Source organism: Aeromonas sp. s6 (assembly GCF_040907815.1).
Taxonomy (GTDB): domain Bacteria; phylum Pseudomonadota; class Gammaproteobacteria; order Enterobacterales; family Aeromonadaceae; genus Aeromonas; species Aeromonas caviae.
Genome location: NZ_JBFOCN010000122.1, coordinates 225765 through 281831, shown reverse-complemented (window position 1 = coordinate 281831; position 56067 = coordinate 225765). Strand labels below are relative to the sequence as shown.

The following is a 56067-nucleotide window of genomic DNA, read 5'->3' as shown; positions in this document are numbered from 1 at the left end:
TGGCGATCTGCACCCCCAGCGCCTTGAGACGGGTGAAGAGCCGCAGACTGTGATCCACGCTCTGGATGATGCTCTCGGTCACCTCGATCTCCAGCCGTTCGGCAGGAAAACCGGTCTCGGCCAGAATGGCTGTCACCCGCTCCACGTAGTCGTGGGAGCGCATCTCCCTGACCGACACATTGACCGAGAGCCGGGGCACGGCGAGCCCTTCGGCTAGCCACTGCTGCCCTTGCCGGCAGGCGGTGCGCATCACCCATTCGCCCAGTGGTTCGATGAGACCGCACTCCTCTGCCACCGGAATGAAACGGTCCGGGGATATCATGCCAAGGCTGGGATGCTGCCAGCGGATCAGGGCCTCCAGGCCGCTGAGATGACCATCCGCCAGATCCGTCATGGGTTGGTAGAGCAGGCGAAACTCTTGCTGCTCAATGGCCTTGAGCAGTCCCTGCTCCAGCAGCATCCTCTCCCTGGTCTGTGCCGTCATGTCGGGGGAGTGGAACAGATAGCCGTTGCGGCCACGGCGCTTGGCTTCATGCATGGCGTTGTCCGCCGCGCTGATAAGGCTGTCCGGGGTCTGGCCATGCTCCGGATAGAGGGAGACGCCGATGCTGGCGGAGAGCCTCACCCGCTCCTGGCCGATGTCGGCGGGATCGTGCAGCCTGCGTTGCAACCCCTCGATGAGACCCAGCAGATCCTGGGTCTCCCTGATGGCGGGCAGCAACACCAGAAATTCGTCTGCCCCCAGCCGGATGGCGATGTCTCCGGGGCGCAGACAGTGGCGAATGCGGTCTGCCGACAGCTTGAGCAGCAGATCGCCGGCACTGTGCCCCAGGTTGTCGTTGATGAGCTTGAAGCCGTCGAGATCGATGAACAGCAGCGCCAGGACGTGGTGGTTCACCCTGGCCGTCTCTATCTCCAGGGTGAGGCGCTCTTGCAGCAGATGGCGATTGCCGAGATCGGTGAGGGGATCGTAATAGGAGAGGTGCTGCAAGCGGGCTTCGGCCTGATAGAGACGCAGTGCATGAAGGTGGGTCATCTCCTGCAGGCCGGGGGACGCGGGTGCGTCGAGGTGGGTGCTTGTCTGTGCGGACTCCCTCATCACGAGGACGATGCCATTGAAGGTGCCCTCCTCATCCAGCACGGAGCTGACGCTCACTTGCCAGCGTGCGGGGGAGGCCGCGCGGGAGAGACCGACCGTCTCCACCTCAAATGCGCATCGGGGGGCCCCTTGTCGCAGTTGTTGAAACAGCGGGAGCAGTTGGGGAGTCTGGGCAGGGACAATGTCGAACAGCGTCTTGCCCGGGTGCTCTGCCCGCGCGAGGCCGGTCAGTTCGGCAAAGCGTCCGTTGACGTCGTGGCACCTGAATTCGTGATCGAAGACCCCAATCCCGACGGGCGCCTGGGCGAATAGCTGTTGCAACTCGTGGGGAGAGAGCGGGCCTGACAAATGCCGTGTCGGAACCGATTCGGGTAGCACTTTTTCCATGGAGGCTCCTGAATTGATTGCTTTGTCATTTGGACGGCTGTGTCAGTATGGCAGGAAGTGTCAGGAGAGAAAGAAAGTGTGAGAAGGGTGTGAAATCAACGAGATGTCAGCCTTTCTGGCGGCCAAACGCCTGGATCCCGCGAACAAATACCAGCCAGCCCACCAGATGAAACGGCAACGCCATGGCGTAGAGCACCAGCCAGTGGCTCTCGGTGCCGCTGCTGTTGATGAAATCTGCCCAGGCGGCGAGCAGGGCCAGCATGCCCGCTATCTGGAAACGGCGACGCAGCACCACTTCCACCCCGAGATTGGCGAGGTAGAGGGTCAGCAGGATGCCGGCAAAGCCGGTGAGCTGGGCGGTGCCGTAGAGCGCGCGGTCCGGGTTGAACAGCAGCGTCACGAGGGGAGTGAGACCCTGATCCAGCGGGATCAGGGCCAGCAGCCAGCATGCGATAAGAAGCAGGGCTGTCTTCATGCCGGGCTCAGTCGGCGGACGGTGCCGGTTTGACCAGGGAGAGGTAGTTGGCGTCCATCTTGAGGAACACCCCCAGCAGGCGGGCACTGGCACCGTAGAAGCCAAACGTGTCGGCGGCCCGGCAGGCCTGCTCGAAGCGCTCGAACCAGCCCAGCAGGTGGCCGTGCAGCAGGGACTCCTGCTCGCCAAGCCACGCCTCGCGCTGGTCGGCGGTGGTCGACTCGGCGGCGCGGATGATGAGGCTGCCCATCAGATCCAGCTCGATGGCCAGATGATCGGCAGGCTCATTGTATTTGTCGCTGACGTTGATGCCGAGGCGATCGAGGCGTGCCTGCATCTCGGTCATGGGGGCCTGCATCAGCTGCTTGCCTTCGCCCCGGTAGAGGGATTCGTAGGGCAGGGCACCCTGCTCGGGAGCGCTCAGGAACAGGCCGGCGAAGTCGGCGGCCAGGGCCGTCTGGCGCTCGGGGCGCACCAGCAGGCGGGCGATGGCGTCGTTGAGCTCGGCCACGGCTTCGCGCATGGGGTCGAGAGTAGAGAGGCTCTTCAAGAAGCTGCGCACGTCATAAGTGTCGTATTCAGCGATCTGTGCATCACTGAGTTCGGCAGCAAACAGGGTGGAAAACCACCAGTAAAGCTCGGCCCGGCGTTCGCTGGTCGCCATGAATTCCTGCATTTTTCCTCCGTGGATGACAATCGGGAGCCTTGATGGCCCCCGATTCTAACGACTTTAAAAATAAAGGAAACTCATGGGGCCTTTTGGCCGGATAGCGCCAGGAGAGGGGGGCGCTATTGCGGGATCGCCGTGGGCGACGAGGAGGCCGACTTACTCCTCGACGCGATAGAGCACCTGCTTGCAACGGGGGCAGATGTGCTGGCGGCGGTAATCCATCTGGTGCACCAGGCCGACCTCCCGCTGCTGATGATGACCGCAATGGATGCAGAAAATGAGATCCCCGTCGGCGGCGCCGGGATGGGCCGCCAGGTACTGCTCCCGGGTGGGAAGTGTCTCCCAGTTGGCGGTGCAGGCACCCTTGCGGCTGGCGGTGTAGTAGACCCAGTAGAAGAGAGCGAAGACCGCGACAATCACGAACAGCATCAGATGATCCATCATGGCGTTTCCCCTTGTGTTCCGGGATGGCAGGGAGCGACACCCGCTCGTGCAGATGTCCCATGGCCTAAAGATGTTATCTGTTAGTAAATGCTATATCCATGATCTGGCTCTGGTTTTCATCGCCTTGCCCGGGAAGCGGGGGCGATGGCTGGAGCCGGATTGCGGGTGTGGGGAGGCCGGGGGGATGAGCGAAGCCAGGGGGCGGGATTCGAAATTTGCGACGTATTTTACATTTTATAAACAATTTTTTGGGTGGTTGGACTGTCTCTTTGATCCAGCTCACGTTACAATGCGCGGGCCCACTTCACCTATCGCGCAAACGATTTTCAGGAGATAAACGGATGTTGAAACGTGACATGACCATCGCCGGCTATGATCCAGAGCTGTGGCAGGCCATCACAGACGAGACCCGTCGTCAGGAAGAGCACATCGAGCTGATTGCGTCCGAGAACTACACCAGCCCCCGCGTCATGGAAGCCCAGGGCTCCCAGTTGACCAACAAGTACGCCGAAGGCTACCCGGCCAAGCGTTACTACGGCGGTTGCGAGTATGTGGATGTGGTTGAAACCCTGGCCATCGAGCGCGCCAAAGAGCTGTTCGGTGCCACCTACGCCAACGTGCAGCCGCACTCCGGCTCTCAGGCCAACAGCGCCGTCTACATGGCCCTGCTGCAACCGGGCGACACCGTGCTCGGCATGAACCTGGCCCACGGCGGTCACCTGACCCACGGCTCCCCCGTCAACTTCTCCGGCAAGCTGTACAACATCATCCCCTACGGCATCGACGAGTCCGGCAAGATCGACTACGACGAGATGGAGCGCCTGGCCGTTGAGCACAAGCCGAAGATGATGATCGGCGGCTTCTCCGCCTACTCCGGCATCGTCGACTGGGCCCGCATGCGCGAAATCGCCGACAAGATCGGTGCTTACCTGTTCGTGGACATGGCCCACGTGGCCGGTCTGATTGCCGCTGGCGTCTACCCGAACCCGGTGCCCCATGCTCACGTGGTCACCTCCACCACCCACAAGACCCTGGCCGGTCCGCGCGGTGGTCTGATCCTCTCCGCCGCCGACGACGAAGATCTGTACAAGAAGCTGAACTCCGCCGTCTTCCCGGGTGGTCAGGGCGGCCCGCTGATGCACGTCATCGCCGGCAAGGCTGTGGCCTTCAAGGAAGCGCTGGAGCCCGAGTTCAAGACCTACCAGGCCCAGGTCGTGAAGAACGCCAAGGCCATGGCGGCGACCTTTATCGAGCGCGGCTACAAGATCGTCTCCGGCGGTACCGACAACCATCTGATGCTGGTTGACCTGATCGGTCGCGAGCTGACCGGCAAAGATGCCGACGCAGCCCTCGGCAAGGCCAACATCACCGTCAACAAGAACTCCGTACCGAACGACCCGCGTTCCCCGTTCGTGACCTCCGGCGTGCGTATCGGCACCCCGGCCATCACCCGCCGCGGCTTCAAGGAAGCCGAGTCCATCCAGTTGGCCAATTGGATCTGCGACGTGCTGGACAGCCACGACAACGAAGAAGTGCTGGCGACCGTGCGCGAGAAGGTGCTGGATATCTGCCGCCGCTTCCCGGTCTACGCATAATCAGCCTGACCTTCAGGTTGAAGACCAATGCCACCCTCGGGTGGCATTGTTTTTTGCAGTGTCTGGCAAGATGAGACAGAGGTGACCATGTGCGATGACATGGAAGAGGACGTGCTGGAGGCGTCACTGCGGCAGACGGTTCGGGCCCAGTACCACTTTCGCGCCAGCGAACAGGGGCTGCTGGCCTGGGATGTGTGCCGCTTGATCCGGCTGAGCCGCAACCTGCCGGTGCAGGCGGTGGCACTCGGCGAGATTGCCGAACTTGACCGCGACCACTGGTACGGCCATGGCGATGCCACGCCCACGGTGCGCAGCGTGGTGGCGCATTGCCAGCTCATGATGGCGGCGGATCTCGCCTATCCCATCCTGCTCGACAGCGCCGGTCGGGTGATGGATGGCATGCACCGGGTAGGCAAGGCGCTGATGCTGGGCCACAGCCATATCGAGGCGCGTCGTTTTGCTGTGGATCCTGAGCCCGATTACCTGGATTGCGACCCCGAGGCGTTGCCCTATGACGACTGAGTCCTGCCCGAAGGCCTGGCAGGTTGTCCCTTGTTTTCATGGGCTTTTACCGGCTCTGGATGGCCGTGTTACACTGGCCGGCCTAGCGCCAGCCCCCGGGGCCTGCGCCCATTTTCATCCACGCCGGAGGTCAGATGCATTGCCCTTTCTGTAGTGCCGTTGATACCAAGGTGATCGATTCCCGTCTGGTGGCCGAGGGCCATCAGGTGCGCCGCCGTCGCGAATGCCTGCTCTGTCACGAGCGTTTTACCACCTTCGAAATGGCCGAACTGGTCATGCCCCGCGTCATCAAGTCCAACGGCTCCCGCGAGCCCTTCAACGAAGACAAACTGCGTGCCGGCATTCTGCGGGCGCTGGAGAAGCGGCCGGTGAGCATGGAGGCCATCGAGAAGGCGGTCAACCACGTCAAGTCCCGCCTGCGGGCCACCGGCGAGCGGGAGGTGGCCTCCCAATTGGTGGGCAATCTGGTGATGGATGAGCTCAAGAGCCTGGACAAGGTGGCCTACATCCGCTTTGCCTCCGTCTACCGCAGCTTTGAAGACATTCGCGAATTCGGGGAAGAGATCGCCAAGCTGGAGAAGTAACGCCGGCCTGCGGCTCCCTATGTGAATAAGAGAGGGCCTGCCGTTGCGGCAGCGCCAGTTGTTACACCAGTGAGCCATCCAGATAGCGCATGGTTGCACTGGTGAAAAAGTATGAGGGCGTGCGGCCGCATCCTGCGATGTGTGTGCCCGTCGCCATGGCGTCAGATGCCATGGCCGATCTGCCCGAGAAGGCGTGCGGCAAGCGCGTACACCCTATTTTCTTGTCCCATCGGATGGCCGTGCCACGGGGGACAGGTTGCTGGACACAGGAGCCCGGATGTTTAGTCAAGACGATTACCAATGGATGAGCCGGGCCCTCGAACTGGCCCGGCGCGGCCGTTACACCACGGCTCCCAACCCCTGCGTCGGCGCCGTGCTGGTGAAGGCCGGCGTGGTGGTGGGGGAGGGCTGGCACAAGCGGGCTGGTGAGCCCCATGCCGAGGTCTATGCCCTGCACGCGGCAGGGGAAGAGGCCCGCGGTGCCACCGCCTATGTGACCCTGGAGCCCTGCTCCCATCATGGTCGCACGCCGCCCTGCGCCGAGGCGCTCATCAAGGCCGGGGTGACCCGGGTGGTGGCCGCCATGGTGGATCCCAATCCCCAGGTGGGCGGGCGCGGCCTGCGGATGCTCTCCGAGGCGGGGATCAAGACCGATTTCGGCCTGCTGGCCGCGGAAGCCGAGGCCCTCAATCCCGGTTTCTTCAAGCGGATGCGCACCGCGTTTCCGCTGGTGACGGTCAAGCTGGGGGCGAGCCTGGATGGTCGCACCGCCATGGCGAGTGGCGAGAGCCAGTGGATCACCTCTCCGGAGGCGCGCCGGGACGTGCAGCGGCTGCGGGCACGTCACGATGCGGTCCTCTCCAGCGCCGAAACCGTGCTGGCGGATGGCGCCTCCCTCACCGTGCGCTGGGACGAGCTGCCCCCCTCGGTCAAGGCGGTCTATCCCAAAGAGACGTTGCGCCAGCCACTGCGGGTCATCGTGGATTCGCAAAATCGGCTCACCCCGGATCTGCCCCTGTTCCAGAGCGAGAGCCCGGTACTGCTGGCCCGCCACAAGGCATCCGGTGAGTGGCCCGCCTGGGTGCAGCAGCTGGAGGTGCCGCTGCTGGATGGCAAGCTGGATCTGGTCAGCCTCTTCATGCTGCTGGCCAAACAGAACGTCAACTCGGTACTGGTGGAGGCGGGGCCACGGCTGTGCGGCGCCCTGCTGGAGAAGGGGCTGGTGGACGAGCTGGTGCTCTATCAGGCGCCCAAACTGATGGGGGATGAGGGGCGCGGCCTGTTCCATCTGCCGGGGCTGACCCGGCTGTTCCAGGCCCCCAAACTCAACCTCAAGGATGTGCGCATGCTTGGCCAGGATATTCGCATCACTGCGAAAATAGCCTGATTTTTCAATGTTCACGGGGGCATCCGTCGCCCCCGTCATCAGCAAGGTGATCTGCATGTTTACCGGAATTATCGAAGCGGTGGGAACCCTGGCCGAGCTGCGTCGCCAGGGGGAGGACATGGCCCTCACCGTGCACGCGCCGACCCTGGACTTCAGTGACGTCAAGCTGGGCGACTCCATCGCTACCAACGGCGTCTGCCTCACCGTGGTGGCGCTCGGGGATCACAGCTACACCGCCGACGTCTCCCTGGAGACCCTCTCCCGCACCGGTTTTTCTGCCGCCAAGGTGGGTGATCCGGTCAACCTCGAGAAGGCGTTGATGCCCACCTCCCGCCTCGGCGGCCACCTGGTCTCCGGCCACGTGGACGGCATCGGCGAGGTGAAGAGCAAATCGTCCAGCGGCCGCGCCATCGAATACTGGATCAAGGCGCCGGGGGAGCTCTCCCGCTACATCGCCGAGAAGGGGTCGATTGCGGTGGATGGCATCAGCCTCACCGTCAATGCGGTTCAGGGGGATCTGTTCCGGCTGACCATCGTGCCCCACACCGCCCAGGAGACCACCATCGCCCGCTGGAAACCCGGCTACCGGGTCAACCTCGAGGTGGACCAGATAGCCCGCTATCTGGAGCGGCTGATGACGGGCAAGCGCGAGGAGAGCAGTGCCTCTACCCTGACCCTGGAAAAGCTGGCCCAGTCCGGATTCTTGTGAGCCGTTTTGACGGGAAAACGCGGTTCTGTGATCCCGCGCGGATTGAAACGGGGCCGCGTGCCCCCATCTAGAGCACAATACGCAGTATCAAGTCGAGCCGACTGGCTCAATCCCCAAGCATGTTGATGGAGTAGCCCATGGCGCTGAGCACGACCCAGGAAATCATTGCCGATATCAAGGCTGGCAAGATGGTGATCCTGATGGATGACGAAGACAGGGAGAACGAAGGGGACCTGATCATGGCCGCCTCCTGTGTCCGCCCGGAAGACATCAACTTCATGGCGCGCTACGGTCGTGGCCTCATCTGCCTGACCCTGACCCGGGATCGCTGCAAGCAGCTGGCGCTGCCGCTGATGGTCGATCGCAACAATGCCCAGTTCTCCACCGCCTTCACCGTCTCCATCGAGGCGGCGGAAGGGGTGACCACCGGCATCTCCGCCGCCGACCGCGCCGTCACCGTGCAGGCTGCGGTGGCGCCCCATGCCAAGGCCGCCGATCTGGTGCAGCCCGGCCACATCTTCCCGCTGATGGCGCAGGATGGCGGTGTGCTGACCCGCGCCGGCCACACCGAAGCGGGCTGCGATCTGGCCCGGCTGGCCGGCTTCGAGCCTGCCTCCGTCATCGTCGAGATCCTCAACGAAGACGGCACCATGGCCCGGCGCCCGGATCTCGAGATCTTCGCCGAAGAGCACGGCATCAAGCTCGGCACCATTGCCGACCTTATCGAATACCGCAACCAGCACGAGACCACGGTAGAGAAAGTGGCCGAGTGCAAGTTGCCCACCGAATACGGCGAGTTCGACCTCGTCACCTTCCGCGACACCATCGACAACCAGGTCCACTTCGCCCTGAAGAAAGGGGACGTGAAGGCCGACCAGCCGACCCTGGTACGGGTGCACCTGCACGACGTGCTGAGCGATCTGCTGCTCACCGACCGCCACAGCGCCCGCAGCTGGCCGCTGCCCAAATCCATGGCCCGCATCGCCGACGAGGGCGGGGTGCTGGTGATCCTGGGGGCGGAAGCCCATGGCGCCGAGCTGCTGGCCAGGGTCAAGGGTTTTGAAGCCGCCGACAAGGGGCTGGCGCCGGAAGGGGCCAAGTGGCAGGGCACCTCGCGCCGGGTCGGGGTCGGTTCCCAGATCCTCAAGGCGCTGGGGGTCGGCAAGATGCGCCTGTTGAGCTCCCCCAAGAAGTACCATGCCCTCGGTGGCTTTGGTCTGGAAGTGGTGGAGTACGTCGGCGAGTAAGCGCTGCGTATGGTTGAATTCATCACCATGGCCGCCCGTTGCGGCCATGGTTTTTTGTCGCGGCTCTGTTGTGCTAGAATGCGTGCACTTTTGAGCCCGGCCCCTAATTGATTGCACAGAGACAGGATTTCCAATGAAGATTATCGAAGGAAATATCGCCGCTCCCGAGGCGCGTGTTGCTATTGTCGTTGCCCGTTTCAACAGCTTCATCAATGACAGCCTGGTGAACGGCGCGCTGGACGTGCTGAAGCGTCAAGGTCAGGTCCAGGAGAGCAATCTGACCCTGGTGCGCGTACCGGGGGCCGTCGAAATTCCCCTGGCGGCCAAGAAGCTGGCCAAGAGCGGTCAATACGACGCCATCGTCGCACTCGGCACCGTCATCCGCGGCGGTACCTACCACTTCGAACTGGTAGCGAGCGAGAACGGCAAGGGTCTGGCCCAGGTAATGATGGAATACGACATTCCCGTTGCCTTCGGCGTGCTGACCACTGAAAACATTGAACAAGCCATCGAACGCGCCGGTACCAAGGCGGGTAACAAGGGTGCAGAGGCTGCACTGAGCGCGCTCGAAATGATCAACGTCCTGAAACAACTGGACGTGTAACGAGGAGAAATGCATTGAAACCGTCCGAGCGCCGTAAGGCCCGCCATTGCGCCACCCAGGCCATCTACCAGTGGCAGATGACCCAGGCCAACGTGGGCGACATCGAAGAGCAGTTCAAGATCGATCAGGACACCAAGGGTGTGGACCTGAACTATTTCCGCGATCTGCTGTTCGGGGTAGCGGTCCACTGCAACGAGCTGGACAAGGTGTTCGCGCCTTTCCTCTCCCGTCCGCTGGAAGAAGTGGACATGGTGGACAAGGCGATCCTGCGTCTGGCGACCTACGAGCTGACCCGTCGTGAAGATGTGCCGCCGCGCGTGGTGATCAACGAAGCGATCGAGCTGGCCAAAGCCTTCGCCGCCGATGACAGCCACAAGTTTGTCAACGGCGTCCTGGACAAGGTGATCAAGACGCTGCCCAAGCGCTGATCCTGCTGTCCGTCAGCAATTAAGAGAGGAGCCAGCTTATTGCTGGCTTTTTACTGTATGGGTGAATTTGAGCTGATTGAGAAGTACTTCAAGGTCCCCCACGCCCGCAAGGACGTGGTGATGGGCCCTGGAGATGACTGTGCCCTGCTGACCCTGCCCCCCGACGCCCAGTTGGCGGTGAGCACGGACACCCTGGTGAGCGGCGTGCACTTCTTCCCCGACATGGATCCGGTGGATCTCGGCTACAAGGCGCTGGCGGTCAATCTCTCCGATCTGGCCGCCATGGGGGCCGAGCCGCGCTGGGTCTCCCTGGCCCTGACCCTGCCCGCCATCAACGAGCGCTGGGTCGCGGGTTTCGCCGAAGGGTTCCTCGAGCTCGCCGAGTACTACAACGTGGCGCTGGTGGGGGGAGACATGACCCGCGGGCCCCTCTCCATCACCGTCTCGGTGAAAGGATCGGTCCCGGCAGGTCGCGCCCTGCTGCGCAGCGGCGCCAAGGCCGGTGACGGGGTCTACGTGACCGGTACCCTGGGAGATGCCGCCCTGGCGCTCTCCCACCTGCTGGGCAAGCGCACCCTCAACGAGAACCAGCTGGCGGCCGTGCTGCCGCGCCTCGACCATCCCCATCCCCGCATCCTGGCCGGTCAGGCCCTGCGCGGGCTGGCCAGCAGCGCCCTGGATCTCTCCGACGGCCTGGCGTCTGATCTCGGCCACATCCTCAAGGCGTCCGGCGTGCGGGCCCAGATCGATCTCAACCTGCTGCCCCTCTCCCCCGTGTTGCAGGATGCGGTGCCGGCCATGGATGCCTGGCAGCTGGCCCTGGCCGGGGGCGACGACTACGAGCTCTGCTTCACCGTGCCCCAGGAGCATCACGGCGCCCTGGACACGGCGCTGGCCAATTGTGGCGTGAAGTTCACCCGCATCGGTCGCATCCTGGCCGGGGAGCCTGGCATCGACTACCTGCAGGACGAACAACCCGTCGAACTGCACCTCAAGGGCTGGGATCACTTCGCATGATGTCTTTCAAGATAAAGCCCGAACTGACGCGGCTGAACCTTAAAAACCCGCTCCACTTCCTTGCGGTTGGGTTTGGCTCCGGCCTCTCCCCCAAGGCGCCGGGCACCATGGGGACCCTGGCAGCCATCCCGCTCTATCTGTTGGTGAGCGGGCTGCCGACCTCCTGGTTCATCGTCCTGCTGGTGGTGGGTTTCGTGGCGGGCATCCGCATCTGCCAGAGCGCCACCGACGCCATCGGGATGCCGGATCACGGGGCTATCGTCTGGGACGAGGTCATCGGATTCGGGGTCACCATGATTGCGGCCCCGGCCGGCTGGGAGTGGGTGCTGGCGGGTTTCGTGCTGTTTCGCCTGTTCGACGTGCTCAAGCCCTGGCCCATCTCCTGGTTCGATCGCCGCATTCACGGCGGGCTTGGCATCATGCTGGACGATCTCATCGCTGGCCTGTTTGCCCTGGCCTGCATGCAACTGCTTGCCCACTGGTGAGGGGAGGTGGCTCCCGAACGCCCGTCTCGTTGTTTTTCACTCCTCTCCTCTTGCAAAGAGGTCGGATATACCGCACACGCAGGCCCTGAGGGGCCTGCGTTTTTTTGTATGCAATCCCTCCCGGCTTGCCGTGCCGGCGGGCCTGTGGCCCAGGTTGATCCTTCTGCATTGTCCCTATTTAGCTCTGCCTATTTTTCCTTACTCCGGATATGCTGCCGTCAAAAAATCATTTCACATAAATATTCACTACTCATTCGAAGCTGGTCAGCATAATGCTGATAGTGAATAAGATGGTTTGTTGCTATTTTGTTGAAACATAATTGGTTGATGGTCTCGCATTGCCAGCGTAATCTCTGGTAATGTGACTTTTATCGACATTTTAACCCCAGGGTGTCGGCATTCTCTGGGCAAAGTATTGCGAAATTGTATAACTGGATCATTTACACCTGCGGGCAAACCGACTAACTTACTCGCGGGTTATTCCAAAAAAATGCAAAAAACCCGCCCGGATCGCTGGTTTGGCTGCCTCATGGATTGAGCGTTAATTACACAACAACGGCTCTCGAGCAGTACCAAGGCACAACCAGCATCTGCGGCTGATTTACGGACGAATTATTTGGGACGGATGTCCCCCGCAGAGGTAACCATGTCCTTGCTTGAAGTCAAAAACTTGCGGATCGAGTACCCCTCCCGCTACGGGGTGCTTGCCGCGGTCAAAGATCTCTCTTTTTCTGTTGAAAAGGGCGAGATCGTCGGCGTCGTCGGTGAGTCCGGCGCTGGCAAATCCACCATCGGCAACGCCGTCATCGATCTGTTGAGCCCGCCCGGTCGCATCGCCCGTGGTGACATCTACCTCAACGGCGAGCTCATCTCCGGGAAGAGCCAGAACGAGATGCGGGCCATTCGCGGCTCGCGCATCGGTTTCATCTTCCAGGATCCCATGACCTCCCTCAACCCGCTGTTCACCGTGGAGCAGCAGCTGGTGGAGACCATCCTCGCCAACACCGACCTGTCCCGCGAGGCGGCCTTTGCCAAGGCCCTCGAGCTGATGGGGGCGGTGGGGATCCCGAACCCGGACGTGCGCATCAAGCAGTATCCTCACCAGTTCTCCGGTGGCATGCGCCAGCGGGTGGTGATCGCCATCGCCCTCTCCGGGGATCCCGAGCTCATCATCGCCGATGAGCCGACCACGGCGCTGGACGTCTCCATCCAGGATCAGATCCTCCAGCTCATCCGCAACCTGTGCAAAGAGCGCCAGGTAGGCTGCATGCTGGTGACCCATGACATGGGTGTGGTCTCCAACGTCACCGACAAGGTGGCGGTGATGTACCGCGGCGATCTGGTGGAGTTTGGCACCACGGAACAGGTGCTGGGCCGCCCCAATCACCCCTATACCCGCAGCCTCATCTCGGCGGTGCCCCGCTCGGATGTGAAGCTGGTGCGCTTCCCCCTGGTCTCCTATATCGAGGATGCCGGTGCGGCGGATACCGGCATCGATCTCAAGACCCACTGGCTCGGCCAGAGTCAGGACGAGCGCACCTATGAAGGCGCGCTGTTGCGGGTGGAGAACGTGGATCTGAAGTTCGTCACCAAAGATTCCATCTTCCCGAGCCGCCGCCAGTACGTGCGGGCCTGCAACAACATCAGCTTCGAGATCTTCGAGGGTGAGACCTTCGGTCTGGTGGGGGAGTCGGGCTCCGGCAAATCCACCATCGCCCGTGCCATCACCGGGCTCTATCCGCCCGACACCGGCAAGATTGTCTTCGAGGGGATCGATCTCACCGCCCTGAAAGGGGAGCACGAGCGTCGCCCCCTGCGCCGCCAGATGCAGATGGTGTTCCAGAACCCGTACTCTTCGATGAACCCGCGCATGAAGGTGCGTGACATCATCGCCGAGCCGATCCGCTTCCACCGCCTCGCCGAGAGCGAGCGGCAGATAGAGCAGATCGTCGGGGACCTGCTGGATCACGTGGGCCTGGGCCGCGGCGCCGGGGTCAAGTATCCCCACGAGTTCTCCGGTGGTCAGCGCCAGCGCATCTCCATTGCCCGCGCCCTGGCGACCCGCCCGCGCTTCCTCATCTGCGACGAGCCCACCTCGGCGCTGGATGTCTCGGTGCAGGCCCAGATCCTCAACCTGCTCAAAGACTTGCAACAGGAGCTTGGGCTCACCATGCTGTTCATCAGTCACGATCTGCCGGTCATCCGCCAGATGTGCGACCGCATCGGTGTGATGCAGCACGGTCATCTGGTGGAAGTGGCCGAGACCGAGAAACTGTTCACCAATGCCGAGCATGAGTACAGCCGCAAGCTGATTTCCCTCATGCCGGAATTCAAGGGAATGTCCCGCGAGGGGCTGGAAATCGCAAGCTAGGAAAGCACCGGTTCGCCGGTTTGTCTGTCAATAAAAAGCCAAAAGCATGGAGAAAGACATGAAGAAAGGATTATCCAAGATCGCCATGGCGCTGTTCGCCGCTGGTCTCGCGTTCAACGTTTCTGCTGCCGACATCAAGGTCGCCGTCGCGTCCGACGCCACCTCTCTGGACCCGCAGGAGCAGCTCTCCGGTCAGACCCTGGAGATGTCTCACCTGGTGTTCGACCCCCTGATGCGTTACACCCAGGATCTGCAGTTCGAGCCGCGTCTGGCCGAGAAGTATGAGCGCATCGACGACAAGACCGTCCGTTTCCACCTGCGCAAGGGTGTGAAGTTCCACTCCGGCAACGACTTCACCGCCGATGACGTGGTATGGACCGTCAACCGTCTGAAGGCCTCCCCGGACTTCAAGGCGATCTTCGACCCCATCGCCGAAGCCAAGAAGGTGGATGATTTCACCGTGGATCTCGTCACCGCCAAGCCGTTCCCGCTGGTGCTGCAGACCGTCACCTACATCTTCCCGATGGACTCCAAGTTCTATAGCGGCAAGACCGAGGCGGGCAAGGACAAGGCCGAGATCGTGAAGAACGGTGACTCCTTCGCCTCCACCAATGTCTCCGGTACCGGTCCGTTCAGCGTCAAGTTCCGCGAGCAGGGCGTGAAGCTGGAATACGTGCGCAACGCCAACTACTGGGACAAGGCCTCCAAGGGCAACGTCGAAAACCTGACCGTGGTACCGATCAAGGAAGACGCCACCCGTGTTGCAGCCCTGCTGGGCGGCGACGTGGACATGATCTACCCGGTTGCCCCGAACGATCTGGAGCGCGTGAAGAACGGCAAGGATTCCCAGCTGGTCACCCTGTCCGGTACCCGTGCCATCATCATCGAGCTGAACCAGAACACCAACCCGGCGCTGAAAGACAAGCGCGTGCGTCAGGCGATCAACTACGCCATCAACCAGGTGGGCATCGTCGACAAGATCAACAAGGGCTTCGGTACCCCGGCCGGCCAGCTGAGCCCGAAAGGCTACGCAGGCTACAACGAGGCGCTCAAGCCCCAGTATGATCTGGCCAAGGCCAAGGAGCTGATGAAGGAAGCCGGTTACGAGAAGGGCTTCAAGATGAGCTTCATCTCCCCGGCTGCCCGCTACGTCAACGACGTCAAGATTGCCCAGGCCGTCTCCGCCATGCTGTCCAAGATCAACATCAAGGTGGATCTGAAGACCATGCCGGTGGCCCAGTACTGGCCGGAGTTTGACAAGTGCGCCGCTGACATGCAGCTGATCGGCTGGCACTCCGACACCGAAGACAGTGCGAACTTCTTCGAGTTCCTGACCTTCACCAAGGATGCCAAGACCGGCATGGGTCAGTACAACTGCGGCGGTTATGCCAACGCAGAAGCTGACAAGATGGTGATGGAAGCCAACACCGAGACCGATCCTGCCAAGCGTGCCGCCATCCTGCAGAAGGTGGAAGCCATGCTGATCGACGACGCTGCCTATGTGCCGCTGCACTGGGAAGACCTGGCCTACGGTGCCAAGAAGAACGTCGACATCAAGCCGGTGGTCAACGTGATGAACTTCCCTTATCTGGGTGACCTGGTGGTCAACAAGTAAGCGAAGCGTTTAAGGAAGGACCCGGCGGGGCACCCATGGTTGCCCCGCCATTAACAGAAGCCTGTGCCAAGACACAGGCCACGTAGAAGGACAAGCATGTTTACATTCCTGCTGAAACGGTTCTATCAGGCCGTGATAGTGATGTTCGTCATCAGCCTGGTCGCCTTCTCCATCCAGGACAACCTGGGGGATCCGCTGCGCGAGCTGGTGGGACAATCCGTCTCCGAGTCCGTGCGCCAGGAGCTGCGCGACAAGATGGGACTCAATGATCCCTTCCTCGTGAAATACAGCCGCTTCTTGAAGAACGCGGTACACGGGGATCTGGGCACTTCCTATTTCTTCAAGCGACCAGCCCTCGAGGTTATCCTCGACAAGCTGGTGGCTACCCTTGAGCTGGTGTTTGCCGCCGCGCTCATCATCGTCGTGGTCTCCATTCCGCTGGGGGTTTATTCGGCGATAAGACCGCGCAGTTTCCTGACCAAGCTCATCATGGCGGTGAGCAGCATCGGCATCTCGATCCCGGTCTTCCTGACCGCCATCATGCTGATGTACCTCTTCTCCATCCAGCTGGGCTGGCTGCCGGCCTATGGCCGTGGCGAGACTTACAACCTGCTGGGCTGGGAGTCGGGATTCTTTACCTGGGACGGTATCCTGCACCTGGTGCTGCCTGCGGTCTCCCTCTCGTCCATCATGCTGCCGCTGTTCATCCGGCTGGTGCGCTCGGAGATGCTGGAGCAGCTCTCCTCCGAGTACGTCAAGTTTGCCCGTGCCAAGGGGCTGGACAACAACAAGGTCTACTACCAGCACGCCCTGAAGAACACCATGCTGCCGGTCATCACGGTGGGCGGTGTGCAGATCGGGACCATGGTGGCCTACACCATCTTGACCGAGAGCGTGTTCCAGTGGCCGGGGACCGGCTTCCTCTTCCTTGAGGCGATCCACCGGGTCGATACGCCCCTCATCACCGCCTACGTCATCTTCGTGGGCCTGATCTTCGTGGTGACCAATACCCTGGTCGACCTGCTCTACGGGTTGATCAACCCGACCGTCAACCTGACCGCCAAGGGGTAACAGATGACTAATGCTGTAACTGCAAGCCCAAGCCGTTGGGCACGCTTCAAAAATTCCGACATCGTCTACTACTTCCTGCGGGACAAGGTAGCCATGTTCAGCTTTGCGGTGTTTGTGGTCTTCGTGCTGGCGGCCCTGCTGGCACCCTGGATCGCACCGCACAACGTCTATGACCAGACCAGCTTCGATCTGATGGATGCGGAGCTGCCCCCCTCCTGGCTGGAAGGGGGCGAGGCCCGCTTCTGGCTCGGGACCGACAACCAGGGACGCGACATCTGGAGCACCATCCTCTATGGCGCCCGCATCTCCCTGACCATTGGTCTGTTCGCGGTGGGGCTGCAGCTGGTGCTCGGTATCGTCATCGGTCTGATGGCCGGTTACTTTGGTGGTCGCATCGACAACCTGCTGATGCGCTTTGCCGATGTGCAGCTGTCGTTCTCCACCATGATGGTGGCGATCATCATCTCCGCCATCTTCCAGGCGACCTTTGGCTCCGAGTTCTACTCGAAGTTCGCCATCCTGATGCTGGTGGTGATCATCGGTATCGCCGAGTGGCCCCAGTATGCCCGGACGGTACGCGCCTCCGTGCTGGCGGAGAAGAAGAAGGAGTATGTGGAAGCAGCTCAGGTGATGGGGTTCCGCGCCCCGCGCATCATGTTCCGCCACATTCTGCCGAACTGCCTGTCCCCCATCCTGGTCATCTCTACCGTGCAGGTGGCGAACGCCATCATGAGCGAGGCTGCCCTCTCCTTCCTGGGTCTGGGGATGCCGGTGGATCAACCGTCCCTGGGGTCGCTCATCAGTGTGGGCTTCAACTATATCTTCTCCGGATCCTGGTGGATCACCGCCTTCCCGGGCCTCTGCCTGGTGGTGCTGGTGCTGGTGATCAACCTGCTGGGTGACTGGCTGCGGGATGTGTTCAACCCGAAGATCTACAAGGGCTGATAAACCTATCCACGAACTGGCTGCGAGGCCGTGATCAAGGTTCATGTGCTGCTCACTTATGTGGAATCAGGAGTGCTCATGTATGTCTCGGTTCCTGAGCGGCTTGTAACCTTGTTGACGGCCTTCTCGCGACAGTGTGTGAGCAGGTTTGGTCTGGCACAGTGAATAACAAAAAAAGGGCGCCATCAGGCGCCCTTTTTATTGCTTGCAATAACCCTTGTCAGGCCTGCAGCCAGCTCTCGATGCGGGTCTGAATGCCCACGCTGTCCAGCCCCAGCAGGGCGTAGATCTCATCCTGGGTGCCCTGCTCGATGAAGCGGTCCGGCAGGCCGAGGTTGAGCACGGGTTTGCACTGCTTGCAGCCCATCAGCAGCTCGTTCACCGCAGAGCCTGCACCGCCCATGATGGCGTTGTCCTCGAGGGTGACGAACTGATCGTGGGAGGCGGCCAGAGAGAGCACCAGCGCCTCGTCCATGGGTTTGACGAAGCGCATGTCCACCAGGGTGGCATCCAGCGCCTCGGCGGCTGCTCTGGCCTGTTGCAGCAGGGTGCCGAACGCCAGGATGGCGGTCCCCTTGCCCTCGCGAACCACACGTCCCTTGCCGAGGGGCAGGGCCTGCATCTCGCTCTCGGCCTGGATACCGGTGCCGCTGCCACGGGGGTAGCGCACCGCCGCTGGCCCGTTGCACAGATAGCCGGTGTAGAGCATCTGACGGCACTCGTTCTCGTCGGACGGGGTCATCACCACCATGTTGGGCACGGTGCGCAGGAAGCTGATGTCGAACGCCCCCTGATGGGTCGGGCCGTCGGCCCCCACCAGACCGGCCCGGTCGATGGCGAACAGCACCGGCAGGTTCTGCAGCGCCACGTCGTGGATAAGCTGGTCATAGGCCCGCTGCAGGAAGCTCGAATAGATGGCGACCACGGGTTTCTGGTCGGCGATGGCGAGACCGGCGGCGAAGGTGACCGCATGTTGCTCGGCGATGGCCACGTCGAAGTAGCGATCCGGATATTGCTGGCTGAATTTCACCAGACCGGAGCCTTCGCGCATGGCGGGGGTGATGCCGACCACGCGCTCGTCCTTGGCGGCGATGTCGCACAGCCACTGACCGAAGATGGCGGAGAAGGTGGGTTTGCCACCGGCGCTCTTGGGCAGGGCACAGTCATCCGGGTTGAATTTGGGGACGGCGTGATAACCGATGGGATCTTTTTCCGCCGGCTCGTAGCCCTTGCCCTTCTTGGTCTTGACGTGCAGCAGTTGGGGACCCTTGAGGTTGCGCATGTTGCGCAGGGTTTCGACCAGGGCATGGATGTCGTGACCGTCGATGGGGCCGATGTAGTTGAAGCCGAACTCCTCGAACAGAGTGCCGGGTACCACCATGCCCTTGAGGTGCTCCTCGGCCCGCTTGGCGAGCTCCTTGACCGGCGGCAGACCCGCCAGCACCTTCTTGCCCCCCTCGCGAATGGTGGTGTAGAGCTTGCCGGACATCAGCCTGGCGAGGTGATTGTTCAGGGCCCCCACGTTCTCGGAGATGGACATCTCGTTGTCGTTGAGCACCACCAGCATGTCCTTGTGGACGTCGCCGGCGTGATTGAGGGCCTCGAAGGCCATGCCGGCGGTGATGGCGCCATCACCGATGACCGCGACCACCTTGCGGCCAAGCCCTTCACTTTCGGCCGCCACCGCCATACCGAGCGCTGCCCCGATGGAGGTGCTGGAGTGGCCCACGCTGAGCACGTCGTACTCGCTCTCTTCCCGCCAGGGGAAGGGGTGCAGGCCATCTTTCTGGCGAATGGTGTGAATGCGTTCCCGTCGTCCGGTCAGGATCTTGTGGGGATAGGCCTGGTGGCCTACGTCCCACACCAGTCGATCGAAGGGGGTGTTGTAGACATAGTGCAGGGCGACCGTCAGCTCGACAGTGCCAAGGCCGGAGGCGAAGTGGCCGCTGGAGCGGCTCACCGAGCGCAGCAGATACTCGCGCAGCTCGTTGCACACCACGGGCAGCCGCTCGAAGGGGAGGGATCGCAAATCGACCGGCGTGTCCGCGAGGGCCAGGTTGGGAAAATCGCTAATATCAACGCTCATATTGTTACTGTTATCCAGCGTTTAGTGGGTTCGCTCGATGATGTAATCGGCAAACGCTTCCAGAATGTCGGTATTGTAGGGCAAGGATTGCAGGGCTGTTAAGGCCTTGTCATGCAGTTCGCGAGCCAGCTCACGGGCATTGTCGAGTCCGAGCAGGGCCGGATAGGTACTCTTTTCCAGCGCCAGATCCGAGCCTTGCGGCTTGCCCAGGGTGGCGGTATCGCCCGTGATGTCGAGGATGTCGTCCTGCACCTGGAAGGCGAGTCCGATGGCGGCGGCATAGGCTTGCAGGGCGGTGAGGGTGACGGGTTCCACGTCAGCCTTGCACAGGGCGCCGAGGGTCACGGCGCACTCGATGAGGGCCCCGGTCTTGTGGCGGTGCACTTGCTCCAGCTCGGCGAGGCTGATCCGGCGCCCTTCGGCGTCCAGATCCAGTGCCTGACCGCCGCACATGCCGAGATAGCCGGACGCGCGGGCCAGGGCACTCAGCATCCGCACCCGGTTGGCCATCAATGTATCGGGCATGGGGTGGTCGGCCAGAATGGAAAACGCCAGGGTCTGCAGGGCATCGCCTGCCAGGATGGCTGTGCCTTCATCGAAGGCCTTGTGTACGGTGGGCTGACCACGACGCAGGTCGTCGTCGTCCATGGCGGGCAGGTCGTCGTGCAGGAGGGAGTATGCGTGAATGCACTCCACGGCGGCGGCGGGGCCATCCAGCAGTTCGCTCTTGACGCCCAGCATCTCGCCGACGGCATAGACCAGGAAGGGGCGCACCCGTTTTCCACCGAGCAGCAGGCCGTATTTCATCGCGTCCCGCAGACGTGGCGCCATGGCGGGCAGGGCGTCAAGCTGTGCCGAGAGGCAGTCGTCGATGCGGCGCCGATGCAGGCGGGAGAAATCGTCCAGGGTCACTCACTCCTCTCCTTGTTCTGCTCGAAAGGGGACCGCTTGCTCGCTGCCATCGGCCTGGGTCAGGAGGATCTGGATCTTCTGCTCGGCCTGTTCCAGCTTCTGCTGGCCGGCGCGCACCAGATGGATGCCCTGTTCGAATTGTTTGAGTGCCTCCTCGAGGGGGAGCGAGCCCTGTTCGAGTTGATGCACTATGGTTTCCAGCTCTTCCAGGGTGGCATCAAAACTCAGACGGTCGATTTTTTTACTGGCCATGTCCATCCTCGGGGATTGAAAAAAACGGCTCATCTTAACATCGACCGGCCACAGGGGGGAGGCAGAAAAACGCGGCGTCCTCAAACTATCCTGACCCTGGCCGATAAGAACGGGCATGCAACCACGCAGTGCCGATCGGCGATTGCGGTGTGCCGGACTTGCTGCCGGGGACGCAATAGCAGAAAATTCAATGCAATATAATGAGACGGCACGTTCGGCGACAGGAGTAGGGATGTGGATTTAGGGAGTCTGATAGGCTTAGTGCTGGGGTTCGGGGTCGTAGTGTACGGCATGTTGCTGGGCGGCCCCATGAGCATGTATGTGGACATGCCATCGGTCTACATCACCATACTGGGGTCCGTGTTCATCTGCATGATGAAATTCAACCTCGGTCAGTTTCTGATGGCCTTCAAGGTCGCGGGCAAGGCCTTCATGTACAAGGGGGACAAGCTCGACGATCTCATCACCAAGGCGGTGGAACTGGCGGATGCGGCCCGCAAGGGGGGCTTTCTGGCCCTGGAGGCGGCGGAGATCCCCAATACCTTCATGAAGAAGGGCATCGACATGCTGGTGGACGGCCATGATGCCGACGTGGTGCGTGCGGTGATGGAGAAGGACATCGAACTGACGTCCGAGCGTCACGCCACGACCATCAAGGTGTTCCGCTCCCTGGGGGATCTCGGTCCGGCCATGGGCATGATCGGTACCCTGGTGGGGCTGGTGGCCATGCTGGCCAACATGAGCGACCCCAAATCCATCGGTCCGGCCATGGCGGTGGCCTTGCTGACGACCCTGTATGGCGCCATCGAGGCCAACATGATTGCCATCCCCATCGCTGACAAGCTGGAACTGCGCAGCGGCGAGGAACAGTTGAGTCGTACCCTGATCCTCGACGCCATCATGGGGATCCAGGATGGACAGAACCCGAGGGTGATCCAGGCCATGTTGCAGAACTACCTGAATCAGTCCAAACGCAACAACGGGACCGAATAGGAGCGCACAGATGGCAAAGTGCAAGTGCCCGCCTCCCGGATTGCCCGGTTACATGGGAACCTTCGCGGATCTCATGTCTCTGCTGATGTGCTTCTTCGTGCTCTTGCTCTCCTTTGCCGAGATGGATGTGCAGAAGTTCAAGCAGATCGCCGGTTCCATGGAGAAGGCGTTCGGGGTGCAGAACATCCTGGAGGTCAAGGATATCCCCAAGGGAACCTCCGTCATCGCCCAGGAGTTTCGTCCTGGTCGCCCCGAGCCGACGCCTATTGACACCATCATGCAGCAGACCATCGACATGACCCAGACCGAGCTGGATTTCCAGCCTGGGGATGCGGACAAGGCGGGTGGACATGACAAGACCGAAGGCCAGCAGAGCGGTGGCGATACCGCCCAGGAGGCCCAGAAGGCGCAGGAACAGTCCAACACCCTGGCCAAGGCACTGGCGGAGCAGATGCAGGCCCAGATCCAGGATGGGGCCATCGAAATAGAGGCGCTGGGTCAGCAGATCATCATTCGCATTCGCGAGAAAGCGGCGTTCCCGGCGGGATCCGCCTTCCTGCAACCCCAGTTCTGGCCGGTGATCCGCAAGGTGGCTGCGCTGCTCAAGGATGTGCCGGGGGAGATCACCGTCTCCGGCCACACCGACAATGTGGCCACCGAGGACGAGTTGTTCCAGTCCAACTGGGAGCTTTCATCCCAGCGGGCGGTGGCGGTTGCCCACCAGATGATCAAGGTGCCCGGTTTTGACGGCAATCGTCTGGTGGTGCAAGGGATGGCGGATTCCCAGCCGCTGGTGCCCAACAACAGCCCGGAGAATCGGCGCATGAACCGACGTGTCGAGATCGCCATCATGCAGGGCAAACCGACGGTGTCGGCTCCGCTTGGCGTCTCGGAATCCAAGTAACGCTGGCCCAAAGCGGGATCCCGCTCGCAGGGGCTGACATGGATTTTGTGGCGGCTTCATATTAAGATGCCCCATCCGAACCGACAGCTGCGGCTCTCTTTTGATTGCCGCAGCTTCTCTTTATAAAGCAACCCAGGTTTCGACTATGAATCATACTCCGATGACTGTTCGCGGCGCTGAAAAGCTGCGTCAAGAGCTCGATTATCTCAAGACCGAGCTGCGTCCCCAGATTATCGAAGCGATTGCTGATGCCCGTGAACATGGCGATCTGAAAGAAAATGCCGAATACCATGCCGCCCGCGAGCAGCAGGGTTTCTGTGAAGGCCGCATTCAGGAAATCGAAGGCAAGCTCTCCAATGCCCAGATTATCGATGTCACCAAGATTGCCAACAATGGCCGTGTCATCTTCGGCGCAACCGTGACCCTGCTCAAAAGTGAAACGGAAGAGGAAGTGATCTACCGCATCGTGGGAGACGACGAGGCGGACATCAAGCAGAACATGATTTCCGTGAACTCCCCCATTGCCCGCGCCCTGATCGGCAAGGAAGTGGATGACGTTGCCATCGTCAAGACGCCGGGTGGCGATGTGGAGTACGAGATCCTGGAAGTTGCCTATCTCTGATTGAACGTCGGGGAAAGAGACAGGGGAGCCGGGCTCCCCTGTTGTCTTTAGTCACCCTGATAGGCCTGGACGAAGGCGTCCTGGTGGCGCTGGAAGAGCCAGTCCCGCAATTGTTCCTGATCCTCCTTGCCCAGCCGGAACTGGACGGCCCAGTCATGGTGATGTTGATTGGCATCCACGTGCCTGATGAGGGTGCCTGTCATGGCCAGGGGAGGGAGACCCTCGATGCGAAGGTATCCGCCAAGTGGATCTCCCTTGGCAGAGGAGTCCGGCAAGCCGGCCACGATGAGACCGCCAAGGGAGAGGCTGTATACCTCGTACTCCGCGTCTTCGGTGCAGAGCACGGCCTTTTCGTCGAGTCGCCAGGCGCGCAGATGGGGCGAACCCAGCTCGGTAATGGTCGGCGCGGCGATGCGCAGCTCGGCGTGGCCCTCTTCTGCCTGGGTGCAGTGGAGCGGGAAACGCAATTGGTAGCCGGCGATGCGGGCTTCGAGTGTCAGAGGCTTGGCTCGCTGCAACAGGCTTTGGAGAGGAAGGGGCAGGGTGCCGCGCAGGTATTGGCTGGTGGCAATGTCTTCATCGTTTCCCAGGTCCCGCAGCATGGCCAGTTCTTCATCGGTGAGGAGCTGATGCTTGTCCATAGTGGGTGTCCACGGCTATTCATCGCAGGTTAAGGGCCTGGCAACTATTTTGGCAAGCGACTTGGGAAGAAGGGAAATGAAGGAAAGAGCGAATGCTCTTTCCTGTTACTTGCGCGGCAACTGGATCTTGGGCTCTTTGGCCTGACGGTAGATGGTCAGTACATGGCCCATGCTCTGTACCTTGATGGCGCCGGTCTCGCGAACGATGGCATCCATCACCAGCTGTTTCATCTCACGATCTTCAGACGCAACCTTAACCTTGATCAGCTCGTGGTGGTTCAGGGCCAGATCGATCTCGGCCAGCACCCCTTCGGTCAGACCGTGTTGTCCCAGCAGGACGACCGGCTTCAGACTGTGGGCCAGGCCCTTGAGGTACTGTTTCTGTTTATTGTTGAGAATCATGGCAATTTCTTCATAAGTCAGGGTTGAAAGGGGCGTATTCTACCCCCACTTAGCCCTTAATACTAATAACCCTTGTGGTTTTTTAAAGTCGACAATCATGACCCAGAAAAAACGTTCCCCCAGTTCAACCCGCTGGTTAAAAGAACATTTCGACGACCAATACGTCAAGAAAGCCCAGAAGTTGGGACTGCGCTCTCGCGCCGTTTTCAAGATCGACGAGATCCAGGGCAAAGACCGGCTGCTCAAGCCGGGGATGACGGTAGTGGACCTGGGGGCTGCTCCCGGTGGCTGGTCCCAATTTGCCATCGACCAGGTCGGTGACAAGGGGCGCGTCATTGCGTGTGATATTTTGCCGATGGATTCCATTGCCGGTGTCGATTTCCTGCAAGGGGACTTTCGGGAGGAAACTGTACTCGGCGCCTTGCTGGAGCGAGTCGGCCCCGACAAGGTAGATGTCGTCATGTCCGACATGGCGCCCAACATGAGCGGTACCCAGCAGGTGGATCAAGCCCGTGCCATGTACCTGGTGGAACTGGCGCTGGACATGTGCAATCAGGTCCTTAGCAGTAATGGCAGTTTTGTAGTCAAGGTGTTCCAGGGGGAGGGGTTTGATGCCTATCTCAATGAAATACGTAGACTTTTCTCTGTCGTCAAGATTCGAAAACCAGACTCGTCCCGTGCCCGTTCACGAGAAGTCTACATTGTGGCTACCGGTTTTAAACTGTAGTACCCTAACCCTCATCGTTAACTGTCAGTCTGCGAGGTCATTGATTTGAGTGACATGGCGAAAAACCTAATCCTGTGGCTGGTCATCGCCGTCGTGCTGATGTCGGTGTTCAATAGCTTCAGCCCCAGCGATACCACCAGTCGCCAGCTGGACTATTCCAGCTTCGTGAAAGAAGTGACCCAGGAGCAGATCCGTGAAGTGCGGATGGATGGCAAGGTCATCAATGGCGTCAAGCGCACCGGTGAACGTTTCACCACCATCATTCCTGCGCCGGATCCCCAACTGCTCAACGACATGCTCAACCATAACGTCAAGGTGATGGGTGAGAAGCCGGAAGAACCGTCCCTGATCACGTCCATCTTCATCTCCTGGTTCCCGATGCTGTTGCTGATCGGTGTCTGGGTCTTCTTCATGCGTCAGATGCAGGGCGGCGGCGGCAAGGGTGCCATGTCGTTCGGCAAGAGCAAGGCTCGCCTGATGAGCGAAGATCAGATCAAGACTACCTTCGCCGACGTAGCCGGTTGTGACGAGGCAAAGGAAGAGGTCAAGGAGTTGGTCGACTATCTGCGTGACCCGACCAAATTCCAGAAGCTGGGTGGCAAGATCCCGACTGGCGTCCTGTTGGTAGGTCCTCCCGGTACCGGTAAGACCCTGCTGGCCAAAGCCATTGCAGGCGAGGCCAAGGTGCCGTTCTTCACCATTTCAGGTTCGGACTTCGTGGAAATGTTCGTGGGTGTCGGTGCCTCCCGTGTGCGTGACATGTTCGAACAGGCCAAGAAATCCTCCCCCTGCATCATCTTCATTGATGAGATCGATGCGGTCGGTCGCCAGCGTGGCGCCGGTCTGGGTGGTGGTCACGACGAACGTGAGCAGACCCTGAACCAGATGCTGGTTGAAATGGATGGTTTTGAAGGCAATGAGGGCATCATCGTCATCGCCGCCACCAACCGTCCCGACGTACTGGATCCTGCTCTGCTGCGTCCAGGTCGTTTCGACCGCCAGGTCGTGGTCGGCTTGCCGGATGTTCGCGGTCGTGAGCAGATCCTGAAAGTGCACATGCGCAAGGTACCGCTGGCGGATGACGTCAATCCGGCGCTGATTGCCCGTGGTACCCCTGGTTTCTCCGGTGCCGATCTGGCCAACCTGGTGAACGAGGCTGCCCTCTTCTCTGCTCGCGAGAGCCGCCGAGTGGTCTCCATGCTGGAGTTCGAAAAGGCGAAGGACAAGATCATGATGGGGGCGGAACGTCGCTCCATGGTGATGAAAGAGTCCGAGAAGGAGATGACGGCCTATCACGAAGCGGGTCACGCCATCATTGGTCGCGTGGTGCCGGATCATGACCCTGTCTACAAGGTCTCCATCATTCCGCGCGGCCGTGCGCTGGGTGTGACCATGTACCTGCCGGAGCAGGATCGCTGGAGCCACTCCAAGCAGCATCTGGAGTCCATGATCTCCAGCCTGTATGGCGGTCGTCTGGCGGAAGAGTTGATCTACGGTGCCGAGAAGGTATCGACCGGTGCATCCAACGACATCGAACGTGCGACCGACATCGCCCGCAAGATGGTCACCCAGTGGGGCATGTCCGAGCGTCTCGGCCCCATGCTTTACGCAGAAGAGGATGGTGAAGTCTTCCTCGGCCGTAGTATGGCCAAGGCCAAGCACATGTCTGACGATACCGCCCGCATCATCGATGCAGAGGTCAAGCAGGTCATCGATCGCAACTACGATCGTGCCAAGCAGATCCTGCTGGACAACATGGATGTGCTGCACACCATGAAAGATGCGCTGATGAAATACGAAACCATCGATGCCAAGCAGATCGATGATCTGATGGCTCGCCGCGAGGTCCGTGCTCCCAGCAACTGGCATGATGAGCACGGCGACACCCCGCAAGGTGGTGCCAGCGTGAACAACGGGCCGGAGGCCAAGGCGCCGGCTGAAGAGGGCAATGCACCTCTGAGCGACATCGACAAGGCGAACGATGTCCCGGCCAAATAAGTTGCCATGATACAAACCCCGGGCTTGCCCGGGGTTTTTCTTTGCACGAAGAGTTTGCCGCTCTTGTTGGAGGTAGTTGAAGCAATGCAGTTAATCAGCAAGGGACGTACCCTTTCTCTCGACCGTCCCCATGTCATGGGCATTCTCAATGTGACGCCGGACTCCTTTTCAGATGGTGGCCGCTTCAAGCAGATCGATCTGGCGTTGGGTCATGCCCGCGACATGGTGGCCGATGGGGCCACCCTTATCGATATAGGTGGCGAGTCGACCCGCCCGGGCGCCCCCGACGTGAGCGAGCAGGAGGAGCTGGACAGGGTCATCCCCGTGGTGGAGCGCATGGTCTCCGAGCTGGATGTGATGATCTCCCTCGATACCTCAAAGGCGATTGTCATGCGGGAGGGTTGTGCTGCAGGTGGTCACCTCATCAATGATGTCCGCGCCCTGCAAGAGCCGGGAGCGCTGGGCGCGGCGGCCGAGGCTGGCGTACCGGTATGCCTCATGCACATGCAGGGGCAGCCCCGTACCATGCAGGTGGAGCCGCACTATGACGATTTGCTGGGGGAGGTGAGAGCCTTCTTTGACGAGCGGATTGCCGCTTGTCTGGGGGCTGGTATCCCGCGTGAGCATCTGGTACTGGATCCAGGCTATGGCTTTGGCAAGACGCTGGCGCACAACTATCAGCTGCTGGCCCAGCAGGCGTCACTGCTCGATTACCAACTTCCGCTCTTGGTGGGCATGTCACGAAAGTCTATGATAGGCAACCTGCTTGACCGCCCGGTAGCCGAGCGGTTGGCTGGTAGTCTGGCCTGTGCCCTGATCGGGTTGCAACATGGCGCCAGGATCATCCGGGTGCACGACGTGCGGGCCACCATGGATGTCTTGCGTACAGGCTGGATGACCATGACGGGACAAGATTTCATATCCAAATAGAAAAACGAGAAACAGACAATGACCAGAAAGTACTTCGGCACCGACGGCGTGCGCGGCAAGGTGGGTGAATACCCGATCACCCCGGATTTCGTCATGAAACTGGGCTGGGCCGCCGGCAAGGTGCTCTCCAAGAAAGGGACCAAGAAGGTGCTGATCGGCAAGGATACCCGTATCTCCGGTTATATGCTGGAGTCGGCACTGGAGGCGGGGCTCTCCGCCGCCGGTCTCAAAGCCATACTGATGGGACCCATGCCCACCCCGGCGGTTGCCTACCTGACTCGCACCTTCCGTGCCGAAGCCGGCATCGTCATCAGTGCATCCCACAACCCCTATTACGACAACGGCATCAAGTTCTTCTCCGCCGACGGCACCAAGCTGCCCGATGATGTCGAGCTGGCCATCGAAGCCGAGCTAGACAACGAACTCAAGTGCGTGGAGTCCGCGGAGCTTGGCAAGGCGCAGCGCATCGATGATGCGGCTGGTCGCTACATCGAATTCTGCAAGAGCACCTTCCCCTCCAATCTGAGCCTGGAAGGGCTGAAAATGGTGGTGGATTGCGGTCATGGTGCCACCTACCACATCGCCCCTTCCGTCTTCCGCGAGCTGGGTGCCGAAGTCATCGCCATCGGCTGCAGCCCGGATGGGCTCAACATCAATGACGGCGTCGGTTCCACCGCACCGGAGGCGCTGGCCGCCAAGGTCCAGGAATGCAAGGCAGATCTCGGCGTCGCCTTCGACGGTGATGGCGACCGTCTGGTGATGGTGGACAGTACTGGTTACATCATCGACGGGGATGAGATCCTCTACATCATCGCCCGGGATGCCCTGCGCCATGGCCGCCTCAAGGGTGGTGTGGTGGGCACCCTGATGGCTAACATGGGGTTGGAGCTGGCACTTCAGACCCTGGGCATCCCCTTTGCCCGTGCCAAGGTGGGTGACCGCTACGTGCTTGAGATGATGAACGAGAAGGGCTGGCGCATCGGGGGCGAAAACTCCGGTCACATCATCTGCCTGGATCAGACCACCACGGGGGATGGTATCGTCGCCGCTCTGCAGGTGCTGACGGCCATGCGCAGTGCCGAGATGCCGCTGGCCAAATTGCGTTCGGGCATGAGCAAGTTCCCGCAAGTGCTGGTCAATGTGCGCTTCGCCGAAGGCAAGGATCCGCTGACCTCCAGTGCCGTTCAGCAGGAAGTGGCGGCAGTGGAGCAGGAACTGGCCGGCCGTGGCCGGGTGCTGCTGCGCAAATCCGGCACCGAGCCCCTGATTCGGGTCATGGTCGAAGGTGAACACGAACAGCAGGTGCGCGATATGGCAGAGCGCATCGCCAAACAGGTCGAGTCGGCGTTTTAATGAACAACCAAGGCGGCTTTTTAGTCGCCTTGGTTGTATCTTGTTCAAACGATTCGAAAATTTGAAAATAGCACTTGTCAGCTGAGCATCCTCTGGATATTATCAGCCCCGCTTTCGCAAGGGAGTTGCCGATGGGACATCGCAAGCCGTTTGTAGCAGCCAACTGGAAGTTACACGGTAGTAGGTCGCAGTTAGAGCAGTTTACGAGTCAGTGCACAGAGCGCATTGATGAAGACGTAGATGTGGTCTTGTGTCCATCCCATGTGCATCTCGGTTTCACAGCCGAACTGCTCGGTGAGCAGGGAAGAGTGAAGCTGGGGGCTCAGAACGTGAGCCAGCACAGACAGGGCGCTTATACGGGTGAAATCTCGTGTGAGATGCTGGTCGAGGCAGGTTGCCGATATGTACTTGTTGGCCACTCCGAGCGCAGGCGTCTCTTTGGTGAGACCAGTTTTATCGTCGCAGAGAAGTTTGCGGCAGTCAGAGCAGCAGGTCTGATACCCATACTTTGTCTGGGTGAGTCAGGCGCGGCGAGGCAGGCAAGAAGAACCTTTGAGGTGATTGCCGAGGAACTGGACATCGTCATAGAGAAAAATGGCGCGATGGCTTTCGATAATGCTATCATCGCCTACGAGCCAATCTGGGCTGTAGGTACAGGTAAATGCGCCACACCCGAGCAGGCACAAGAGGTTCATTCCTTTATTCGCAGTCGCTTGGCGGAGGATACTCCGGTAATAGGTGAGAAAGTCAGAATCATCTATGGTGGGAGCGTGACACCGGCCAATGCACAAGATTTGTTTGCGCAGCCCGATATTGATGGCGGTCTGATAGGCAGGGCAAGTCTTGATGGCGAGGCGTTTTTAGGAATAGTTGAAGCGGCAAAGGGTGCAAGTTAAATGTACGAGATTCTTTTGGTCGTTTATCTGCTGGTATCGCTGGCTCTGATCGGTCTGGTGATGATTCAGCAAGGTAAAGGGGCTGATATGGGCGCCTCCTTCGGCGCAGGGGCATCGAATACAGTGTTCGGCTCCGGTGGTTCAGGCAGCTTCCTGACCCGCACAACAGCGATTTTGGCTACTCTGTTTTTCTTGATTAGTCTGGTTCTGGGTTCCATGTCCAGCAACAAGGTCAAACAGGGTAGTGAATGGGAAAATCTGCAACAGACTCAACAAGTTGAGCAGAGCAAAGCGCCAGTGAAGAAAGATACTGACGTTCCCGAATAAGAGTTTTGCCGTGGTGGTGGAATTGGTAGACACGCTATCTTGAGGGGGTAGTGCTCTAGGGTGTGCGGGTTCGAGTCCCGCCCACGGCACCAATTAAGCAGTGAACCCGGGTAACCGGGATGTTATAGCCGCTGAGTCTTGTCTCACGAGAGTGAAGTGGCTATAATCTCGCACGATTTCGGACGCGGGGTGGAGCAGCATGGTAGCTCGTCGGGCTCATAACCCGAAGGTCGTCGGTTCAAATCCGGCCCCCGCAACCAAATTTCACGCATTTCCTACGCTCAGGAAGGCGGTCGCTGCGAGGCGACAATCAGGGTAAAGCGCCAAGCCCCGATTTGACATCGGGGCTTTTTGTTATGTGCAATTTACTCTGAATCTATTTCTATCTGGGCTATATGCCCTTTTTTCGTTTTTCGGAGGGTGACTTTGGCTACGTTGGAACAACGTTTGACCGATCTGCTCGAGGCTCCGGTCGTTGCCTTGGGTTTTGAACTGTGGGGTATCGAGTTTATCCGTGCGGGTAAGCACTCGACCTTGCGCGTTTTCATCGACTCGGAGCAAGGCGTGACGGTGGAAGACTGTGCCGAGGTGAGCCGCCAGGTCGGCGCCATCATGGATGTCGAAGATCCCATCACCGAGGAGTACTACCTTGAGGTGTCTTCCCCGGGTCTGGATCGTCCACTGTTCAAGGTCGCCCAGTTCGAAAAATACGTTGGCCAGGAGGCGGCGGTAACGCTTCGGATGGCAACAAACAACCGCCGCAAGTTCAAAGGCGTAATCAAAGCCGTGCAGGGGGACATGATCACTCTGACGGTAGATGGTAAGGACGAGGTGTTGGCTTTCACCAATATCCAAAAAGCGAACATAGTGCCGAACTTTGGTTAACGAGGCTATCGGATATGAATAAAGAGATTTTGCTGGTCGTTGACGCTGTGTCCAACGAGAAGGCTGTCCCCCGCGAGAAGATTTTCCAGGCTCTGGAGACTGCGCTGGCGACTGCGACCAAGAAAAAATACGAAGGCGAGATTGAAGTGCGTGTCGAGATCGATCGCAAGACCGGTGACTATGACACCTATCGCCGTTGGGTCGTGGTGGCCGATCAGGCTTCCATGGAGAACCCGTACGGGGAAATCACTCTCGAAGCCGCTCAGATCGAGCAGCCGGATATCCAGATCGGCGACTATGTTGAAGACCAGATTGACTCTGTGACCTTCGACCGTATCACCACCCAGACCGCCAAGCAGGTCATCGTGCAGAAAGTGCGCGAGGCTGAGCGTTCCCAGGTCGTTGACCAGTTCAAGGACAAGGAAGGCACCATCATCAGCGGCGTGGTCAAGAAGAGCAACCGCGACAACGTGATCCTGGATCTGGGCAGCAATGCCGAAGCCGTGATCTTCCGTGACGACATGCTGCCCCGTGAGACCTTCCGTCCCGGCGACCGTATCCGTGGCCTGCTCTACGCCGTGCGTCCGGAAGCCCGTGGTTCCCAGCTGTTCGTCAGCCGCTCCAGCCCGGACTTCCTGAAAGAGCTGTTCCGCATCGAAGTGCCGGAAATCGGCGAAGAGATGATCGAAATCATGGGCGCCGCCCGTGATCCGGGTTCCCGCGCCAAGATCGCGGTCAAGACCAACGATCGTCGTATCGACCCGATCGGTGCCTGTATCGGCATGCGTGGTGCCCGCGTTCAGGCCGTCTCTGCCGAGCTGAGCGGTGAGCGTGCCGACATCGTGCTGTACGATGACAACCCGGCCCAATACGTGATCAACGCCATGGCGCCAGCCGATGTGGCCTCCATCATCGTCGATGAAGACAACCACACCATGGACATCGCCGTGGAAGCCGCCAACCTGGCCCAGGCCATCGGCCGCAACGGTCAGAACGTGCGTCTGGCCTCCCAGCTGACCGGTTGGGAACTGAACGTGATGACCGTCGAGGACATGCGTGCCAAGCACCAGGCCGAGAACGACCGCATCCTGACGCTGTTCACCAGCACCCTCGATATCGACGACGATTTCGCCGGCCTGCTGATGGAAGAGGGCTTCTCCACTCTGGAAGAGATCGCCTTCGTCCCGGTCAACGAGCTGCTGGCCATCGACGGTCTGGATGAAGACATGGTCGAAGAGCTGCGCAAGCGTGCCAAGGATGCCCTGACCACCAAGGCCCTGGCCAAAGAAGAATCCTTTGAAGGCGTCGAGCCTTCCGAAGAACTGCTCAATCTCTCCGGCCTCGGCCGTGAAATGGCCTATGCCCTGGCCGCTCGCGGTGTCGGCACCCTGGAAGATTTGGCAGAGCAAGGTATCGATGACCTTGCCGACATCGAAGAGTTGACCGCCGAGAAGGCTGGTGAGCTCATTATGGCTGCTCGCAATATCTGTTGGTTCGGAGAAGAGCAGTCTGAATAAGGTCAAACGGAGGAAAATGAATGGCAGAAGTATCAGTTAAGCAACTTGCCACTGACATCGACACGCCGGTTGATCGTCTTCTCCAGCAGTTTGTCGATGCCGGTATCGTGAAGAGCAAGGCCGACGACATGGTCAGCGAGTCTGAGAAACAGACTCTGCTGGCACATCTGAAGAAACAGCATGGAGGTGACGAGGTCACCGCACCTGCTCGCATGACCTTGCAGCGCAAGACCAAGAGCACTCTGAGTGTTCAGGGGACTGGTGGCAAGAACAAGGAAGTGCAGGTAGAAGTGCGCAAGTCTCGCACCTATGTAAGACGCTCGGCGCTGGAAGATGAACAGCGCCAGGCGGAAGCCGAGGAAACAGCGCGTTTGGAAGCAGAAGAAAAAGCTCGTCGCGAGGCCGAAGAGAAGGCCCGCCTCGACGCTGAAGAGAAGGCTCGCCGTGAGGCTGAGCAGGCTCGTCGTGAAGCTGAGGAAAAGGCGCGGATCGAGGCACAACAGAAGGCTCGACAGGCTCAACAGCCCGCCAAAGCAGCCGTTAGCACAGCTCAGCAAGAGGCAGAAAAGATGGCCAAGCGCGAAGCAGAAGAACTGAAGCGCCAACAGGAACAGACAGCTTTGCAAAAAGCTGAAGAACTCGCCGCGAAGAAAGCCGAAGAGGCTCGTATCATGGCGGAACAGAATGCGGCCCGCTGGGCTGAAGAAGAAGCGGCTCGCGCCAAAGAGAGCAGCGATTACCATCTGACCACCAACAAGCACGCGCAAGCGGCCGAAGATGAGTTGGATCGTAAGGAAGAGACCAGCCGTCGCACGGCTGCCGCTGCCAAGGCGCCGAAGAAAGTCGGCCGTCGCGAAGACGACCGCAATGACCGCAACTCCCGCGATCCCCGTGCCCGCAAAGGCAAGCGTGGCAAGATGGCCATGCCGAACGCCATGAAACACGGCTTCAACAAGCCGGCTGCCGTGGTCAACCGTGACGTCGTCATCGGCGAGACCATCACAGTGGCGGAGCTCGCCAACAAGATGGCCGTCAAGGGCGTTGAAGTCATCAAGGTGATGATGAAGATGGGTGCCATGGCCACCATCAACCAGGTGATCGACCAGGAGACCGCTCAGCTGGTCGCCGAGGAGATGGGTCACAAGGTAGTGCTGCGCCGTGAGAACGAGCTGGAAGAGGCGGTACTTAGCGATCGTGACGAGACCTCCGAAGCCAAGCCGCGTGCGCCGGTCGTGACCATCATGGGTCACGTCGACCACGGCAAGACCTCGCTGCTGGACTACATCCGTAAAGCCAAGGTCGCGGCGGGCGAAGCCGGTGGCATTACCCAGCACATCGGTGCGTACCACGTCCAGACCGACAGCGGGATGATCACCTTCCTGGATACCCCGGGTCACGCGGCGTTTACCTCCATGCGTGCTCGTGGTGCCAAGGCGACCGACATCGTTGTTCTGGTTGTTGCAGCTGACGACGGCGTGATGCCGCAAACCATCGAAGCTATCCAGCACGCCAAGGCGGCCGGTGTGCCGCTGGTTGTTGCGGTGAACAAGATCGACAAGCCTGAAGCGGATCCGGATCGCGTCAAGACCGAGCTGGCCCGTTACAACGTCATGTCCGAAGACTGGGGTGGCGATTGCCAGTTCGTGCACGTCTCCGCCAAGTCTGGCGAAGGCATCGACGACCTGCTGGAAGCCATCCTGATCCAGGCAGAAGTCCTGGAGCTGAAAGCGGTGGTTGACGGCATGGCCAACGGCGTCGTGATCGAATCCTTCCTGGATAAAGGTCGTGGTCCGGTTGCCACCGTGCTGGTACAGGAAGGCACTCTGCGTCAGGGCGACATCGTGCTGTGTGGTCTTGAGTACGGCCGGGTTCGCGCCATGCGTGACGAACTGGGTCGCGAGATCAAGGAAGCCGGTCCCTCTCTGCCAGTGGAAATTCTGGGTCTGTCCGGCGTTCCCTCTGCCGGTGACGAAGCCACGGTCGTGCGTGACGAGAAGAAAGCCCGTGAAGTGGCGCTCTACCGTCAGGGCAAGTTCCGCGAAGTCAAGCTGGCTCGCCAGCAGAAGGCCAAGCTGGAAAACATGTTTGCCAACATGACCGAGGGCGAAGTGTCCGAAGTGAACGTGGTGATCAAGGCCGATGTACAAGGTTCTGTGGAAGCGATCTGCGATGCGCTGGTCAAACTCTCCACCGACGAAGTGAAGGTGAAGATCGTGGGTTCCGGCGTAGGTGGCATCACCGAAACCGACGCGACCCTGGCCGCGGCTTCCAGCGCCATCCTGGTGGGCTTCAACGTCCGTGCCGACGCTTCTGCGCGCAAGGTCATCGAATCCGAGAGCCTGGATCTGCGTTACTACTCCGTCATCTATGACCTGATCGACGAAGTGAAGCAGGCCATGAGCGGCAAGCTGGCTCCTGAGTATCGTCAGGAGATCATCGGTCTGGCTGAAGTGCGTAGCGTCTTCAAGTCGCCGAAGTTCGGCGCTGTTGCCGGCTGTATGGTTACCGAAGGTGTGGTCAAGCGTTCCAACCGCATTCGCGTTCTGCGTGACAACGTGGTTATCTATGAAGGCGAGCTGGAATCCCTGCGCCGCTTCAAGGATGACGTCAACGAAGTTCGCAACGGCTACGAGTGTGGTATCGCGGTCAAGAACTACAACGACGTGCGCGAAGGCGACCAGATCGAGGTGTACGAGACTGTTGAAATTCAACGGACTCTGTAAGCCGAGAGTTAGACAAAATAGGGGGCCGCGGCCCCCTTTTATCGCAGGATAGAATATGGCCAGAGAATTCAGCCGGACCCGTCGGGTCGGACAGCAGATCCAGCGTGAAATCGCGCTGATCCTGCAGCGCGAGGTGAAAGACCCGCGCATCGGCATGGTGACCGTCTCCGACGTGGAGGTCTCCAAGGACCTCAACTATGCCAAGGTTTATGTCACCTTCTTGCAACTGGAGAATGACGCCGAGCGCATCAAGGAAGGGCTCAAGGGCCTGACCGAGGCTGCCGGTTACATCCGCAGCCTGCTGGGCAGCGCCATGCGTCTGCGGGTGGTGCCCGAGCTGCGTTTCTACTACGACCAGACCCTGGTCGAGGGGATGCGCCTCTCCAACCTGGTGACCAACACTGTGCGTGAAGACAAGCGTCGCATGACTGAAGCCGGTCGTGACGAAGAGCAATCCGCACCGGATGACACGACTGAGGATAACGCCTGAGATGTCTCGTAGACGTCGTTTCAAAGGCCGTGACGTACACGGCATCCTGCTGCTGGACAAACCGACCGGCCTGACTTCCAACGATGTGTTGCAGAAGGTCAAGCGGATCTACAACGCCGCCAAGGCCGGCCATACCGGCGCCCTGGACCCCCTGGCCACCGGCATGTTGCCGATCTGCCTCGGGGAGGCCACCAAGTTCTCCCAGTATCTGCTGGAAGCGGACAAGCGCTATGAGGTGACCGCCAAGCTCGGCGAGCGCACCAATACCAGCGACTCCGACGGCGAGGTGGTATCCACCCGCCCGGTGAACGTGGCCGTGGGTACCCTGATCGAGGCGCTGGACCAGTTCCGCGGCCCCATCATGCAGGTGCCGTCCATGTACTCCGCCCTCAAGCACAACGGCCGCCCGCTCTACGAATATGCCCGTGAAGGGATCGAGATCGAGCGGGAAGCCCGTCCCATCACCATCTTCGAACTCAAGCTGCTCGGCTTCGAGGGGGACGAGGTGAAGCTGGAAGTGCATTGCAGCAAGGGTACCTATATCCGTTCCCTGGTGGACGATCTGGGGGAAGTGCTGGGCTGTGGCGCTCACGTCACCCAGCTGCGTCGCACCCAGGTGGCGAGCTACCCCTACGAGCGGATGCTGACCCTGGAGCAGCTCGAGTGTATCTTCGAGCAGGCCAAGGCCGAAAGCATTCCGCCACGGGAGCAGCTGGATCCCCTGCTGCTGCCGATGGACACCGCCGTGGCCTCTCTGCCCGAGGTGAACATGCTGGTCGCCGTGGCCGCCTATGTGAACCAGGGTCAGGCCGTGCAGGTGGCAGGTAGCCCCCAAAGCGGCCAGGTCCGCATGACGGTTGGCCCGGAGCGCGAATTCATCGGGGTTGGCGAGATCGATGACGAGGGGCGCGTGGCGCCCAAGCGTCTGGTTCGCTACCACGACGAGGAGTGATCCTCAGGCGGTATCGGTCTGTCACGCGTCTTTCCCGTTGCGAAAAGGGGCGGGGACGATTATGATACCGCCCTCATTTCACGGCTGAATTAGAGATTGGCTGTGAACCTTTAAACACTCTACTGGAGTAATACCATGTCTCTAAATGCTGAAATCAAAGCTCAAATCGTTGCCGACAACGCTCGTGGCGCCAACGACACCGGTTCCCCCGAAGTGCAAGTTGCCCTGCTGACTGCCCAGATCAACCATCTGCAAGGTCACTTCAAGGAGCACGCCAAGGATCACCACGGTCGTCGCGGTCTGCTGCGCATGGTTTCCCAGCGTCGTAAGCTGCTGGACTACCTGAAGCGTAAAGACGTTCAGCGTTACGCTGCTCTGATCGCCAAGCTGGGTCTGCGTCGTTAATCGACCATCAGATTTCGCAAAAAAGGGGAACCGCGAGGTTCCCCTTTTTTATTGCCCGTTTCAAACAGGATGCAGGCCGTTGCCTGCCTCACAGAATTGACGTCCGCGCTTACCTTTTGATGCGAATCAAGTATACTTGCACGCGAATTTAAAGCGCCAAATTGTTAAAAGGAAATTCACGTGAATCCTATTGTAAAGTCATTCCAGTACGGTCAACACACCGTCACACTGGAAACCGGTGTGATGGCCCGTCAAGCCACTGCGGCCGTCATGGTCAGCATGGACGATACCTGTGTCTTCGTGACTGTCGTTGGCAAGAAAGAGGCCGATCACGGCCGTGATTTCTTCCCGCTGACCGTCAACTATCAGGAGCGTACCTATGCTGCTGGTCGTATCCCGGGTGGTTTCTTCCGTCGTGAAGGCCGTCCGAGCGAGGGTGAGACCCTCATTTCCCGTCTGATCGACCGTCCCATCCGTCCGCTGTTCCCGGAAGGCTTCCTCAATGAGGTTCAGGTGGTTGCCACCGTCATGTCCGTGAACCCGGCCGTTTCTCCCGACATCGTTGCCATGATCGGTGCCTCCGCGGCCCTGGCCATCTCCGGCATCCCGTTCGGCGGCCCGATCGGTGCAGCCCGCGTGGGTTACATGAACGGCCAGTACGTGCTGAACCCGACCACCACCGAACTGCCCCAGAGCGATCTGGATCTGGTGGTTGCCGGGACTGCCAATGCGGTGCTGATGGTGGAATCCGAAGCGGCCATCCTCTCCGAAGAGGTGATGCTGGGCGCCGTGGTCTACGGTCACGAGCAGATGCAGACCGTGATCAACGCCATCAATGAATTCGCTGCCGACGTCGGTACCAAGCCCTGGGACTGGACCCCGCCTGCCGTCAACGAAGCGCTGAAAGCCAAAGTTGCCGAACTGGCCACCGCTGAACTGGGTGAAGCCTACCGTATCACCGAGAAGGCTGTTCGTTACGAAACCATCGCTGCCATCAAGGGCCGCGTGGTCGAGCAAGTCATCGCATCCGGCGTGGAAGAAGATGCCAAGAAGATCGGCGAAGAGTTCCACAGCCTGGAGAGCCGCATCGTCCGTGGTCGCGTCGTACGTGGTGAGCCGCGTATCGACGGTCGCGATCCGGAAATGATCCGCGCCCTCTCCGTCGGTACCGGCATCCTGCCCCGTGCCCACGGTTCTGCCCTGTTCACCCGTGGTGAAACCCAGGCCATCGTGGTGGCCACTCTGGGTACCGAGCGTGACGCCCAGAACATCGACGAGCTGACCGGCAACCGCGCCGATCGCTTCATGCTGCACTACAACTTCCCGCCCTACTGCGTCGGCGAGACCGGCATGATGGGCAGCCCGAAGCGTCGTGAAATCGGTCACGGTCGTCTGGCCAAGCGCGGCGTTGCTGCCGTGATGCCGAGCGCCGCCGAGTTCCCGTACGTGGTGCGCGTGGTCTCTGAAATCACCGAATCCAACGGTTCCTCCTCCATGGCGTCTGTCTGTGGTTCCTCCCTGGCGCTGATGGATGCCGGTGTGCCGATCAAGGCCTCCGTTGCCGGTATCGCCATGGGTCTGGTGAAGGAAGAAGAAGGTTTCGTCGTGCTGTCCGACATCCTGGGTGACGAAGATCACCTGGGCGACATGGACTTCAAGGTAGCCGGTACCAGCGAAGGTGTGACCGCGCTGCAGATGGACATCAAGATCGAAGGCATCACCAAAGAGATCATGGAGATTGCGCTGAAGCAAGCTCGTGGCGCTCGTCTGCACATCCTGAAGGTGATGGACGAAGCTATCCAGGCTCCCCGTGCCCAGATCTCCGATTTCGCACCGCGCATCCACACCATCAAGATCAATCCTGAGAAGATCAAGGACGTGATCGGCAAGGGTGGTTCCGTGATCCGTGCCCTGACCGAAGAGACCGGCACCAACATCGAGCTGGATGATGACGGTACCGTTCGCATCTCCGCCGTGGCCAACGAAGCCGCCATGGAAGCGATCCGCCGCATCGAGGCCATCACCGCCGAGATCGAAGTGAACCGCATCTACGAAGGCAAGGTCGTGCGCTTGGCTGACTTCGGCGCCTTCGTCAACATCCTGCCGGGTAAAGACGGTCTGGTGCACATCTCCCAGATCACCGATGCCCGCGTGCAGAACGTGGCCGACTTCCTGAAAATCGGCGACGTGGTGAAGGTGAAGGTACTGGAAGTGGACCGTCAGGGCCGTGTGCGTCTCTCCATCAAGGAAGCGAACGCACCGACCGAAGCGGCTGCTGCTCCTGCTGCCGTTGCCGTCGAAGAGCCGGCTGCCGAATAAGGCTGCCGTATGTGAAAGAGCCGACCCTTGGGTCGGCTTTTTTGTGCCTGTCGCCCGGCATGGCGCAGATTGTCTCCTTGTTCCTTTTGGCGCCCCTTGATATAAGGGACGACCCCGCTTCGTTGGCAAAAGGAATTGCAGCATGTCATGGGCCTACCTCAGGCAGTTTCCTTCCCTGGTCTGGATCGTCATCCTGGGCACTTTCATGGTGCGTACCACCTTCTTCATGGTCTGGCCCTTTCTCTCCATCCTGCTCTACCGTGACTACGGACTTTCGGCGACCCTGATAGGCCTGATCCTGGGGGCCACGGCGGCGCTTTCCACGCTTGTCAGCTTCTATGGCGGCTGGCTCTCGGACAAATGGGGGCGGCGCAACATCCTGCTGTTCGGCTGCCTGGTGTCCGCCGCCAGTGTGGCCCTGCTCGGCCTCTCCCACCAGGTGGGCTGGCTGGCACTCGGGGTGATCGGCAGCGGACTCTCCTACGGACTCATCGACTCACCGGGCAAGGCACTGATGGCCGACAATCTGGCCGAGCCCAAAGCCCGTGAGCTGGCGCTGCACCTGCGTTATTTCCTGCTCAACCTGGGGGCGGCCATCGGTCCTCTGCTCGGCGTCACCTATGGCCTGAGCGCGCGTCAGGAGACCTTCCTGTTGCTCAGTGCCAGCTATCTGCTGCTTGGCATGGTCTTTGTCATCGGGTTCAGGCTGGCGGGTTGCCACACCAGCCAGGCGGCCGGGCCCGGCATGCGTGCCGTGCTGCGGGTGCTCTGGCAGGACAGGGGGTTTCTGCTGCTGATCATGGCCAATCTGCTGCTTATGCTGGTCTACGCCCAGTTCGAGTCGCCCCTCATCCAGTATCTGACCCGCGCGGGGACGCCGGAGGTGGAGCGGCTCATCGGCTGGCTGGTGACGACCAATGCGCTGACCATAGTGATGCTGCAGTTCCCCCTGCTGCACCTGACTGCCCGCTGGTCCACGCGGCGCAAGCTGCAACTCGGGGTGGCGCTCTTTCTCGGCGCCCAGTTGCAGTTTGCGCTGGGGGATACCGCCATCTGGTGGCACTGGATAGTGGCGGTGATCCTCTTGAGCGTCGGGGAGTGCATCCTCTTCCCCTTGCTCAATGTGCTGATCGATCAGATGGCGCCTGGTCATTTGAAGGGGAGCTATTTCGGGGCGGCCTCCATCTCCGGACTCGGGGTGGCCATGGGGGCCTTGCTGGGAGGCTGGGTGCTGGCCCACTGGGGCGGGAGCTGGCTTTACGCCCTGATGGCGCTGCTCTGCCTGGTGATCCTGATGCTCTATGGTCTGAGTACCCGGACCTCGCGCCCTGAGCTGGTCCGGGTCGGGCCCTGACGGCTAGAAGGTCAGCACCTTGTCGGCGGCCAGAGTCCATTGGGCCAGCAAGGGGAGGGTGCCTATCTCTATGCCCTCGACAAGGGGTAGCGGGGTGATGCCGCGCGCATCGGTGCAGCTCTTGCAAAGCCGGATCCGGGTGCCCTGAGCCAGCAGTATCTCCAGCATCTGGCGCAGGTTGTAGCCCTCGGCCGGAGCCTGCCCGGGCAGAGCAGCAGTGACGGCATCCGACATCAGGAAGAGGTTGAGGTCTACCTTTCCCTCCTCTTTGAGGGCGATGCCGAGGCGCAGGGCATTGAACAGGGACTCGCTGCCATAGGGGGCGCCGTTGGCAACGATGAGAATGTGTTGGGTCATGTGGCTCTCCTGATTGAAAGGGCCATTGTAGCCTCGGCGAAAGCGGCCCGGCATGATGCAGAGCACACTCTGTCGTAGCCCGGCCCCGTGTGTCTTGACCTCACACAGGGAGTCAGGTCTCATGGACGTCCATCCAGTATGACAGAACAAAGAGGTTGTTATGTGGAAGATCGCCGGAATAGGCTTATTGTTGTTGGCCGGACAAGCCTATGGTAGTGAAAACATCGGCTGTAAGGCCAGACAGCAGGCCGTGACGGATCAGCTTGCGTTCGCCAGGGCGCACAACAACCAGGAGCAGGTAGCCGGCCTTGAGCGGGCACTGCGCAACCTGGAGGCCCATTGTACCGATGCCGGGCTCCTTGAGGAGCAGCAACGCAAGGTAGTCAAGCAGAGGGAAGAAGTGGAAGAGCGGCTGGCCGAGTTGCAGAGCGCACGGGTATCGGGCAAGCCGGACAAGATTGCCAAGAAGCAGTCCAAACTGGAGGAGTCCCAGGCCGAGTTGCTGGAAGCCCAGCGCGAACTCGAGGCGCTGCAAAAACTGGTCAAACCCTGAGGGAAGGGCAGCGCAATAGAAAAAGCCGGGCATGCCCGGCTTTTTCTATTTCTGGATAATACACCCGCGAGTGTCAGACGCTGACTGCCTGTGCATCCGCACGAACTTCTCCATCAACTGATCTTCGGTTTCCACCCTATGGACGGGATCCCGGAGGATGCAGTCGATAGGGCAGACGCTGATGCAGGCGTTACTGCCTGTGCATCCGCACGAACTTCTCCATCCGCTGATCTCCGGTTTCCACCCTATGGACGGGATCCAGGAGGATGCCGTACAAGGGGCACAGACGCTGATGCAGGCGTTACTGCCTGTGCATCCGCACGAATTTCTCCATCAGCTGATCTTCGGTCTCCACATGGGCGGGATCCCAGATGATGCAATCGATGGGGCAGACGCTGATGCAGGTAGGCTTCTCATAGTGGCCGACGCATTCGGTGCAGCGATCCGGGTCTATCTCGTAGATCTTGCTCCCCAGGGTGATGGCCTGGTTCGGACACTCCGGATCGCACATGTCACAGTTGATGCACTTGTCGGTGATGAGCAGTGCCATCTCAGGCCGCCGAGTGAGGTTGACGGGTATCCTCTCGCTCGCCGAGATTGCGCAGCAGGATGCCGTAATTCACGTCGATCTCCTTGGGAACCGGCACGTAGACCACGTGGCCGTTACCCGGTGCGGTGTCGATGAGCTCGCCCTTGCGGTTCTGCATCTGCTCCAGGTTGAAGCTGAGGTTGCCCTGGGGGGTCATCAGCTCCAGGCTGTTGCCCAGCAGGAACTTGTTCTTCACCTCGACTTCGACCATGTCACCGTTGCGACCTGTGATCTCGCCGACGAACTGCTGGGTGTCGGAGACGGAGTAACCGTAGTCGTAGTTCTGGTATTCGCTGTGGTTGTGACGGCGCAGGAAGCCCTCGGTGTAGCCGCGGTGGGCCAGGTTCTCGAGGGTGCCCATCAGGGTCGGATCGAATGGACGGCCAGCCACCGCATCGTCGATGGCCTTGCGATAGACCTGGGCGGTACGGGCGCAGTAGTAGAAGGACTTGGTACGGCCTTCGATTTTCAGCGAATGAACGCCCATTTTGGTCAGGCGCTCGACGTGCTCGACGGCGCGCAGATCCTTGGAGTTCATGATGTAGGTGCCGTGCTCGTCTTCAAACGCGGTCATGAACTCGCCCGGGCGGTTGGACTCTTCCAGCAGCACCAGGGCATCGGTCGGCTTGCCTGCGCCCAGGGTCGGATCCACCTTTTGCACGGCGATGGGCTCCTGGCGGTGGACGATCTGGCCCACGTCATCTTCCTTGCCCTCGTGCACCTTGTACTCCCAGCGGCAGGAGTTGGTGCAGGTGCCCTGATTGGGGTCACGCTTGTTGATGTAGCCGGAGAGCAGGCAGCGGCCGGAGTAGGCCATGCACAGCGCCCCGTGGACGAAGACTTCCAGTTCCATCTCCGGCACCTGCATGCGGATCTCCTCGATCTCGTCGAGAGACAGCTCGCGGGAGAGGATGGCACGGGTCAGGCCCATCTGATGCCAGAACTTCACCGTGGCCCAGTTGACCGCGTTGGCCTGCACCGAGAGGTGGATAGGCATGTCGGGGAAGGCTTCGCGCATCATCATGATGAGGCCGGGGTCGGACATGATGAGTGCATCCGGCTTCATATCCACCACGGGGCGCATGTCGCGGATGAAGGTCTTGAGCTTGGAGTTGTGGGGCTGGATGTTGGCCACCACATAGAACTGCTTGCCGAGGGCATGGGCCTCGTTGATGCCGAGCTGAAGATTCTCGTGATCGAATTCGTTGTTGCGCACCCGCAGGCTGTAGCGCGGCTGGCCCGCATAGACGGCGTCTGCGCCATAGGCATAGGCGTAGCGCATGTTCTTGAGGGTCCCGGCAGGGGAGAGCAATTCTGGTCTGAACATGTTGGACTCTTTTATCTGATTGCAAATCAGGACGGCGCCACCTGATGGCGTCGTGTGGGTTCATCGGTGGCGCGACCGTCTTCGACGCACGGCCATCCGATGGGGGTACATCGGAGCAGGAGGTGACTCGATACTCCGGATATACGGGGTGCGAGATTGTACTCGTGACCGCCTCGTCATGCAATTTGGGACGGCCTTGGCATGCCTGCGCCATGTTCATTTTACGCTCAGACTGGGGTTGCTAGAGTGCAAGGGGTGAAAGATGCCCCTGAGTTGGCTGTGAAATGGATCTTTTCGGCGAAAAAGACCATCTCCAAGTTGAAATTTTGCCCTGCTCGGGAAAGAATGCGCGCTCGGTTGTTGGTCCCCGGTGACGGGCCCACAAGAGACCGATGATGAGCAGGGCAAAGGCCCACAGGAACAGGAAACCATACAGGAATTTTATGAATCCCCTTCGCATTGCCGCTTCGGCTCTTTTATGTACGCTGGCGCTGGTCAGCCAGCAGGCCGCCGCCGTTGAATACCAGCTGCCTGCAGCCAACAGCCGCCTGATCGGTGAGAACCAGGAATACGTGGTGCCCGCAGACAACCGTCCGCTGGAGCAGATCGCCTCCGACTTCCAGCTGGGTCTGACCAACATCATGGAAGCCAACCCCGGCGTCGACCCCTACTTGCCCAAGGCGGGCAGCACGCTGATCATTCCCCATCAGCTGATCCTGCCCAACGCTCCCCGCGAAGGGATCGTCATCAACGTGGCGGAGATGCGTCTCTACTACTACCCGAAGGGCAAGAACGTGGTGCATGTGCTGCCCATCGGCATCGGCCAGCTCGGGGTCAACACCCCGGAGAACTGGATCACCAAGGTTGAGCGCAAGCGTGCCAACCCGACTTGGACCCCGACCGAGAATATCCGTCGCCGCTACGCCGCCCAGGGCAAGACCCTGCCCGCGGTCTGGCCGGCCGGCCCGGACAACCCCATGGGCCTGCACGCGCTCTACATCGGCAACCTGTACGCCATCCACGGCACCAACGCCACCTTCGGCATCGGTCTGCGGGTGAGCAGCGGCTGCGTGCGCCTGCGCGCCGACGACATCAAGTACCTGTTCGATCACGTGCCGGTCGGCACCCGCGTCCAGTTCGTCAACCAGCCGGTCAAGACCACGGTCGAGCCGGATGGCGGTCGCTACATGGAAGTGCACGAGCCGCTGTCGCGCACCGAGGAAGAGTTCAACTCCACCGCCTCCGTGCCGCTGCCCATGACCCCGGCTACCACCCGCTTCATCGCCCACGCTGACAGCGATTCCAACGTGGTCAAGCAGGTGCTGGAACAGCGTACCGGCATCCCGACCCGCCTCAATCCAGAGGCGTAATGGCCGGCAAGTGCAGTTAAACAACAACGGCGACCATCAGGTCGCCGTTGTTGTTTCTGCATATCCGGATGTCAACTGGCTGGTGGGGCATAGAGGGCCAGCCAGTTGCCTTCGGTATCCTCGATGATGACCCGGGATCCATGACCACTGCCGATGCTGTGCAGGGGTTCGAGCACCCGCCCGCCGAGCCGGGGGACCAGCAGCTCCGCCTCCTGCAGCCTGTCACCGAGGGAGAGATAGATGAGGGGACCGGCACCGCCGGGCTGGTGATATTTGTCCATGGGGCCGAGACAGGCCGCCGCGTTGCTGCCGTCGTGGCGCAGCATGGCAAAGCGCATGGTCTCTTCCTGGATGGGGGTGACCTGCACATCGAGCAGGGCCGAGTAGAAGTCCATGGCGCGATCCAGATCCCGTGTCGGAATATCGGCCCAGACCAGGGTGTTGTCCATCGTCGTATTCTCCAGAGTTCCCGGCCAACGCGGTCGGTGGCTCTTTGAGGTTAGAAGTGGCCGTCTGGGGGCGCCATGGATAAAAAAAGCGGCGCCTGATGGCGCCGCTTGAAGGGGGAAGAGCCGAGTAAGGCTCCCCCTCTTATTTGCCGGCAATGCTGAGCCCGCCAAAGCGGATCAGCGGGGCATAGAAGTCCTTGCCATCGTCGTGGTGCAGCTGGTTGCCGACCGCTTCCAGCTCCCCGAGCAGACGATAGAAGTTGCCCGCCACCGTGATGCCGCGTACCGGCGCCACGCGCTCGCCATTTCGGCAGAGGAAGCCGGAGGCGCCGAACGAGAAGTCACCGCTTACCGCATCGGCCCCGGAATGCAGGCCGTCCAGCTTGACCAGCTCCAGGTACTCACCGCTTTGTACCTCGGCCTCGCCGTGGGGGCCGAGCCCGAACACCAGGTGACGAGGGGCCACGTCCAGGGCACTACGGGCACTGCGGGCGGCTGCACCGTTGCTCGTCACGCCGAAGTGGCGGGCGGTGGCGCTGTTGTGCAGCAGGGTCTTGAGCTCCCCCTCGCCGATGAGCAGGAGGTCCGAAGTGGCGGCCCCTTCGCCGTCAAACGCCTTGATCTTCATGCCCCCCGGCATATAGGCACGACTCTCCAGGGTGAGCCAGCGAGAAGCCACGCTTTGGCCCAGCTTGTCGCGCCAGGGGTTGATCCCCTGCTGGGCCCACTTGCCAGACAGGGCGGACTGGAAGCAGCCAAACAGGCTGGCAAAGCAGTGGGTGCTGAAGATGACGCTGTAGCGACCGCTCGGCACCGCCTCACCCATCAGCAGGCCATCGGCCACGGCGTGGATCTGGCGGATGAGAGGTTGGCTCTCCAACTCGTCGAAGCGCCGTGCGTACTGTCCCTGGTAGTGCATGGACTGGCGGCCCTCCCGCTCGATGAGAGCGGAGCTGTGGCAGCCTACGCTGAACTCCTGATGTTCGCAGAGGCTGCCCTGGCTGTTGGCAAGCCAGAGGCGGCTCTCCCCCTCGAAGAAGCCGTTGTAGGGGGCGCCGGTCACGTCCGGCAGGGCCAGGATGTCGGACTCGAGGCGCAGGGTCAGGGCGATCTTCTCTTCCACCGCCGTGGTGTCGGCCTGATGTATCTCGGCGCAGTCGGTGATGAGCCTGCTCTGCTGCACTGTGATGCGCTGATCCGGGTCCACCTTGGCGAAGCGGCTCGCATCGAGCGCATCCTGCACCATGGCGTCCAGGGCCGACGCGTCGAGGGACTCGGAATAGGCGATGCCGACCCTGCCTTCCTTGATGAGGCGAATGCCGATCTGCTGGCTGCTGGTGACCTTGTATTCACTGAGTTCACCCTTGTCGGCCTTGAGGGAGAAGGCCTTCTCCTGATTGGCGATGACGTCTGCCTCGGCACCCAGATCGGCGACCTGGTCCAGCAGACGGGCAAGCAGTTGGTTCATGTCGAGTTGGCTCATCAGGCGTTCCCTCCGACCAGGATATTGTCAACCTTGAGCGGCGGCTGGCCGACTGAAACGCGAATGAGGCGGGAGATGGAACCGCATAGAGTGTCATGGGTGTTCATCAGGCGTTCCCTCCGACCAGAATGCTGTCAACCTTGAGCGGCGGCTGGCCGACCGAGGCGGGAATGGATCCGGAAACCGAGCCGCACATGCCGGCGGAGAGGGCCAGATCGCGCCCCACCATGGAGATCTCCTTCAATACCTGCGGGCCGGTGCCGATCAGGGTGGCCGACTTGAGGGGCCGGGTGATCCTGCCCCCCTCGATGAGGTAGGCCTCCTGCACGTTGAAGTTGAACTCGCCGGTACCGGGCTGCACAGAGCCCCCCCCCATCCGCTTGGCATAGATGCCGTGCTCCACGGTTGCCAGCATGTCGTCGAGGCTGTAGTTGCCCGGTTCGATATAGGTGTTGCGCATGCGGGAGGCAGGGGCGAACTTGTAGGATTCCCGGCGCCCGGAACCGGTGCGGGCGTAGCCGGTGCGAAGGGCCCCCATTCTGTCCACCAGGAAGCCGGTCAGCACGCCGTCCTTGATGAGCTGGGTGTGCTGGGTCGCCATTCCCTCGTCATCGACGTTGATGGAGCCCCAGGCGTTGCCCTGCAAGCCCTCGTCCACCGCGCTGACCGCGGGGTTGGCGATGAGCTGGCCCATCTTGTCGTGGAACACGGATGCCTTCTTGGCCACCGAGGTGGTCTCCAGCAGGTGACCGCACGCCTCGTGGAAGATGACGCCGCCAAAGCCGCTCTCCATGATGACCGGCAGCTTGCCGCTCGGGCAGGGGGCGGCTCCCAGCTTCACCAGTGCCTGGCGGGTGGCGGTGAGAGCCAGCTCGCGGGGATCGATGCTCTCGGCATGCTCCCATCCCTTCATGGCACCGGGGGCTTCATAACCTACGCTCTGCTCGCCCCCATCCAGGGCGATGGTCTGGGCCATGATGCGGTTGTAGTGGCGGCGATCGCTCACCTGCACCCCTTCGCTGTTGAAGATCTCCACCTCCTGCTCCCAGCCGAGCACGTTGCCCGAGAACTGGCTCACCTTGTCGCTCTCGGCGCGGGCCGCAGCGTCCATGGCATGCAGGTAGGCGATCTTCTGCTCCAGCAGCTTGTCGGCCGACAGCGGCAGAGCGATCGGGTTACGGTCGGTCAGGCGGGTGAAGTCAAAGGCGGTGGCGGTGACCACGGGGTCACGCCTGTCCTTGGCCGCCAGCAGGGTAACGATACGCAAGAGCTCGTTGCGATCGGCCAGGTTGGTGTAGCCGTAGAGCACCTTGTGGCCGTAGCACAGGCGAACGCCGATACCGAAGTCGAGACCACCGCTGATGTTCTCTATCTGGCTGGAGAGCAGGCTGAGCTGGCTGCGGCGCTTGCGCTCCACAAACAGCTCGGCGAAGTCGGCACCCAGCGCCAGCGCGTGATCGAGCACGTCGCGGGCGATGGCGGGGGCCAACAGGGAGAATGAAGTCATAGAATATCCTTTTCTGGTCTGTCCGTTTGCTTCCGACACCCGGCGTTGTGTTGTTATGGGGTGTCGACCTCATTGTTGCAGACCAGAAGCAAAAAGTCGCTATAGCGTCAGCCGATGATACCGAACGAGAAAATCGGTGCGATTTATGCGCCCGGCAGCCCGAGCGCAGGCTACCGACAGGGGAGGTTGGCGCCGCTCATGGCGCTCGCTTGATATGAGGTCGACCCACTGCTCGATGCGGGGTCGATCTGGTCGTCCATTGGCTGGCGTCGTCGAACATCTAGGCGGCCAGGGTCAGAGCAGTTCGTGGATCTCGCTCAGGATCTGGTCGACCCACTGCTCGAGGCGGGGTCGGTCTGGTCGTCCATTGGCTGGCGTCGTCGAACATCTAGGCGGCCAGGGTCAGAGCAGTTCGTGGATCTCGCTGAGGATCTGGTCGACCCACTGCTCGATACGGGACTCGGTCTGGTCGTACTGGTTGGCGTCATCGAGGGCCAGCCCGACGAAGTGGCGGCCATCGTCGATCAGCGCCTTGGAGGCGTCAAACTCGTACCCCTCGTTGGGCCAGTAGCCCACCAGCTTGACCTCCTTGGGGACCAGCTGATCGTGCAGCAGGCCGAGGGCATCCTGATACCACTCCCCATAGCCCAGCTGATCGCCCATGCCAAACAGGGCGATGATGCGTCCCTCCAGATGCAGGTCGGCGATGTCTTCCCAGCGAGACTCCCAGTCCTCCTGCAGCTCGCCGAAATCCCAGGTGGAGATGCCCAGGATCAGGATGTCGTACTCCTGCATGCGGGCGAGGGGCACATCCTTGATGTTGTGGAGATCGACCAGCTCGGGGCCGATGAGGGCGCGGATCTTCTCGGCGGCCATCTCGGTGTAGCATGTGGTGGAGCCATAAAACAAACCTATCTTCATCGCTCTTCTCTTGATCGCAGTCGGCAAGGGGCGTGACCGGCACAGCGGCGCCCGGGGGGAGGGCGCCAGTCTAGCAGATTGCGCCGGGCTCTTCACCGCCTGAGGGGATGTGCAGCCTTGCCTTGCGGCCCGGGTGGGTCGGCACGTTACAATGGCGACCTGTTTCCCTGAGCGCGGCGCACCATGAGCAAAGCAGAATCCCATCCCCTGATAGAGCCGTTTCTCGACGCCCTCTGGCTTGAGCGGGGGCTCTCCGACAACACGGTCAGCTCCTATCGCACCGACCTGGAAAAATTTGCCCTCTGGCTCGATGAGCAAGGCGGTTCCCTGCTGCTGGCGGGGCTGGACGACATCCAGCACTACCTCGCCTGGCGGGTGGACCATCAGTTCGCGGCCAGCAGCACGGCCCGTTTCCTCTCGGCCCTGCGCCGCTTCTACCAGTACCTCAATCGCGAGAAGCTGCGCAGCGACGATCCCACCGTGCTGCTGGAGGGGCCAAAGCTCCCCAAAAAGCTGCCATCGGATCTGAGCGAAGCCGAGGTGGAGGCGCTGCTGCAAGCCCCCCTGGTGGACGATCCGCTGGAGCTGCGGGACAAGGCGATGCTCGAGCTGCTCTACGCCACCGGGCTGCGGGTGTCCGAGCTGGTGGGGCTGACCGCCGAACACGTCAGCCTGCGCCAGGGGCTGGTGCGAGTGGTGGGCAAGGGCAACAAGGAGCGCCTGGTGCCCATGGGGGAGGAGGCGGTGCACTGGCTGGAGCGCTACTACCGGGAGGGGCGCACCCTGCTGCTGGGTGGCACCAGCTCGGACGTGGTGTTCCCCTCCAAGCGGGCCCGGATGATGACCCGCCAGACCTTCTGGCACCGCATCAAGCTCTATGCCCTGAGAGCCGGCATCAGGGGGGAACTCTCCCCCCACACCCTGCGTCACGCCTTCGCCACCCACCTGCTCAATCACGGCGCCGATCTGCGAGTGGTGCAGATGCTGCTGGGCCACGCGGATCTCTCCACCACTCAGATCTATACCCACGTGGCCAACGAGCGGCTCAAGGCACTGCACGGCCAGCACCACCCCAGAGCCTGATCGCCTCACCGGCCTTGCAACAAAAAACCGCCCGAAGGCGGTTTTTTTTCAGCACACGACAGGGAGGAAACGGTTATTTCCCCTGCTGGGATTTCAGCAAGTCGCGGATCTCGGTCAGCAGCTCCTGATCCTTGGTGGGGCCGGCCGGGGCAGCGGCTTCCTCTTCCTGCTTCTTCTTCAGGGTGTTGATGGCCTTGAGCCCCATGAAGATGGCGAAGGAGATGATCAGGAAGTCGATACAGGTCTGGATGAACTTGCCGTAGGCGATGACCACGGCAGGGGCATCCCCTTCGGCGGCCTTCAGGGTCACGGCGAGATCGCTGAAATCCACGCCCCCCAGGATCAGCCCGATGGGGGGCATGATCACGTCTCCCACGAAGGAGGAGACAATCTTGCCAAAGGCGGCACCTATGATGATACCGACCGCCATGTCGATCACATTGCCCCTGGATGCAAAGGCCTTGAACTCTTGAATCAGACTCATTTTTCCCCCTAGAAATGGACAACGTGCCACCTGAGCGCACGTCGATTTGAATAATAAAACATCAGCATAACAGAGGGATGACTAAAGATGTCTCCCGTCGTCCTGATTAGCTTGCGGGGCTCAAGCCCGATTGGCAACCTGTCATCCCGTGATTTTTTCTTGCGGACGATTATTAATCGATCACTAATTAAGGTCTTTGGGAGAGGGAATTGTCTGGGTTACCTTATGAGACCCTTCAATCATGCCAAGTGAATGAGCTGATGCAATATTTACTGCTGGGAATGATGCTGCTGTGCGCTTTTGCGGCCAGCGCGGGGATGGACCCCCATGTGTTGAAACAGACCATAGAGCAGCGCCTCGGTGTGCAGGTCTACCTGGTGGACGAGACCCCCATGCCGGGCCTCTATCTGCTGGGCACGGCCCAGGGACTGCTCTACAGCGATGCCAGGGGAGACTATGTGCTGCAGGGCTCCATGCTGGATCTGGCCCACGACATGAGAAACCTCACCCGGCTCAGCCAGCAGCAGCAACGCAGGCTGGCGCTCTCCCAGATAGGGGAGGCCCGGCTCTGGCTCAAGGCCACCCCTGAACGCCACCGCCTCACCCTGTTTACCGATCTCGCCTGCGGTCCTTGTCGCATCGCGCTGGAGGAGTTGCCCCGTTTGCAGGCGAGGGGCGTGAGCGTGCAACTGCTGCCTGCGCCTGTCGCCGCCTCGGATCAGGCTAGCTGGTGCGATCCCGGGCTGCTGCGCGAACTCAACTTCAGCGATCGTTTGCCTGAGAGCGGCTGTAATGCGATCCTTGCCCATCATATCGGCCTGAGCCAATGGCTCGGGATCAAGGCGTCACCGAGCTGGGTCCTGCCCAATGGCGACCTGGTGCGCGGTTATCAGAGCCCTGAACAACTGCTCAAGATACTGGATCACATCAATGCCCCTGCTAATCCGTCGTCGTCCGCGAGTTGATGATTCTCATCTGCCCGCCACCCTGCACCCGTTGCTTCGTCAAATCTTCGCCAGCCGCGGGGTCGAAGACCCTGCCCTGCTGGAGCGCAGTGCCAACCAGCTGCTGCCGCCCCAGCGCCTGTTCGGCATGGCGCAGGCGGTGCCGCTGCTGGCCGAGGCGCTGACGGCGCAAAAACGCATTCTCATCGTCGGTGACTTCGACTGCGACGGCGCCACCAGCTCGGCGCTGTGCGTGCTGGCCTTGCGCGCCATGGGGGGGCACCACATCGATTTTCTGGTGCCCAACCGTTTCGAGTTCGGCTATGGCCTCACCCCGGAGATCGTCGAGCTGGCGGTGGCCCGCGGCGCCGAGTTCCTGATCACGGTGGACAACGGGATCTCCAGCATCGCCGGGGTGGCGGCGGCCAAGGCGGCCGGCATGCAGGTACTGGTTACCGATCACCATTTGCCGGGTCAGGAGCTGCCTGACGCCGACGCGATAGTGAACCCCAACCAGCATGGCTGCAACTTCCCCTCCAAGTCGCTGGCCGGGGTCGGGGTCGCCTTCTATCTGATGGCGGCCCTCAACACCCATCTGCGCCAGAGCGGCTGGTATGAGCGCCAGGGGCTGCGCGCCCCCAACGTGGCTGATTACCTCGATCTGGTGGCCCTCGGCACCGTGGCCGACGTGGTGGCGCTGGATGGCAACAACCGCATCCTGGTCCATCAGGGGTTGCAGCGGATCCGGGCCGGCCGTTGTCGCCCCGGCATCCAGGCGTTGGTGGACGTGTCGGGCCGCGACGGGCGTCGCCTGTGCGCTGCCGATCTCGGCTTTGCGCTGGGGCCGCGCCTCAACGCGGTGGGCCGGCTCGATGACATGTCCCTCGGGGTCGCCTGTCTGCTCTGTGACGACATCAATCTGGCGCGCCAGTTCGCCTCCGAAATGGACAGCCTCAACCAGGAGCGCAAGGAGATCGAGCAGGGGATGCAGCAGGAGGCGCTCGCCACCCTGGAGCAGATCCGTTTTCGTGACGGCGAGGTGCCCTCCGGCATCGTGCTGCACCGAAACGAGTGGCATCAGGGGGTGGTGGGGCTGGTGGCCTCCAAGGTGAAGGAGAAGTACTACCGCCCGGTCATCGCTTTTGCCGAGAGCAGCGAGACCGAGCTCAAGGGCTCCGGGCGCTCCATCCCGGGGGTGCACCTGCGCGATGCGCTGGAACTGCTCGATACCCGCCACCCCGGCTTGATGGGCAAGTTTGGCGGCCACGCCATGGCGGCCGGGTTGACCCTGCCCAAGGCCAATATCGAGGCCTTCGGGCGGGCTTTTGAGGCGGTCATCGGCGAGCTGGTGACCCCTGAGCTCTTGACCGGGGTGCTGCTCACCGACGGCGAGCTGCTGCCGGACGAGCTCACCCTCGAGCTGGCGGAGCTGATCCGCGCCTCCGGCCCCTGGGGTCAGGCCTTCCCCGAGCCGCTGTTTGACGGCGAGTTCGTGCTGGTACAGCAGCGGCTGGTGGGGGAGAAGCACCTCAAGATGATGCTGACCACGGATTCCGGCCACGCGGTGGATGCCATCGCCTTTGGCGTCGACTTGCAGCGCTGGCCCGATGCCTCGGTGAAGCGGGTGCGGCTGGTCTACCGGCTCGACGTCAACGAGTGGCGTGGCAACCGCAGCGTGCAGTTGTTGGTGGAGCATCTGGAAGCCGCCGGTCTCTGATTCCCGCGAGTCTCTCTTGCTGCCGATGACGGCCACCTCAGGGTGGCCGTTTTTTTATGGTGTGAACCCGGATGTTGTCGTTGACCCGTCTATTGCTTCACAGTTTAAGCTTCCCTTCATCGGGTCACGGACCCCACTGCGAGTCGTTGTCATGAAAATATCCGAACTGGCCCGGCGCTGCGGCCTGGCCCGTTCCACCCTGCTCTATTACGAGAAACTGGGGGTGATTGCGGGCACGAGGGGCGCCAACGGCTATCGCCACTACGACGATGACGATCTGCAGCGGCTGCGGATGGTACAGGCCCTGCAGGCCGGTGGCCTCAGCCTCAAGCAGTGCCTCGCCTGTCTGGCGGGCGAGCTGGAGCAGGCGACACTGGAAGCCCGGGTCAGGGAGCTGGATGAAGAGCTGGCGCGGATGCAACGCGCCCGGGATCTGCTGGCGGATCTCTCCGGTTTGCGTGCGCACTCCGGCGACGAGTTCAAGGCCTGGCAGCGGCAACTGCAGCATCAAGCCCCGCAGGCTTACTTTGCCTGGGTGATGAAGCAGGGATTCAGTGAAAAAGAGCGTTACCACCTGCAGTGGCTCAGCAAAGACATGAATGAACATGAACGTTACATCCGGGATTTCAAGCTGCTGCTGGATGGCATGAGCTATTGGGGGCCGGGCGATAGCCTCTTCACCCAGCAGCAATTTGCCGCGCTGCCCAGCCAGCCTCGTCGGATCCTCGACATGGGCTGTGGGCGTGGCGCCGCCACTCTGGCGCTGGCACAGGTGACGGACGCCACCATCGTGGCCATCGATCTGGACGAGGAGGCGCTGGCCGCCGTGGCGAGATCGGCCAGCGCGGCGGGGCTGAGTCAGGTCACTACCCTGTGCGCCAACATGGCGGCGCTGCCGGCAGACCTGGCCCCCGCCGATCTCATCTGGGCCGAGGGGAGCGCCTACACCATAGGGGTGGCCAATGCGCTCAAAGCCTGGCGGGCGTACCTTGCCGATCCTAATGCCTGCCTGGTGCTGAGCGACCTGGTGTGGCTGACGGACACGCCGCCAGAGGAGGCGCTGGCGTTCTGGCAGCGGGATTATCCCGCCATGCAGGCCCTGGCGGGCCTGCTCAAAACGGTGCAGGAGGCGGGTTATCGCTGCCTGTGGCACACCGAGTTGCCGCAAAGGGCCTGGGACAACTATCTGGATCCCATCGAGCGCAATCTGGCGCGCCACAGTGCCGAGCTGGGGGATAGCCCAGCCTGGCAGGACTTGAGCCGGGAAGTGGCCATCCACCGCCAACACCTGGGCAGCTATGGCTATGTGATCTGCTGCCTGCAGGCAGTCTGATCAGGTCATCCATTGAAAGAGAGCAAACGGAGAAAACCTATGAACATCATCATTCGGCCCGAAACAGGCGCCGATCACGACGCCATTGAAGCGCTGACCGTGGCCGCGTTCCTCAATGCCCCCCATACCGATCACAACGAACAGCTGATCGTGCGTGACCTGCGCCAGGCCGGGGCACTCAGCCTGTCGCTGGTGGCGGAGCTGGAGGGGCGGGTGGTCGGCCACCTTTGCTTCTCGCCGGTCACCATCAGCGATGGCAGCCCGCACTGGTATGGCCTTGGTCCCATTTCGGTCTCTCCTGCGCTGCACGGCAAGGGGCTGGGGTCACGGCTGATGGACGCGGGTCTGGCCGAGCTCAAGGGGATGGGAGCGGCTGGCTGCGTGGTGCTGGGGGATCCCGGCTTCTACGGCCGTTTCGGTTTCGTGCCCGAGCCGGGGTTGACTCTGCCCGGCGTGCCGCCCGAGTACTTCATGACACGCTCGTTCGGCGCTGCCATGCCCAGTGGTGAAGTGTGCTATCACCCGGCCTTTGTGCAGGGGTGAGCCCTCACCTTGAGGAAGATGAAAGTCGCTTTCTCAAGGTGGTGCAACCTTGCCGGTTTTAGGG

General features: G+C 61.0%; 55 protein-coding genes and 2 tRNA genes (1 of these 57 cut by a window edge). 40 read left to right on the top strand and 17 right to left on the bottom strand.

Features of this window, described 5'->3' with window-relative positions:
• The 4 genes from AB5Y50_RS20455 to AB5Y50_RS20440 form a co-directional block, all read right to left on the bottom strand.
• A protein-coding gene (locus tag AB5Y50_RS20455; RefSeq protein WP_180911417.1) for an EAL domain-containing protein crosses the window boundary here: on the bottom strand, nucleotides 1-1486 show its 5' portion. 302 nt of this gene lie to the left of the window's left edge; 1486 of the gene's 1788 nt are visible here — the first part of the coding sequence; the start codon lies at nucleotides 1484-1486; the stop codon falls past the left edge of the window.
• 106 nt (nucleotides 1487-1592) lie between these two features.
• Nucleotides 1593-1961 (bottom strand): hypothetical protein, encoded by a 369-nt coding sequence (locus AB5Y50_RS20450; protein WP_042014461.1) that lies wholly within the window; start codon nucleotides 1959-1961, stop codon nucleotides 1593-1595.
• Nucleotides 1962-1968: 7 nt separating this feature from the next.
• Entirely contained in the window at nucleotides 1969-2637 is a 669-nt protein-coding gene (gene torD / locus AB5Y50_RS20445) for a molecular chaperone TorD (protein ID WP_010675400.1), read from the bottom strand.
• Nucleotides 2638-2787: 150 nt separating this feature from the next.
• A complete protein-coding gene (locus AB5Y50_RS20440) occupies nucleotides 2788-3075 on the bottom strand; it encodes a hypothetical protein (protein WP_010675399.1) in 288 nt (95 codons plus the stop codon).
• Between the two features lie 341 nt (nucleotides 3076-3416).
• Between AB5Y50_RS20440 and glyA the strand changes: the two genes are divergently transcribed.
• From glyA to AB5Y50_RS20370, 14 genes are all read left to right on the top strand, one after another.
• Nucleotides 3417-4670, top strand: a complete 1254-nt coding sequence (gene glyA / locus AB5Y50_RS20435) for a serine hydroxymethyltransferase (protein WP_010675397.1) — start codon at nucleotides 3417-3419, stop codon at nucleotides 4668-4670.
• Between the two features lie 87 nt (nucleotides 4671-4757).
• Entirely contained in the window at nucleotides 4758-5192 is a 435-nt protein-coding gene (locus AB5Y50_RS20430; protein WP_052816033.1) for a hypothetical protein, read from the top strand.
• Nucleotides 5193-5326: 134 nt separating this feature from the next.
• Nucleotides 5327-5776, top strand: a complete 450-nt coding sequence (gene nrdR, locus AB5Y50_RS20425; RefSeq protein WP_052815969.1) for a transcriptional regulator NrdR — start codon at nucleotides 5327-5329, stop codon at nucleotides 5774-5776.
• A gap of 277 nt (nucleotides 5777-6053) precedes the next feature.
• Nucleotides 6054-7163 (top strand): bifunctional diaminohydroxyphosphoribosylaminopyrimidine deaminase/5-amino-6-(5-phosphoribosylamino)uracil reductase RibD, encoded by a 1110-nt coding sequence (gene ribD / locus AB5Y50_RS20420; RefSeq protein ID WP_039040300.1) that lies wholly within the window; start codon nucleotides 6054-6056, stop codon nucleotides 7161-7163.
• 55 nt (nucleotides 7164-7218) lie between these two features.
• Complete coding sequence (locus tag AB5Y50_RS20415; protein WP_039040359.1) at nucleotides 7219-7872, top strand: riboflavin synthase; 654 nt, start codon at nucleotides 7219-7221, stop codon at nucleotides 7870-7872.
• 137 nt (nucleotides 7873-8009) lie between these two features.
• Nucleotides 8010-9119: a bifunctional 3,4-dihydroxy-2-butanone-4-phosphate synthase/GTP cyclohydrolase II gene (gene ribBA, locus AB5Y50_RS20410; RefSeq protein ID WP_010675392.1), complete on the top strand. Its 1110-nt coding sequence runs from the start codon at nucleotides 8010-8012 to the stop codon at nucleotides 9117-9119.
• Nucleotides 9120-9252: 133 nt separating this feature from the next.
• Nucleotides 9253-9723, top strand: coding sequence for a 6,7-dimethyl-8-ribityllumazine synthase (gene ribE / locus AB5Y50_RS20405; RefSeq protein ID WP_010675391.1), 471 nt, complete (start codon nucleotides 9253-9255; stop codon nucleotides 9721-9723).
• 14 nt (nucleotides 9724-9737) lie between these two features.
• Nucleotides 9738-10151: a transcription antitermination factor NusB gene (nusB, locus tag AB5Y50_RS20400; RefSeq protein WP_010675390.1), complete on the top strand. Its 414-nt coding sequence runs from the start codon at nucleotides 9738-9740 to the stop codon at nucleotides 10149-10151.
• A 57-nt stretch (nucleotides 10152-10208) separates the two neighbouring features.
• Complete coding sequence (thiL, locus tag AB5Y50_RS20395) at nucleotides 10209-11168, top strand: thiamine-phosphate kinase (protein WP_043153245.1); 960 nt, start codon at nucleotides 10209-10211, stop codon at nucleotides 11166-11168.
• Nucleotides 11165-11653 (top strand): phosphatidylglycerophosphatase A, encoded by a 489-nt coding sequence (locus AB5Y50_RS20390; protein ID WP_043153244.1) that lies wholly within the window; start codon nucleotides 11165-11167, stop codon nucleotides 11651-11653. Before thiL ends, AB5Y50_RS20390 begins: the two co-directional genes overlap by 4 nt.
• A 646-nt stretch (nucleotides 11654-12299) precedes the next feature.
• The gene (locus AB5Y50_RS20385) at nucleotides 12300-14024 is read left to right on the top strand and encodes an ABC transporter ATP-binding protein (RefSeq protein ID WP_052815971.1); all 1725 of its coding nucleotides are present in this window, start codon (nucleotides 12300-12302) and stop codon (nucleotides 14022-14024) included.
• Between the two features lie 58 nt (nucleotides 14025-14082).
• Nucleotides 14083-15639 carry an ABC transporter substrate-binding protein gene (locus tag AB5Y50_RS20380; protein ID WP_010675386.1) on the top strand — a complete coding sequence of 519 codons (1557 nt, stop codon included), beginning with the start codon at nucleotides 14083-14085 and terminating at the stop codon, nucleotides 15637-15639.
• Nucleotides 15640-15735: 96 nt separating this feature from the next.
• Nucleotides 15736-16710: an ABC transporter permease gene (locus tag AB5Y50_RS20375; RefSeq protein WP_010675385.1), complete on the top strand. Its 975-nt coding sequence runs from the start codon at nucleotides 15736-15738 to the stop codon at nucleotides 16708-16710.
• Between the two features lie 3 nt (nucleotides 16711-16713).
• The gene (locus AB5Y50_RS20370) at nucleotides 16714-17655 is read left to right on the top strand and encodes an ABC transporter permease (RefSeq protein WP_029314771.1); all 942 of its coding nucleotides are present in this window, start codon (nucleotides 16714-16716) and stop codon (nucleotides 17653-17655) included.
• A 220-nt stretch (nucleotides 17656-17875) separates the two neighbouring features.
• On the opposite strand, the gene dxs is transcribed toward AB5Y50_RS20370, so the two are convergent.
• The 3 genes from dxs to xseB are packed head-to-tail and all read right to left on the bottom strand — an operon-like array spanning nucleotide 17876 to nucleotide 20905.
• Nucleotides 17876-19741, bottom strand: coding sequence for a 1-deoxy-D-xylulose-5-phosphate synthase (gene dxs, locus AB5Y50_RS20365; protein ID WP_043153238.1), 1866 nt, complete (start codon nucleotides 19739-19741; stop codon nucleotides 17876-17878).
• 21 nt (nucleotides 19742-19762) lie between these two features.
• A complete protein-coding gene (gene ispA / locus AB5Y50_RS20360; RefSeq protein WP_180911419.1) occupies nucleotides 19763-20653 on the bottom strand; it encodes a (2E,6E)-farnesyl diphosphate synthase in 891 nt (296 codons plus the stop codon).
• Nucleotides 20654-20905, bottom strand: coding sequence for an exodeoxyribonuclease VII small subunit (gene xseB / locus AB5Y50_RS20355; protein WP_010675381.1), 252 nt, complete (start codon nucleotides 20903-20905; stop codon nucleotides 20654-20656). It abuts the gene before it with no gap.
• Nucleotides 20906-21139: 234 nt separating this feature from the next.
• Here xseB and pomA point away from each other — a divergent pair, with 234 nt between their 5' ends.
• The 3 genes from pomA (at nucleotide 21140) to greA (ending at nucleotide 23424) form a co-directional block, all read left to right on the top strand.
• Complete coding sequence (gene pomA, locus AB5Y50_RS20350) at nucleotides 21140-21898, top strand: flagellar motor protein PomA (RefSeq protein ID WP_368163231.1); 759 nt, start codon at nucleotides 21140-21142, stop codon at nucleotides 21896-21898.
• Between the two features lie 10 nt (nucleotides 21899-21908).
• On the top strand, nucleotides 21909-22802 hold the full coding sequence (locus tag AB5Y50_RS20345) for a flagellar motor protein MotB (protein WP_042878323.1): 894 nt from the start codon (nucleotides 21909-21911) through the stop codon (nucleotides 22800-22802).
• Nucleotides 22803-22947: 145 nt separating this feature from the next.
• A complete protein-coding gene (gene greA, locus AB5Y50_RS20340; RefSeq protein ID WP_045525791.1) occupies nucleotides 22948-23424 on the top strand; it encodes a transcription elongation factor GreA in 477 nt (158 codons plus the stop codon).
• Between the two features lie 47 nt (nucleotides 23425-23471).
• On the opposite strand, the gene AB5Y50_RS20335 is transcribed toward greA, so the two are convergent.
• Entirely contained in the window at nucleotides 23472-24065 is a 594-nt protein-coding gene (locus tag AB5Y50_RS20335; protein WP_180911421.1) for a PilZ domain-containing protein, read from the bottom strand.
• A 105-nt stretch (nucleotides 24066-24170) separates the two neighbouring features.
• Nucleotides 24171-24467, bottom strand: coding sequence for a ribosome assembly RNA-binding protein YhbY (gene yhbY, locus AB5Y50_RS20330; protein ID WP_010675376.1), 297 nt, complete (start codon nucleotides 24465-24467; stop codon nucleotides 24171-24173).
• A gap of 97 nt (nucleotides 24468-24564) precedes the next feature.
• Between yhbY and rlmE the strand changes: the two genes are divergently transcribed.
• From rlmE to AB5Y50_RS20250, 16 genes are all read left to right on the top strand, one after another.
• Nucleotides 24565-25194 (top strand): 23S rRNA (uridine(2552)-2'-O)-methyltransferase RlmE, encoded by a 630-nt coding sequence (rlmE, locus tag AB5Y50_RS20325; protein WP_010675375.1) that lies wholly within the window; start codon nucleotides 24565-24567, stop codon nucleotides 25192-25194.
• A gap of 45 nt (nucleotides 25195-25239) precedes the next feature.
• Entirely contained in the window at nucleotides 25240-27192 is a 1953-nt protein-coding gene (gene ftsH, locus AB5Y50_RS20320) for an ATP-dependent zinc metalloprotease FtsH (protein ID WP_042865085.1), read from the top strand.
• An 84-nt stretch (nucleotides 27193-27276) separates the two neighbouring features.
• Nucleotides 27277-28122 (top strand): dihydropteroate synthase, encoded by an 846-nt coding sequence (gene folP / locus AB5Y50_RS20315; RefSeq protein WP_113977507.1) that lies wholly within the window; start codon nucleotides 27277-27279, stop codon nucleotides 28120-28122.
• Nucleotides 28123-28140: 18 nt separating this feature from the next.
• Nucleotides 28141-29475 (top strand): phosphoglucosamine mutase, encoded by a 1335-nt coding sequence (gene glmM / locus AB5Y50_RS20310; RefSeq protein WP_039040289.1) that lies wholly within the window; start codon nucleotides 28141-28143, stop codon nucleotides 29473-29475.
• A 131-nt stretch (nucleotides 29476-29606) separates the two neighbouring features.
• Nucleotides 29607-30371: a triose-phosphate isomerase gene (gene tpiA / locus AB5Y50_RS20305; RefSeq protein ID WP_104452435.1), complete on the top strand. Its 765-nt coding sequence runs from the start codon at nucleotides 29607-29609 to the stop codon at nucleotides 30369-30371.
• Nucleotides 30372-30698, top strand: a complete 327-nt coding sequence (gene secG, locus AB5Y50_RS20300; protein WP_010633113.1) for a preprotein translocase subunit SecG — start codon at nucleotides 30372-30374, stop codon at nucleotides 30696-30698.
• 7 nt (nucleotides 30699-30705) lie between these two features.
• Nucleotides 30706-30790, top strand: a tRNA-Leu gene (locus tag AB5Y50_RS20295).
• Between the two features lie 91 nt (nucleotides 30791-30881).
• Nucleotides 30882-30958 (top strand) — tRNA-Met (locus tag AB5Y50_RS20290).
• Between the two features lie 166 nt (nucleotides 30959-31124).
• Nucleotides 31125-31583 carry a ribosome maturation factor RimP gene (rimP, locus tag AB5Y50_RS20285; protein WP_010675370.1) on the top strand — a complete coding sequence of 153 codons (459 nt, stop codon included), beginning with the start codon at nucleotides 31125-31127 and terminating at the stop codon, nucleotides 31581-31583.
• A 14-nt stretch (nucleotides 31584-31597) separates the two neighbouring features.
• Nucleotides 31598-33100: a transcription termination factor NusA gene (nusA, locus tag AB5Y50_RS20280; RefSeq protein ID WP_039040286.1), complete on the top strand. Its 1503-nt coding sequence runs from the start codon at nucleotides 31598-31600 to the stop codon at nucleotides 33098-33100.
• Nucleotides 33101-33120: 20 nt separating this feature from the next.
• Nucleotides 33121-35823, top strand: a complete 2703-nt coding sequence (infB, locus tag AB5Y50_RS20275) for a translation initiation factor IF-2 (protein WP_041212506.1) — start codon at nucleotides 33121-33123, stop codon at nucleotides 35821-35823.
• A 55-nt stretch (nucleotides 35824-35878) separates the two neighbouring features.
• Nucleotides 35879-36313, top strand: coding sequence for a 30S ribosome-binding factor RbfA (gene rbfA, locus AB5Y50_RS20270; protein WP_010675366.1), 435 nt, complete (start codon nucleotides 35879-35881; stop codon nucleotides 36311-36313).
• Between the two features lies 1 nt (nucleotide 36314).
• Nucleotides 36315-37265 (top strand): tRNA pseudouridine(55) synthase TruB, encoded by a 951-nt coding sequence (truB, locus tag AB5Y50_RS20265; protein ID WP_010675365.1) that lies wholly within the window; start codon nucleotides 36315-36317, stop codon nucleotides 37263-37265.
• A 135-nt stretch (nucleotides 37266-37400) separates the two neighbouring features.
• Nucleotides 37401-37670 carry a 30S ribosomal protein S15 gene (gene rpsO / locus AB5Y50_RS20260; protein WP_010675364.1) on the top strand — a complete coding sequence of 90 codons (270 nt, stop codon included), beginning with the start codon at nucleotides 37401-37403 and terminating at the stop codon, nucleotides 37668-37670.
• Between the two features lie 180 nt (nucleotides 37671-37850).
• On the top strand, nucleotides 37851-39989 hold the full coding sequence (pnp, locus tag AB5Y50_RS20255; protein ID WP_029314766.1) for a polyribonucleotide nucleotidyltransferase: 2139 nt from the start codon (nucleotides 37851-37853) through the stop codon (nucleotides 39987-39989).
• A gap of 142 nt (nucleotides 39990-40131) precedes the next feature.
• Nucleotides 40132-41343, top strand: coding sequence for an MFS transporter (locus AB5Y50_RS20250; RefSeq protein WP_180911422.1), 1212 nt, complete (start codon nucleotides 40132-40134; stop codon nucleotides 41341-41343).
• Between the two features lie 3 nt (nucleotides 41344-41346).
• Here AB5Y50_RS20250 and AB5Y50_RS20245 read toward each other — a convergent pair whose 3' ends face one another.
• On the bottom strand, nucleotides 41347-41700 hold the full coding sequence (locus tag AB5Y50_RS20245) for a DsrE/DsrF/TusD sulfur relay family protein (RefSeq protein WP_180911423.1): 354 nt from the start codon (nucleotides 41698-41700) through the stop codon (nucleotides 41347-41349).
• 160 nt (nucleotides 41701-41860) lie between these two features.
• Between AB5Y50_RS20245 and AB5Y50_RS20240 the strand changes: the two genes are divergently transcribed.
• Complete coding sequence (locus AB5Y50_RS20240) at nucleotides 41861-42253, top strand: DUF1090 domain-containing protein (protein WP_039041125.1); 393 nt, start codon at nucleotides 41861-41863, stop codon at nucleotides 42251-42253.
• A gap of 301 nt (nucleotides 42254-42554) precedes the next feature.
• Here AB5Y50_RS20240 and AB5Y50_RS20235 read toward each other — a convergent pair whose 3' ends face one another.
• Both AB5Y50_RS20235 and yegQ read right to left on the bottom strand, forming a co-directional pair.
• Nucleotides 42555-42803 carry a YfhL family 4Fe-4S dicluster ferredoxin gene (locus AB5Y50_RS20235; protein WP_010675358.1) on the bottom strand — a complete coding sequence of 83 codons (249 nt, stop codon included), beginning with the start codon at nucleotides 42801-42803 and terminating at the stop codon, nucleotides 42555-42557.
• 1 nt (nucleotide 42804) lies between these two features.
• A complete protein-coding gene (gene yegQ / locus AB5Y50_RS20230; RefSeq protein ID WP_010675357.1) occupies nucleotides 42805-44169 on the bottom strand; it encodes a tRNA 5-hydroxyuridine modification protein YegQ in 1365 nt (454 codons plus the stop codon).
• Between the two features lie 443 nt (nucleotides 44170-44612).
• On the opposite strand from yegQ, the gene AB5Y50_RS20225 reads away from it, so the two are divergent.
• Complete coding sequence (locus AB5Y50_RS20225; RefSeq protein WP_041212511.1) at nucleotides 44613-45539, top strand: L,D-transpeptidase family protein; 927 nt, start codon at nucleotides 44613-44615, stop codon at nucleotides 45537-45539.
• Between the two features lie 71 nt (nucleotides 45540-45610).
• Here the strand turns inward: AB5Y50_RS20225 and AB5Y50_RS20220 are convergent, their stop codons facing one another.
• From AB5Y50_RS20220 to fldB, 4 genes are all read right to left on the bottom strand, one after another.
• Nucleotides 45611-45988, bottom strand: a complete 378-nt coding sequence (locus AB5Y50_RS20220; RefSeq protein WP_010673739.1) for a VOC family protein — start codon at nucleotides 45986-45988, stop codon at nucleotides 45611-45613.
• Between the two features lie 142 nt (nucleotides 45989-46130).
• Nucleotides 46131-47471: a TldD/PmbA family protein gene (locus AB5Y50_RS20215; RefSeq protein ID WP_180911424.1), complete on the bottom strand. Its 1341-nt coding sequence runs from the start codon at nucleotides 47469-47471 to the stop codon at nucleotides 46131-46133.
• A 106-nt stretch (nucleotides 47472-47577) separates the two neighbouring features.
• On the bottom strand, nucleotides 47578-48978 hold the full coding sequence (locus tag AB5Y50_RS20210) for a TldD/PmbA family protein (protein ID WP_045525639.1): 1401 nt from the start codon (nucleotides 48976-48978) through the stop codon (nucleotides 47578-47580).
• Between the two features lie 402 nt (nucleotides 48979-49380).
• On the bottom strand, nucleotides 49381-49899 hold the full coding sequence (gene fldB / locus AB5Y50_RS20205) for a flavodoxin FldB (RefSeq protein WP_045525638.1): 519 nt from the start codon (nucleotides 49897-49899) through the stop codon (nucleotides 49381-49383).
• A 183-nt stretch (nucleotides 49900-50082) separates the two neighbouring features.
• Between fldB and xerD the strand changes: the two genes are divergently transcribed.
• The gene (xerD, locus tag AB5Y50_RS20200) at nucleotides 50083-50982 is read left to right on the top strand and encodes a site-specific tyrosine recombinase XerD (RefSeq protein ID WP_042014490.1); all 900 of its coding nucleotides are present in this window, start codon (nucleotides 50083-50085) and stop codon (nucleotides 50980-50982) included.
• A 73-nt stretch (nucleotides 50983-51055) separates the two neighbouring features.
• Here xerD and mscL read toward each other — a convergent pair whose 3' ends face one another.
• Nucleotides 51056-51466, bottom strand: a complete 411-nt coding sequence (gene mscL, locus AB5Y50_RS20195) for a large-conductance mechanosensitive channel protein MscL (RefSeq protein ID WP_010673746.1) — start codon at nucleotides 51464-51466, stop codon at nucleotides 51056-51058.
• 260 nt (nucleotides 51467-51726) lie between these two features.
• Here mscL and AB5Y50_RS20190 point away from each other — a divergent pair, with 260 nt between their 5' ends.
• From AB5Y50_RS20190 to AB5Y50_RS20175, 4 genes are all read left to right on the top strand, one after another.
• The gene (locus AB5Y50_RS20190; RefSeq protein WP_180911425.1) at nucleotides 51727-52431 is read left to right on the top strand and encodes a disulfide isomerase DsbC N-terminal domain-containing protein; all 705 of its coding nucleotides are present in this window, start codon (nucleotides 51727-51729) and stop codon (nucleotides 52429-52431) included.
• Complete coding sequence (recJ, locus tag AB5Y50_RS20185; RefSeq protein WP_180911426.1) at nucleotides 52397-54127, top strand: single-stranded-DNA-specific exonuclease RecJ; 1731 nt, start codon at nucleotides 52397-52399, stop codon at nucleotides 54125-54127. The genes AB5Y50_RS20190 and recJ overlap by 35 nt, the downstream gene beginning before the upstream one ends.
• 151 nt (nucleotides 54128-54278) lie before the next feature.
• Nucleotides 54279-55460: a MerR family transcriptional regulator gene (locus AB5Y50_RS20180; protein ID WP_180911427.1), complete on the top strand. Its 1182-nt coding sequence runs from the start codon at nucleotides 54279-54281 to the stop codon at nucleotides 55458-55460.
• A gap of 39 nt (nucleotides 55461-55499) precedes the next feature.
• The gene (locus tag AB5Y50_RS20175; RefSeq protein ID WP_264818455.1) at nucleotides 55500-56003 is read left to right on the top strand and encodes a GNAT family N-acetyltransferase; all 504 of its coding nucleotides are present in this window, start codon (nucleotides 55500-55502) and stop codon (nucleotides 56001-56003) included.
• Nucleotides 56004-56067 lie beyond the last annotated feature (64 nt).

Excerpts from the sequence above, each read along its gene's own strand:
- AB5Y50_RS20370 (WP_029314771.1), top strand. The coding sequence starts at position 16,714 with ATGACTAATGCTGTAACTGCAAGCCCAAGCCGTTGGGCACGCTTCAAA.
- yhbY (WP_010675376.1), bottom strand. The coding sequence starts at position 24,467 with ATGATTCTCAACAATAAACAGAAACAGTACCTCAAGGGCCTGGCCCAC.
- AB5Y50_RS20220 (WP_010673739.1), bottom strand. The coding sequence starts at position 45,988 with ATGGACAACACCCTGGTCTGGGCCGATATTCCGACACGGGATCTGGAT.
- xseB (WP_010675381.1), bottom strand. The coding sequence starts at position 20,905 with ATGGCCAGTAAAAAAATCGACCGTCTGAGTTTTGATGCCACCCTGGAA.
- AB5Y50_RS20240 (WP_039041125.1), top strand. The coding sequence starts at position 41,861 with ATGTGGAAGATCGCCGGAATAGGCTTATTGTTGTTGGCCGGACAAGCC.
- AB5Y50_RS20190 (WP_180911425.1), top strand. The coding sequence starts at position 51,727 with ATGCAATATTTACTGCTGGGAATGATGCTGCTGTGCGCTTTTGCGGCC.
- ribD (WP_039040300.1), top strand. The coding sequence starts at position 6,054 with ATGTTTAGTCAAGACGATTACCAATGGATGAGCCGGGCCCTCGAACTG.
- AB5Y50_RS20380 (WP_010675386.1), top strand. The coding sequence starts at position 14,083 with ATGAAGAAAGGATTATCCAAGATCGCCATGGCGCTGTTCGCCGCTGGT.
- AB5Y50_RS20415 (WP_039040359.1), top strand. The coding sequence starts at position 7,219 with ATGTTTACCGGAATTATCGAAGCGGTGGGAACCCTGGCCGAGCTGCGT.
- folP (WP_113977507.1), top strand. The coding sequence starts at position 27,277 with ATGCAGTTAATCAGCAAGGGACGTACCCTTTCTCTCGACCGTCCCCAT.
- AB5Y50_RS20235 (WP_010675358.1), bottom strand. The coding sequence starts at position 42,803 with ATGGCACTGCTCATCACCGACAAGTGCATCAACTGTGACATGTGCGAT.
- glyA (WP_010675397.1), top strand. The coding sequence starts at position 3,417 with ATGTTGAAACGTGACATGACCATCGCCGGCTATGATCCAGAGCTGTGG.
- AB5Y50_RS20210 (WP_045525639.1), bottom strand. The coding sequence starts at position 48,978 with ATGACTTCATTCTCCCTGTTGGCCCCCGCCATCGCCCGCGACGTGCTC.
- rpsO (WP_010675364.1), top strand. The coding sequence starts at position 37,401 with ATGTCTCTAAATGCTGAAATCAAAGCTCAAATCGTTGCCGACAACGCT.
- AB5Y50_RS20390 (WP_043153244.1), top strand. The coding sequence starts at position 11,165 with ATGATGTCTTTCAAGATAAAGCCCGAACTGACGCGGCTGAACCTTAAA.
- AB5Y50_RS20225 (WP_041212511.1), top strand. The coding sequence starts at position 44,613 with ATGAATCCCCTTCGCATTGCCGCTTCGGCTCTTTTATGTACGCTGGCG.
- tpiA (WP_104452435.1), top strand. The coding sequence starts at position 29,607 with ATGGGACATCGCAAGCCGTTTGTAGCAGCCAACTGGAAGTTACACGGT.
- AB5Y50_RS20335 (WP_180911421.1), bottom strand. The coding sequence starts at position 24,065 with ATGGACAAGCATCAGCTCCTCACCGATGAAGAACTGGCCATGCTGCGG.
- AB5Y50_RS20245 (WP_180911423.1), bottom strand. The coding sequence starts at position 41,700 with ATGACCCAACACATTCTCATCGTTGCCAACGGCGCCCCCTATGGCAGC.
- AB5Y50_RS20250 (WP_180911422.1), top strand. The coding sequence starts at position 40,132 with ATGTCATGGGCCTACCTCAGGCAGTTTCCTTCCCTGGTCTGGATCGTC.
- recJ (WP_180911426.1), top strand. The coding sequence starts at position 52,397 with ATGCCCCTGCTAATCCGTCGTCGTCCGCGAGTTGATGATTCTCATCTG.
- xerD (WP_042014490.1), top strand. The coding sequence starts at position 50,083 with ATGAGCAAAGCAGAATCCCATCCCCTGATAGAGCCGTTTCTCGACGCC.
- thiL (WP_043153245.1), top strand. The coding sequence starts at position 10,209 with ATGGGTGAATTTGAGCTGATTGAGAAGTACTTCAAGGTCCCCCACGCC.
- nusA (WP_039040286.1), top strand. The coding sequence starts at position 31,598 with ATGAATAAAGAGATTTTGCTGGTCGTTGACGCTGTGTCCAACGAGAAG.
- AB5Y50_RS20175 (WP_264818455.1), top strand. The coding sequence starts at position 55,500 with ATGAACATCATCATTCGGCCCGAAACAGGCGCCGATCACGACGCCATT.
- greA (WP_045525791.1), top strand. The coding sequence starts at position 22,948 with ATGAATCATACTCCGATGACTGTTCGCGGCGCTGAAAAGCTGCGTCAA.
- glmM (WP_039040289.1), top strand. The coding sequence starts at position 28,141 with ATGACCAGAAAGTACTTCGGCACCGACGGCGTGCGCGGCAAGGTGGGT.
- AB5Y50_RS20345 (WP_042878323.1), top strand. The coding sequence starts at position 21,909 with ATGGCAAAGTGCAAGTGCCCGCCTCCCGGATTGCCCGGTTACATGGGA.
- AB5Y50_RS20180 (WP_180911427.1), top strand. The coding sequence starts at position 54,279 with ATGAAAATATCCGAACTGGCCCGGCGCTGCGGCCTGGCCCGTTCCACC.
- fldB (WP_045525638.1), bottom strand. The coding sequence starts at position 49,899 with ATGAAGATAGGTTTGTTTTATGGCTCCACCACATGCTACACCGAGATG.
- AB5Y50_RS20375 (WP_010675385.1), top strand. The coding sequence starts at position 15,736 with ATGTTTACATTCCTGCTGAAACGGTTCTATCAGGCCGTGATAGTGATG.
- AB5Y50_RS20385 (WP_052815971.1), top strand. The coding sequence starts at position 12,300 with ATGTCCTTGCTTGAAGTCAAAAACTTGCGGATCGAGTACCCCTCCCGC.
- ribBA (WP_010675392.1), top strand. The coding sequence starts at position 8,010 with ATGGCGCTGAGCACGACCCAGGAAATCATTGCCGATATCAAGGCTGGC.
- rlmE (WP_010675375.1), top strand. The coding sequence starts at position 24,565 with ATGACCCAGAAAAAACGTTCCCCCAGTTCAACCCGCTGGTTAAAAGAA.
- dxs (WP_043153238.1), bottom strand. The coding sequence starts at position 19,741 with ATGAGCGTTGATATTAGCGATTTTCCCAACCTGGCCCTCGCGGACACG.
- yegQ (WP_010675357.1), bottom strand. The coding sequence starts at position 44,169 with ATGTTCAGACCAGAATTGCTCTCCCCTGCCGGGACCCTCAAGAACATG.
- mscL (WP_010673746.1), bottom strand. The coding sequence starts at position 51,466 with ATGAGTCTGATTCAAGAGTTCAAGGCCTTTGCATCCAGGGGCAATGTG.
- secG (WP_010633113.1), top strand. The coding sequence starts at position 30,372 with ATGTACGAGATTCTTTTGGTCGTTTATCTGCTGGTATCGCTGGCTCTG.
- AB5Y50_RS20440 (WP_010675399.1), bottom strand. The coding sequence starts at position 3,075 with ATGATGGATCATCTGATGCTGTTCGTGATTGTCGCGGTCTTCGCTCTC.
- AB5Y50_RS20215 (WP_180911424.1), bottom strand. The coding sequence starts at position 47,471 with ATGAGCCAACTCGACATGAACCAACTGCTTGCCCGTCTGCTGGACCAG.
- nrdR (WP_052815969.1), top strand. The coding sequence starts at position 5,327 with ATGCATTGCCCTTTCTGTAGTGCCGTTGATACCAAGGTGATCGATTCC.
- torD (WP_010675400.1), bottom strand. The coding sequence starts at position 2,637 with ATGCAGGAATTCATGGCGACCAGCGAACGCCGGGCCGAGCTTTACTGG.
- truB (WP_010675365.1), top strand. The coding sequence starts at position 36,315 with ATGTCTCGTAGACGTCGTTTCAAAGGCCGTGACGTACACGGCATCCTG.
- infB (WP_041212506.1), top strand. The coding sequence starts at position 33,121 with ATGGCAGAAGTATCAGTTAAGCAACTTGCCACTGACATCGACACGCCG.
- AB5Y50_RS20450 (WP_042014461.1), bottom strand. The coding sequence starts at position 1,961 with ATGAAGACAGCCCTGCTTCTTATCGCATGCTGGCTGCTGGCCCTGATC.
- AB5Y50_RS20430 (WP_052816033.1), top strand. The coding sequence starts at position 4,758 with ATGTGCGATGACATGGAAGAGGACGTGCTGGAGGCGTCACTGCGGCAG.
- rbfA (WP_010675366.1), top strand. The coding sequence starts at position 35,879 with ATGGCCAGAGAATTCAGCCGGACCCGTCGGGTCGGACAGCAGATCCAG.
- ribE (WP_010675391.1), top strand. The coding sequence starts at position 9,253 with ATGAAGATTATCGAAGGAAATATCGCCGCTCCCGAGGCGCGTGTTGCT.